The following is a 53,594-nucleotide window of genomic DNA, read 5'->3' as shown; positions in this document are numbered from 1 at the left end:
TGAACAAGCGAGATGTCAGCATGTGAGACGATCTGACCGGCTTTGCCGGAAATCTCGACCCGATCCGTCGCAAAACGGCGCGAGCGTGCGATCGCCCGCGGAGGGCGTCTCGACCGCGGCGGAATCGGGAGAAAGATCACTCTCGGCGTGAGCGGCGCCGTGCCACGACGGCGAGTGCGCCGAGGGCGAGCAGCCCGGCAGCCGCCGCGCCGACGATCCGGATAGCACCGGGCTCCTTCGATCGGACCCGGTCGCCCAGGTCCTTCGCCTGCCCGGCGGCGTTGGCGACCACGGTCGCCGCCTGCTCCTTGAACTCCGCGAGTTGGGTGCGGGGATCGAGGGATCGGGTGAGGTCGTCCACGGCGGCGGTCAGTTCCGCGCGCTGGGCCGCGAGGTCGGCCTCGATCTCCGCCACGGTGCGGGCGGGCTTCTTCGGGGCCTTGTCGGCCTCCTCGGTCTGTTCACTCACCGGCTCACGCCTTCCTTGACGGCTTCGAGGTCGAGCTTGACGTTCTCGCCGGCCTTGATTTGAGTCGCGTTCGCCTTGGTGATCTGGCCCTTGCCCAGGAGCGCGAGCAGCCCCACGATGAGCAGGAGCCCGCCGCCCACGATGAGCGCGGCGAGCCACGCCGGCAGCGCCACCGCGATGCCCGCGTACGCCGCGAAGAACAGCCAGCCGAGGCCGTAGAGCGCGAGCACCCCGGCCACGGCGAAGAGTGCGATCGCCATCGCGAACCGGGAGACCTTCTCCTTGAGCTGGGTCTTGATGAGTTCGATCTCGCCGCGCAGCAGGGACGTGAGTTTCGTCGTGATTCGTGTGAAGAGCTCACCCACGCTGGGGCTCATCGGTTGCGGTTCCGGGGGCATTCGGGTCACCTTCCTTGCGATGGCGCGAGAGAACAGGCTACTCCTGCCGCTGCCGAAGCGCGGCTGAGGCTTCCTCGACTTCGTTCCATGGAATCGTTTCGTTGTCCCTCTCCAGGGTCGGCTCCGGACCCTTCCCGGCCAAGACCACCGTATCGGTCGGGGCGGCGCTCGCGATCGCAAACCGGATCGCCTCGCCGCGGTCGCCGATGCTGCGGAAGTTGGTGCGCTCGCCCGCGCCGGCGGCCATCTCGGTGAGGATGTGCTGCAGCGGTGTGTCGCGGTGGTCCTCCTCCGTGAACACGGCGTGGTCGGCCAGCCGGGTCGCGACCTCCCCGAGCGGGGCCCGCTTATACGGGTCGCGCGGGCCGCCGGCCGAGCCGATCACCACCCACAGCGATCCCGCCGTGGTGGCCCGGACGGTCGCCAGCGCCTTCTCCAGCGACGGCGGCGTGTGTGCGAAGTCGACGATCACCCGCGGGTCCTCCGGCGTGCTCGGCACGATCTCCATCCGCCCCGGCACGCCCGGGAAGGACTCGACGCCCGCGACCAGCTCCGGCACCCGCAGCCCCGTGCGCGCGCCGGCCGCGAGGGCGGCGAGTGCGTTCGAGACGTTGAAGCGCCCGATCATCGGCAGCATGACGGAGAACGACCCGAGCGGGGAGTCGACCGTGAACCGGATGCCCCGCTCCTCGTCCTCGATGCCGCGTGCCACCCAGTCCGCATCCCCGCCCGTGGCCGAGTAGGTCCACTCGCCCGCGGAGGCCTCTCCCCGCAGCTTGTCGGTCCAGGGATCGTCCGCATTGAGGACGGCGAAGCGCGCCTCCCGCACGAGGGTCGCCTTCGCCTCGAAGTAGTCGTGGATCGTGCCGTGGAAGTCGAGATGCTCGGCGGTCAGGTTGGTCCAGACCGCCGTGTCCCACTGGACTCCGCGCAGGCGCTTCATCGCGAGCGCGTGGGAGGAGGCCTCGACGACCACGGTGTGCGCGCCGGCGTCCCGCTCCTCGGCGAGGATGGTCTGCAATTCGGGCGCCTCGGGGGTGGTGAAATGCGCGGGGAACTGCTCGAGCTCGCCGTCCGGGAGCTCGTAGCCGACCGTCGAGAGCAGCCCCGTGGGCAGCCCGGAGTGCCGGTGGAGGTGCCGGATCAGCCAGGTGGTCGTCGTCTTCCCGTCGGTGCCGGTCACGCCGACCGCGTTGAAGTCGTGGCTCGGGTAGCCGGCGAGCGCGGTGGCGGCGTCCGCGAGGGCGGTGCGTGCGTCGTCCACGCGCAGATACGGGACGTCGCACTCGGCGTCCTCGGGCAGGCCCTCGCCGATCACGGTCACGGCGCCGTTCCCGAGTGCTTCGCGGATGAACGAGTGACCGTCGCTCCGGGCGCCACGGATGGCCACGTAGGCGCCGTCGGCCTGGACCCACCGGGCGTTGTGGGAGACGTTCGCGACCTCCAGCTCGGAGTCGCCGGACTCCGGGTCGTCAGCACCGAGAAGGGCCGCGAGATCACTCAAGTTCATGGCTTCAGCCTACTGTGGGGCGCCGACAGGCGCAGGGGGAGGGCGGGATGTGGCATCCGCGCCGATGCGACCGCCCGGCTCCTCCGTATCGAATCGGGCTCGACGGGTGCCGACCGGTGCCGCCCCGCGCGTCAGCGGCGGGCGACGATCCCGAGCAGTCCGCCCGCCAGGCCGAGGTTCTTGAGGAACTGGACGCGCTGCAGGCCCCGGGCGCCGGCGTCGTCGTGCTCCCAGTAGGCGTGCCCGGCGAGCGTCGTGGGCACGAGGGAGGCGATGAGCCCGGCCGCGGCCCAACGGGGCAGCACGTTCAGGGCGAGCGCCGCGCCGCCCACGGCCATGGCCGCGCCGTTGACCCGGACCATGAGCTCCGGCTCGGGAATCCCGAGTTCGGCCGCGGCGGCGACGCGCCCGCCCGGCTCCTTCGCGGCCTGGTAGCCGAGGTAGACGAACGGGAGCCCGAGCGCCGCCTGCGCCACTCGTCGAACGAACATGGAAACCCTCCAGAGGTGATGATGGACGCGGCCCTGTTCAGCCTATGGCTCGCGAGCGCCGCCGTCTCGCCCTCGCCTTGGCCCGCCGATACCGTCGCCGTACCCTGGTGCGATGAGCAGCCCATTCGATGATCCCGAGGTTCAGGCGGCGATGGCGAAGGCGGGCGTCGTGCACAGGCCGGGCCTGGCCGCCGAGACCTTGGCGGAGCTCGCGCCGCTGCTCGCCGCCGAGGGGGTCGACCTCGAGGATCCGGACACGGATCTCGAGGCCCTCAACGCCGCGCTCGAGCGGGCGACCGAGCGGCACAACCTCGAGCTGTTCACCCCGGTCGGGACGCCGCAGGAACAGGTGGGAGCTCTGCTGGTGGAGTTCGCTCAGGTCGTCACGCACAAGCGCCCCCGGGCGGCGGAGGCGATCCTCGGCGCCATCGGGCCGGACCCCGCTCCGGGCCGGCCCGCCGCCGCGCACGTGATCGGAGCCAGTCTCGGGCTCCTCGACGCGTGGCACACGTCCCCCGAGTTCGAGGCGCTGCGCCAGGTGCCCGTGCCGAAGTGGCGCGGCCCCGCCCGCAGCACCGCCGCACATCTCATCGAGGCCGCCCGCCGGGGCGGGGCGTATGACTCACTGCGGGAGCTGATCGCCCGCCACGGCGGCGAGTTCGTCATGCATGCGAGCGTGCTCGCCGCGGCGGCGACGATCCTGGCGAGCGCCGAGAGCGCGGGGGAGGACGTGCCCACGGCGGGCGAGCGGCTCCTGCGCCTCGCCTGGGGCGCGTCCCGCACCTCACCGTCGGGGAGGGCAGTCGGAGACGACGCCGCCTGGCAGGCCGGGCGAAGCGATCTGAGCCGGCGCTTCGTCGCCTGGCTCGAGGCCGAGGAGCTCGACGACATCGACGACGCCGAGTGGGTCGAGGCCCTCGAGGAGTTCACGGCCGCGGCCGGCCTCGACCTGGAGAACCCGGGGCACATGCCGAGGCTGATCGAGGCGATGCGTGAGACGGAAGACGAGGAGCACGGCGACTTCCTCCTCGCCGTGCTCCACGACTATGTGCACTTCCAGGCGGCCACCGGCACCGCGGAGGCCGCCTGGGGCGAGGCCTGCGCCCTGATCGACGAGGAGACCGGCGAGGACGACCCCCGCTTGGAGATTCTCGTGGGCGTGATCGAGCGCGCGACGGCGGCGGATCCCGAGGCCCGCCGGGCCGCCGTCGGCCGGCTCCGGATCGTCGCCGGGGTGAGCGACCTGCTCGCCTGGCTCGCCCGGCCCCGCCCGATCACGGGCACCGGTGGGTTACGGCGGGTCGACATCGCCCCCGTGGCCGCGATGATCGGCATCGACGCCGTCGGGGTGACGAAGCGTCCGGCGCCCGAGGGACAGCTCGACCTGAACCTCGAGGAGCCGGAGCCCGCACCGGCGACGCTCCAGGTGCAGTCGATCAAGGATCTCCCGGTGCTCGACACCTGGTGGCGCACGCTCGAGTTCATGGAGTACATCGAGCTCACGGCGACGCGGGTGCGCCCCGGCGCCGGTCCCGGGATCGTCGAAGCGGACGGGTCCATGCCGAGCGACGCGGAGACGTTCGTCGCGGTCTTCTTCGCGAACCTCCTCATGCGCGCCGCGGAGGAGTCGAAGTTCGGCTTCGGGCTGCCCATCCTGCTCATGCTCATGGACCGGATCACCGCGGCCGTCGCGCCGGGGGAATACAGCGGGATCGCCCGGCAGGGAGAACTGGTCGACCTGCTCGGCCCGCTCGCCGGGAGCGTCCTCGGCCAGCTCGCCGAGGTCGGACTGATCGAGCTGGACGAGGAGGGTGTCGCGACCGTCCCCGAGCCGTTGCGGGGCGTCGTGGCGAGTGGGCTGCTCGCGGCCATGGCGGCCGTCCTGGGCGACGACGACCCCGACGCCTGAGGAGGTCGCGACCCCGCGGCGGTGGCGAGCGCGGCCGAAACGCGCGACGATGACCGGATGCGGCGTGTTCACGTGTGGGCCTCCGGACTCGTGCAAGGGGTGGGCTTCCGGTTCGGGGTGCGGTCGGTGGCGACCGATGCCCGGCTCTCGGGCTGGGTGCGCAACTGCCCCGACGGCCGGGTCGAGGCCGAACTCGAGGGCACCGAGCCGGACGTGGCCGCGGTGCTCGCCTGGATGCGGCGGGGGCCGGCCGGAGCCCGGGTCGACCGGCTCGAGGTGCACGAGCTCGACCCGGGCGCCGGCGCCGGCGCGTTCGTCGTGCTCCCCACGGCATAGGATCTCGGCCGGCCGGAGTCGCCGGGGCCCTTGCCTGCGGCGGCGGCCGGGAGCATCCTGAAATAGCCGGTCCTGCGGGGGCCGACTCGACATCCGAAGGCGACGAGCCACAGGCGACAGCGATGGGATGGCCGGGATCATGACGAGCTTCATCGGCGGCATTCGAGCCAGCGGGAATGGACTGCTGGTTCGGATCTCGATCATCGCGGCGATCGGCGGGCTGCTGTTCGGCTTCGACACCGGCGTGATCTCGGGGGCGCTGCTCTACCTCAAGAAGGACCTGTCGGCGGGCTCGCTCGCGCAGGAGTGGATCGTGTCGGTGCTGCTCCTCGGCGCGGTCCTCGGCGCGGCGCTGTCCGGCTGGCTCGCCGACAAGATCAGCCGCAAGTGGACCAAGGTCGTCTCCGGGGCCGTGTATATCGTGGGCGCGCTCGGCTGCGCGTTCGCGGTCTCCATCCCGATGCTTATCGGCTTCCGGTTCGTGCTCGGGCTGTCGGTGGGCACCGCCTCGTTCGTGGCGCCGCTGTACATCGCGGAGGTCTCTCCGCCGCGGGTGCGTGGCGGCCTCGTCTCGTTCAACCAGCTCCTCATCACCATCGGGATCCTGCTGGCCTACCTCGTCAACTTCGCGTTCTCGTCGGTCGAGGGAGGCTGGCGGTGGATGCTCGCCATGGGGGCGATCCCGGGGGCGGCGCTCGTGATCGGGATGCTCACGGTGCCACACACGCCGCGGTGGCTCATGCAGCAGGGACGCGAGGACGAGGCGCGAGACGTCCTGACGAGGCTGCGGGGCCGCGACCCCGAGGCGGACATCGACCGGGAGATCGAGGACATCAAGACCGCGAAGCGCAAGGAGGAGTCGACGAGCCTGCGGGACCTGCTCCACGCCAATATCCGCCCGCTGCTGTGGGTCGGGATCGGGCTCGCCGTGTTCCAGCAGTTCGTCGGCATCAACACGGTCATCTACTACGCGCCGACGATCCTGTCGAAGACGGGCCTGACCAACAGCGCCTCCATCGTGCAGACCGTGTTCGTGGGCGTGACCAACGTGGTGTTCACGATCGTCGCCGTGCTCCTGCTCGACCGGGTGGGGCGGCGCCGGCTGCTGCTCATCGGCACCGTCGGGCTGACCCTCTCGATCATCTTCCTCGGGATCTTCTTCGCCTCGCCCGGACTGCAGGCGGGCGCGAGCTACCTGGCGCTCGTCGCGCTGCTCGTCTACATCGCCTCCTTCGCGGTCGGGCTCGGCCCCGTGTTCTGGCTCATGATCTCCGAGATCTACCCGCTCGGGATCCGCAGCAAGGCGATGTCGGTGGCCACCATCTTCAACTGGGGCGCCAACTTCCTCGTCGCGGGCACGTTCCTCACGCTCGTCTCGGTCATCACCACCCAGGGGACGTTCTTCCTCTTCGGCGGCCTGGGGATCCTGGCGTTCCTGTTCTTCGTCTGGAAGGTTCCCGAGACCAAGGACAAGTCCCTCGAGCAGATCCAGAGCGAGCTGGTCGGCGAGATCGCGCCGCCGGACGACGGTTCGGCGCGCGAATGAGCCCGTGCCGTGAATCCGCGCGGGCCACCGGGCTTCGGCCGGGGCGGGAGGTCAGTCGTCCGCGCGCAGCCGTCGAAGCAGCGGGAGCACGAACCACATCGCCGCGATGAGCGCCGCGATCCCCGCGCCGATGAGTGCCGCCGTCATCGTGCCGAAGAGCATGTCGGTGACCAGGAACACCACGGCGCTCAGGGAGACGCCGAGCAGGATCAAGGCGGTGACCATCTGCCGGATGGCCGTCTGGAGCAGTCGTCCCTTGCTGTACGGCTTGCCTCGGAGCTGGTGGTAGGCGGCCTCGCCCATGAGGAACACGACGGCCAGGGCGGTCGAGAGGAACGCGATGAAGTAGACGTCCGCCTGCAGCGGGGTGAGCTTCGAGAACACCGAGGTGAACGGGATCGAGAGGAGGAAGGCGAGGAGCACGGTCACGCCCGGGATGATCATGCGCAGCTCGGAGGTGAGCTCGTCGAGCTCGCGATCGAGGGTGTCCCGCGCGCGCTTGAGGGGATCCGGCTCGTGGTCACTCATCGGGGTGTCCGGGGGGATCGCCGTCCGGGCCGTCCGGGCTCTGCCCGTCGGGAATTCGCCCGTCCGGATTCTGCCCGTCCGGATCCGGGGAGTCGGCGCCGGACCGCCCCGCCGGTGTGGCCTGCGGGTCGCCGCCGCCCTGGGTGCGCATCCTGCGGTACGTGAGGCGCTGGGCGATGCTCGCCCTCGATGCCGCCTGGCTCCCGGGCGAGAGCGGATCCTCGCCGAGGACCGGGTCGGGGCCGGCCTGGTAGGCGTCGGTCCACACCTGCACGACGGACCAGCCCACGGCCGTGAACGGGACGGCGAGGAGGGCGCCGAAGATCCCGCCGACGATGGCCCCGATGGCGAGGGCGAGCAGCACGACGATCGCGTGCAGGCGGAGGGTGCGGCCCATGACGACGGGTTGGAGCAGGTCCCCCTCGAGCTGCTGGACCACGATGATGATCGCCACCACGATGAGCGCGACGACGAGGCCGTTGGTCACGAGTGCGACGAGGGCCGCCAGGGTCCCGGCCACCGTGGCCCCGACGATGGGCAGGAAGCCGCCCATGAACACGATGACCGCGAGCGGCAGCGCCAGCGGCACTCCGAGCAGCGCGAGCGGAATGCCGATGCACACGGCATCGACCGCAGCGATGATCGCGGTCCCACGCACGTAGCCGCCGAGCACCTGCACGGTCCGGTCTCCGGACTCCGCCAGCTTGGCCCGGGTGTCTCCCCGGAACCAGCGCAGCCCGAAGTTCCACAGCTTCGGCCCGTCCTTGAGGAAGAAGAACAGCAGCACGACCATGAGTGCCGCCCCGGTCACGAACCCGGTCGCGGCGCCGATCCCGCTCAACGCGCTGCCGAGGAACGCCCCGCTGCCGGCGAGGCCGACGAGCTTGTTCAGGGCGGTGTCGATCGAGCCGGTGTCGATCGGGAGGGGTCCGTTCATGAGGAAGTCCTGCAACCGGTGCCAGCCGTCGACGGCGGAGGCGGACAGCTCGTCCCACTGGCTCCGGACCGCGAGCACGATCCCCGTGATCACGCCGCCGAGCACCACGAGGATGGCGACGAACGCGGTGATCGTGGCGAGCATCCGGGGCAGGCCCCTGCCCACGAGCCACCGCACCGCGGGATGAACGGCGCAGGCGAGGATCAACGCGACCATCACCGCGATCACGACGACCGCCACCTGCAGGAGAAGCCACACGACGCCCGTGATCACGGCGGCGATGAGCAGGACCTGGCCGCACCGGGCGCCCGCTCGGCCGAGCGAGTCACGCCACATGCCCGAATCGGTCGCGCGGGGGCGTGCCGGTGATCGATCCTCTCCCGCGCCGGTGCCCATCGTCAGCTCCCGTCGCGTTCGATTCGGATGGTCGCCGACGGGCACAATCGTGCTGCTCTCCGGGCGGCCGGCCACTCCGATTCGGGCGGCGACTCGTCGAGGAGGCGCACGAAGCCGTCGTCCTCCAGGCGATTCGCGAACACGGCCGGCGCGATCCGGCCGCAGTTGCCCGAGGCGACGCAGGTGTCGTGGTTGACGGAGATGAGCATGGGTCCCTCCTACGTGGTGTCGATCCGCTCGGCCGGGGAGACCCCGTCAGCCTCGATACTCGCGGACGAGCGGGCATGTGTACAGGTCCCGCCGCCTGGTCCCCACCTGGTTGAGATAGCGGATGATCGTCGCGTACGCCTCGGGCAGCGTCGCCTCGGTGTAGGGAATGCCGTCCCGGGCGCAGTGCTCGAGCACCGCAACCCGCAGCGCCGGCAGGTTCGGCCGTGGTGCCTTCGGGAACAGGTGGTGCTCGACCTGGTATTCGAGGCCGCCCATGAGGAAGTGGACGAGCGGGCCGCCCCGGATTCCCCGGGACATGTGTACCTGCCGGCGCAGGAAATCGAGCCGCACATCCTTCGGCACGGTGGGCATCCCGATGTGGTTCGGCGCGAACGCACCGCCCAGGAAGACCCCGAAGACCGACACCTGTACCCCGACGAAGGCGAACGCGATCCCGGGCGGCAGCGCCAGGAACACGAAGACGAGGTAGCCGCCGAGGCGGGCGGTCAGGAAGAGGATCTCGGTCCACCGGTGCCGCACCCCGCGGCCGGCCACGGCGGTCCTGATGGAGGCCACATGCAAGTGGAATCCCTCGAGGAACAGCAGCGGCACGAAGTAGTAGCCCTGGCGTTCGATGAGCGCCGCACCGATGCCCGTGCGCCGGTCCGTGCTCGCGGGAGTGAAGGCCAGCACCGACGAGTCCACGTCGGGATCCGATCCGTCCTTGTTGGGATTCGCGTGATGACGGCCGTGCTTGTCGACCCACCAGCCATAGCTCAGGCCGGTGAAGACACCGGAGAGCACCCGCGCTGTCCATTCGTTCCATCCGCGGGTGCGAAAGATCTCCTGGTGGGCCGCCTCGTGCCCGAGGAAGGCCACCTGCGCCATGGCGAGCCCGAGGAGCGCGGCCAGGAGCAACTGATACCACGTGTCCGCGAGCATCCCGACGGCGACGAGGATCGCCACCGTGGCGCCCGACCACAGCAGGATCATCGCCCAGTAGAAGCCGTAACGGCGGCGCATGAGCCCCGCGGCATGGACCCGTTCCGAGAGGTCCAGGTACGCCGCGACGTACTGGCTGCGCGGGCGCGCACGGTGGGCATCGCCTGGAATCATGATCACCCCGCAGGTCGAGGAACCTGGTCGCCGGGGTCTGGGGCGTAGCGCCAGCGTATCCCGCGGGCGGTGCGCTGCCAACGGACCGAACGGACGGCGGGCGGCCCGTTGGCGGTGTCGGCTTCAGCCGGCCGGGTGACCGGTGCCGGGGGTGGCCGGTGGCATCGGTGCCGAGGTGGATGCCGGCGTGCTGGGCTCGGTGGGCTTGGTGGGCTCGGTGAACTCAGCGAGCCCAGCGAGCGCGGCGAGCATGTCCCGGTCGTTCACGGCCCGATCGCAGACTTCGGTCAGGTGGAGCCGGTGGCTGCGGGCGTAGGAGCGCAGCAGCAGGAACGCCCGGTCCGTGGAGACCTGACCGGCCTGGGCGAGGGCGCCCTTCGCCTGTTCGATGATGATGCGGCTGGTCAGGGCCCCGTGGAGCTGTTCCGTCAGGACCTCCGAGCGGCGGATGGCGCGCTCCTGCAGAATCCCGATGGTGGCCACGTCGGCGAACGCCTGCGCGATGGCGATGCCGGACTCGTCGAGCCGCATGCCGGTGCCGCCGAAGAGGTTGAGCGCGCCGATGCGCTGGTCGCGCAGGCGCAGCGGCAGGGCGTGGACCGACTCGTAGCCGAGCTCGACCGCCTTGGGGGCGAAGTCCGGCCATTTCGCTGTATCCGAGAGATCCAGATTGACCACGGGAGCGCCGCTTCGGTAGGAATCCTGACACGGGCCCTGCTCGCTGTTGGCCTGGAAGATCTCCAGCAGCGTGGCCTGTTCGCTCGAGGCGGCCATGAACCGCAGGTGTCCGTCGTGACCGGCGAGCAGGATGCCGGCCGCGTCCGCGCCGGTGACCGTCACGGCGGACGTGGCCAGGCCGTACAAGAAGTCGACGAGATCGAAATCCGTGACCAGCGTGTCGGCCATCTCCACGAATATTCTCGATACCTGGTCGGTGGCAATCATCTCGTCACTCCATTCTCCATCTGCCAGCGTAGGCTTCACGGGTCGGTCGGGTCCAGAACGAGCCGCCCGCCGATGATCTGCTCCGCCACCTCGGTGACGCTCCGATCCGTCGCGAACGCGTGGGCGCGCATGCGCGCCAGCGCATCGACCAGGGTGGTGCCGAGCTGGACCATGACCATGCCCTGAGCCTGGTACACGTGCGAGCGGTACCCGAGCGGCGGCCCCGGCTCGGCCGCGCTCGGGTCGGTGAGGATGCCCTCGGGGTTCGCGAGCAGGAGTTCGGTCGCGAGGTCGGCACATCCGAGCGCCAGGGAGAGGCGCTCATCGCTCAGCGGGCCGGCCGGTCGGGCGAAGACGGTCAGCACTCCGAGCCCCGCGGCGCCCAGACCCAGCGGAAACGCGAAGACCGAGCCCACACCGGCGTCGGCGGCGGCGGTGGCGTAGCCGGGCCACCGAAACAGCTCCGCGGCCAGATCCGGCGCCAGCGCGGGGCGGTGGGTCTCGAACGCGTCGTAGGAGGGCCCCTGGCCCGCGGTGAACTGCAGCTCGCCGAGGGCCGCACCGACCGGTCCGGAGGTCGCGAGCACGGCCTCGTCGCCACGGCCCGACATCGTGCTCGCCACGACGCCCATCGCGTCCAGTTCCCGCGCGAGCACGCGGCACACCGCTTCCAGGGTGGGCAGTTCGGGGGCGCCGAGGGCGCACTCGGCGGTGACCAGCTCGAGGGCGCGAGCATGCCAGTCTCTGCGGGCGCCCGCGTCGTCAGGACTCACCTCGATCACCTCCGCCCGACCGTCGACGTCGGCGCACGAGCGTCGACGAACTCCTCCAGCACCCCACAGTAGGGACATTCGCCGAGGTTCGCAGTAGTGCGCGCAGAGGGCGCCGCAGGTGGGCGCGCAGGGAGGAGACGGATGCCGGGCGACCCGTTGGCGTGACCGGCCGCGCCCGGTATCCTGAAGGTGTTGGTCCGAGACCCCGACAACGCGAGAGTGCCGCTGCCGAAGTGGTGGGGGTGTCGATGATTCCCGAGTCCTCCCTCCCGGGTCCGCAGTCGCGCGATGGCGTTCGAAGCGAGGCCGAAGGGCCGCGATCGGCAGGGAGGCAATGATGGATGTCGCACCGACGAGTGAGGGGCCGCTGGTCCGCAAGGACGGCGACGACGAGGCGGCCGGCACCGAGTTGCACATCGCCGCCATGGCGCTCGATCTGCGCGAGTGCACGAGCGTCGAGCAGACGATGGCCCGGATCGTCGAATACGCCATGGCGGAGACGGAATGCGACGCGGCCGCGACGGTCATGGCGGGCACCGGCTTCACTGTGACCGCGACCACCGTCGCCGGGGACGTGTGCGATCAGGACCTGCGGCTCCGACTCCAGGGCGGACCGTGTGCGGAGCTCCTCGAGCGGGGCGACATCGTCATGGTCAGCGACACCCACAGCGAGCCGCATTGGGCGCCGTGGTCGGCGGGTGTCGCCGCCCTGGGATTCGGCAGCGTGCTCTGTGTTCCGTTGCGGACGCGACTGCGTCGATACGCGTCGCTCAACCTGTTCGCGCGCCGGCCTCGGGCCTTCGGCACGCACGATGTCCGGGTCGTGAAGATCTTCGCCAGCCATGCCGCGGTCGCCCTCGCCTCGGCTCATGCCGAATCCGGGCTCAAGGTCGCGCTGGCCTCGCGTGAACTGATCAGCCAGGCGCAGGGGATCCTCCGGGCCCGCTTCGACCTCGCGGCGGACACCGCGCTCGGTGAGCTGCGCGCGTACGCGCGGGCGATGAGTGCCGAACTCGCCCAGGCGGCCCAGGTGATCCTGGACGCCGAGGAGCAGGACCGGCTCACCCCGCGCACGGGGGAGACGCCGCGGGCGGCGCTGCGGAGAGTGGTGCCCACGAGTTCGGGCACGCGGGAGGGCGCCGTCGAGCCGCGCGGCTAGCGTGTCGCCCGCGTGAGCCGGCACGGGCACGGCGAGCGACGTCGTCCTCGATCAGTGGGCGATACCTCCGGGCATGGGGCGGCACAGGGCGGCCCGACGGGCGCTACCCGGCGAGGAGCTGCTCGAGCGCCGCCTCGCTGCCCCGATAGGGATCGGCGGCGCGGGGCCAGTGCACGATCACGTCGGTGAAGCCGAGCTCACCCGCCCGGGCGACCTGCTCCCGGGCGAAGCCGGCGTCCGAGAGCGCCGCCGGGCCCGCCGCATCGAGGGAGAGGACCCGCCCCAGGGGAGCGTGCCCCGGCGGGCGGACCGCCGCCTCGACCTCGGTGAGCCGCGCGGTCAGGCCCGCCACGCCCTCCCACCACTGCTCGAGCTGCGTGTGGACGTCGTCCGCTCGCCCGGGTGCGGGGCCTCGCTGAGGGCCCGTGGTCACCCAGGACTCGCCGCGGGTGGCCGCGACGCGCATACCCCGCGGCCCGTTCGCGGCCACGAGGAACGGCACCCGGGGCTGCTGCACGCAGCCCGGCAGCAGCCGGGCGCCTGTGACCGTGTAGAACTCGCCGTCGTGGCGGGTGTGGTCCTCGGTCAGGAGCCGGTCGAGCAGGCCCGTGAACTCGGCGAAGCGGCGGGTCCGCTCGGCCCGCGGGGGTGAGGTGCCGAGCAGGCCGCTGTCGAGATCCCCGCCGGCGCCGAGACCGAGCAGGAACCGGCCGCCCGTGAGGTCGTCGAGGGTCACGGCGTCCTTGGCCAGCAGGGCCGGGTGGCGGAAGTTCGGGGAGGCCACGAAGGTGCCCAGCCCCATGCGCTCGGTCACGGTGGCCGCCGCGGCCAGCGTCGGCATGGTCGAGTGCCACGGCGAGTCGGGCAGGCCGCCCCAGACCAGATGGTCGTAGGTCCAGGCGTGGTCGGCGCCGAGTCCCTCGATCCGGCGCCACAGGTCCGCAGACTGCGCCCACGGGCGCTCGGGCAGGACGCAGACGCCGATGCGTACGCGAGGCGGGGCGTCGTCGTCCATGATCATCCGAACACGCTAGCAACCCGAGCGTGCGCGGTTCGCGTGTGCTTAGCCGAACGGGTCGACGGGGCAGTCCAGCGGCCGCCTGAACGGCGTGCGCGGTCGGGTGGGCCCTGGCACGGTGGAGGGCATGCCTCCCTCCGACCGTGCGCCCATCGGGGTCGTCGCGCCCCGCGACCTGCCCGCCGACCGCCTCCGTGACTTCGTGACCACCGCCGACTCCGCCGGCTTCGGGGAGCTGTGGGTGGTGGAGGACCTGAGCTACTCCGGCGGGATCGCGCAGGCGGCCGCCGCGCTCGCCTGGAGCGACGGCCTCCACGTCGGCATCGGCATCCTGCCCGCCGGGGTGCGCAACCCCGCGTTCCTCGCGATGGAGATCGCGACTCTCGCGGGAATGTTCCCGGGCCGGGTCACGATCGGTCTCGGGCACGGCGTCACCTCGTGGATGCGGCAGGTCGGGGCGTGGCCGGCAAGTCCGCTCACCCTCATGCGGGAGACCGCCGAAGCGCTCCGGGCGCTGCTGCGGGGCGAGCGCGTGACCGTGACCGGGCGCTACGTGCACCTCGACGACGTCACCCTCGATCAGCCGCCGAGCGTGGTGCCGCCGATCATCGCGGGCGTGCGCGGTCCACGCTCACTCGCGCTCGCGGGCGAGAGCATGGACGGCGTCATGCTCGCCGAGCCGTCGACGCCGGAGTTCCTCACGCGGGTGCGCGAGCAGATCGGTGCGGCGGCCGGCGACCGGTTCCTGCTTCCCGTCTACAATCTCGGCTTCGTCGACGACGACTCGGCGCGCGCCGTCGACGCCGCCCGGGCCGCGGTGGCTGGCCTCCGCGGTCCCGACTGGACGAGACACATCGACCCGCTGCCGTTCGCGCGGGAATGGCGAGAGCTCGACCGCGCCCACCCCGGCGATGCGGAGTTCGCGGCCGCGATGCCCGCGAGCTGGGTCGAGACCCTCGCGCTCGCCGGCACCCCGGAACGGGTACGCGGCCGGATCGAGGAGCTCCTCGCCGCCGGTGCCACCTCGGTCTCGATCTTCCCCCACGGTGAGGACCGGGTGGCGGCCCTCGACTCGCTCGCGCGCGTGCTGCCGGGCTGAGCCCCGGCCGGAAGAAATCCGGGCTCACCCCTTCCCAACGCGACACCGCGGTCGGACGATGGAACACACGGCCCGGATCCGACGGCTGTGCGGCCTCGGATCAGACCGGAACCGGATGCGACCGCGACGACACGGTGCGGTGCTGGCAAGGTGACCGAGGAGCAGTGAGCATGGCGACACAGGAGGCCGTGGAGCAGACCCCGGGGCTCGCCCCCGAGCGGCAGACGTTGGGCCGCACGATCGTCAAATGGGTCACGAGCACCGATCACAAGGTGATCGGCTACATGTACATCACCACCACCTTCGTGTTCTTCTGCCTCGGCGGACTCATGGCGATGGTCATCCGCGGCGAGCTGTTCGAGCCCGGCATCCAGATCGTCAGCTCGCCGGGACAGTACAACGAGCTGTTCACGATGCACGGCACGATCATGCTGCTGCTGTTCGCCACCCCGCTGTTCATCGGCTTCGGCAACATCATGGTGCCGCTGCAGATCGGCGCGCCCGACGTCGCCTTCCCGCGACTGAACATGTTCGCCTACTGGCTGTACGTGCTCGGCGGGATCATGGTGGTCGCCGGGTTCCTCACCCCCGGCGGGGCCGCGAGCTTCGGCTGGTTCGGCTACGCGCCGCTGTCGGATGCGACGTTCTCCCCCGGAGCCGGCGGGGATCTGTGGGTCATGGGGCTCGCGATGACCGGCTTCGGCACGATCCTCGGATCGGTCAACTTCATCACGACCATCCTGTGCATGCGAGGCCCGGGCATGACCATGTTCCGGATGCCGATCTTCACCTGGAACATCCTGCTCACCGCCGTTCTCGCGCTCATGGCCTTCCCCGTGCTCGCCTCCGCCCTGTTCGGCCTCGGGGCGGACCGGATCCTCGGGGCCCAGGTGTTCGCCCCCGAGAACGGGGGAGCGATGCTGTGGCAGCACCTCTTCTGGTTCTTCGGGCACCCCGAGGTCTACATCATCGCGGTGCCGTTCTTCGGGATCGTCTCCGAGACCTTCCCGGTGTTCTCCCGCAAGCCGGTCTTCGGCTACAAGGGCCTGGTGTTCGCGACGATCGCCATCTCGGCGCTGTCGATGACCGTGTGGGCGCACCACATGTTCGCGACCGGGGCGGTGCTGCTGCCGTTCTTCGCGATCATGAGCATGCTCATCGCCGTGCCCACCGGGGTGAAGTTCTTCAACTGGCTCGGCACGATGTGGCGCGGCAAGATCACGTTCGAGACCCCGATGATCTGGTCGATGGGGTTCCTGGCCACGTTCCTGTTCGGCGGCATGACCGGGGTGATCATCGCGAACCCCTCGCTCGACTTCCACGTGACGGACTCGTATTTCATCGTCGCGCACTTCCACTACACGGTCTTCGGCACCGTGGTGTTCGCGATGTTCGCCGGCTTCTACTTCTGGTGGCCGAAGTGGACGGGCAAGATGCTCGACGAGCGGCTCGGAAAGATCCACTTCTGGCTGCTGTTCCTGGGATTCTGGGGCACGTTCCTCATCCAGCACTGGCTCGGAGTCATGGGCATGCAGCGCCGGGTGGTCGACTATCTGCCCGAACCCGACTTCGTGATCATGAATCAGATCTCGTCGATCTCCTCGTTCGTGCTGGGCCTGTCGACGCTCGTGTTCATCTACAACGTGTACAAGACGCATAGGCATGCGCCGCGGGTCGAGATGGACGATCCGTGGGGTTACGGCATGTCGCTCGAGTGGGCGACCTCGTGCCCGCCCCCGCGGCACAACTTCCTGAGGCTGCCCCGGATCCGCTCGGAGCGCCCCGCCTTCGACCTGCACCACCCGGAGGTCGCGGCGATGGACTTCACCGATCCGGCGGTTCTCACCGGCGCCCACGCCGGGGCGGGCACGCGCGAGCAGGAGTGAACGCGCCGGCGGGACACGGCGGCGGTGCCCGGCCCGAGACCGCCGGTCGAACGCGTCAGCCCGCGGCCGCGCGCACGAGTTCTCGCAGCTCCTCCTCCACGGCCGCCGTCACCTCGAGCGTGGCGTAGGCCACCGGCCAGAACACGCCCTCATCGAGGTGGGCGTCCTCGTTGAAGCCGATCGTGCCGTAGCGCGTGTCGAATTTCGCGGCCGGCTGGAAGAACACGACGACCTTCCCGTCCCGGGCGTAGGACGGGAAGCCGTACCACGTCTTCGGGTCGAGTTGCGGGGCCTCCTCGGTCACGACGGCGTGGAGACGCTCGGCGATCTGCCGGTCCGAGCCCTCGAGCGCGGCGATCGCGTCGAGGCAGGCCTGTGCCTCGCGTGCCTTCTTCGCCGACCCCTTCCCGCCCTGCTCCCGGAGCTCGGCGGCGCGCTGCTTGATCGCCGCCCGTTCGGCGGCGGTGAATCCGTGTTCTGCGGTGTCGCGGTCGTCGGCCATCGACGTCGTCCCTTCGTGTGTTCTCGGATGGGGGAGGCGCCGGCCGGCCGGCGATGACGCCGGCCCGGTTCGCCGTCCGTGAGCACGACGATACGAGGGGCGGGGGGCCGGACGCTTCTCGATTCCTGACCTCCTGGGCTCGCGGGCGCCGTCACAGCGCGTGCAGGCGTCGCCGCACGAGGAGCGTGCCACCCGCGAGCAGGGCGAGGAGCGCGGGCGCTGCGGCCATCGTGGGCACAGGAGAGCCCGTGCGGGGCATCTCACTGGGCTCCGGCGAGCTCGGTTCGCCGCGCTCGATGCGGACATCCGCGTGCTCGGCTTAGCGAACTGCACCGTGCGCGACGCATAGCGGCCCGAATGGATCGAAGCACCCGCGGCGACCTGCGTGTCAGGACGCTGAACAGGAGCCGGCCCACGGGATCGGTCGGATCGTGGACGGATCCCGCGATCTGAAGGCGGGTGCCCTTCGCAATCAACTCAGCAACGATATCGCGGGCGTCCGGCACCGAGCGGGCGAGTCGGTCCAGTTTGGTCACCACGAGCGTGTCGCCGGCTCGACAAGCGGCCAGGGCCTCCCGCAAACCCGGCCGCTCGCGCGTTGTGCCCGTGAGCCCGTGGTCAACATAGCCGCGGTCCTGAGCGACGACGAGTGCCGCAAGTCCTTGCAACTGAACTGTGAGGTCCTGCTGGGTGGTTGACACTCGGGTGTAGCCGATCTTCAGCGAGGGTATCTCCCAAGTGTCGCCGGAAGTCCTACCTTGACCGGACACTTTCGCGGGCGGGTCTTGTGGGGCATGTTCGCCGCTTTGTCGTGGCACTCGCCTCCAGCGTAGGTGTCCCGTTCAGCGTTCCCCTAACGACATGTTGGACTAGAGTTTGAGCGTACGCGGCGCTGACATGCAGCTGGAGCTGATAAGGACGTAGGTGTGAATAAGTTCGTTCGACTCCGTGAGTTGTCAGTGTGTGCATGGCGCGTACCAGTGACCTATCGCGGCGAACCCAGCTCGCTCGCGCGGTCCTTGGAGCGTCTAGCTCACAGATTGCAAGGGGGCGAGTGGAGGCCGTGGTGAGTTCAGAGGAGCGGGAGGAAGAGCCGAGGGCGTCAGCGTTAGGCTCGGATGCTGACGTGAACGTGCCCGCAGGGGCAAATGGCGACACGCGCACATCGATGGCCGTGTTCGAGGATGCTGTCCGTGAGGCGGTTACTGAGCGGGCGGGGGCTTTTGCGGATCAGATTGCGAGCTTGGGGCGCATGAAGTATTCTCCGTTTGCCGGTGACACTGCGTTGTTTGATGATGCTGTCCGTGAGGCTCTTACTGGTCCGGCGCGGGCTTTTGCGGATCAGATTGCGAGCTTGGGACGCATGAAGTATTCCCCGTTTGCCGGTGACACTGCGTTGTTTGATGATGCTGTCCGTGAGGCTCTTACTGGTCCGGCGCGGGCTTTTGCGGATCAGATTGCGAGCTTGGGACGCATGAAGTATTCCCCGTTTGCCGGTGACACTGCGTTGTTTGATGATGCTATCCGCGAGGCCCTTACTGGTCCGGCGCAGGAGTTTGCAGATCAGATTAGCAGGACCTCACTGGCGTGGCTCCGCAGTTCGTCCGGCCAGGCGCTTGAACCCGTAGTCTATTCAGATTTGGTGCACTCGCTCATGAGTGGAAGTGAGGGGTCGTCAAGATCTGATTATGAACCGATCCGCATTGACGGCGATGCCCCGGATGTGGAGCCGCTTCCGGCGGCAATGTTTGAGCGATTCGAGATCACAATAAAGTCTCTGCAGGGGCTTCTGTCAGAGTTGGATAGGCTTACGCGGCGCCTATATCCCCTCGCTGTGTCGTGGAGAGGGCAGGGGAATGCAGACTGGGGGTTGCATTCGACGCTTTATAGAGCAGTGCGCTCGACTCGGAGTCGCAGGAGGGGGTCGATGGTCGCGCCTGGCGCATGGGACGTTAGTGCGGTTCCCAATGAAGGAGCTATGGTCGCCGCAGAGAAGTACCTGCTTTCTGAGGTTGGAAGTAGATGGAGACTAGCCAATTTGCCCGCGGTTGAACTCTTGGCAAAGATGCAGCATCGCGGAGTGCCCACACGGCTCGTTGACGCCACGAGGAATCCGCTGCTTGCCCTCTGGTTTGCAGTAAGTGAGCAGGGAGACGCGGATGCGCGCTTGTTCGCAATCGCGCATCGGCCAATCCCTCAAGCCAAAGCGCCCCGGACAAGAATGCTGGATCAGGCGATCTGGGCAGATCTCCAGCCGTTCTGGTTCGGCTTCGAATCTCCGTCGGAGCGGGTTGTCGGCGCCTGGGGTACAGGGACGCGACTGCGTGAAATTGTCCCGCCCGATTACGATAAGCGTATTTTGATTCAAAATGCGGTATTTCTGCTTGACGGTCTCCCTGCGCTTACGGAATCCTTCCTCGAGCTCTTCAATCGCGTAGCAGGGGGCAACTGGACCCCTGCTGACGTTGCATCTTCCATGTCCATTGTGCTGGCTCCAAGCGACCCGAGCCGATCGGTGGTCGATGACTCTGATCCATTGTCCCTTGTTTATAGCTTCCGCATACCTGCAAGGCTGAAGAATGTGATCCGTGCGACACTCGAGCGGACCTATGGGCTCAATTGGGAGACGGTGTACCCAGATCTTGAGGGCGTAACAAAGTATCTTGAGCAAAATCCAGATTGGCTCGCACTCGGCGAAGGCGGTGAGTGTAGCGCGTCTGGAGGGAGTTGAGCTGAGGAATTAACCGAGATGGCACGTCTTGCCGAGCGCGCGCATCGTCGAGCCTCACCTGGCGGGTCTGGTAAACGTTGACGGTCTCGGGTTGGCTCCGGCTTGGATGCTCACGGATCGTCGTTGGTCGCCCACTGTTTCCATGTCGGGTATGAGATACGGCAAACGGAACGGCGCCCTGGCTTCATCAGACAGGCTCTCTGGGAGATGGTTTCGAGGCGAGATAATCATGAGCTTGCTGTGCGGTATGGCACAGTTCAGGATGGTCGCGGATGATCTCTCGTTGCCTCTCGCTTGGCACGCCGAGTGCTTCGAGCAGGTTCATCACCACTACCGCGCTCGTGACCTTTACGGCAACGATCACCTCATCGATGCTCTGGCGGCGTGTGTGCCCCTCGTGGGTTAGATCGTTACGCGCCTGGGTTGTGACGGTCGCCCAGCATTCCACGTCGGGTACGAGATGACCCATCGCCTCGGAGTCCGGCAACTTTGCCAGGTCACGCAGGCGGTCTTTCAACGTCACCTCATTGCGAAGCTTTTGACGTACCCATGTCCGATACTTGTCAGGAGTGTGCTCCAGCAGGGTTCTGCGCATTGCTGAGAATTCGTCCGCGGGGATGGGCGGTGAGACTTTCCCCAAGGCGCGATGCAGGACCTCTGCGGCTCCGGTCGCTGTCAACAGCCGGCCCTCGATGAATCGCGCGGGGGCATATCGCAGGCCGAGGATCATGTCGGCGGCCCGGAGGCACTGTTCGCGGACCTCGCACCACCGAGGCCAAACCTCCTCGAAGGGAAGGTGCTCGCACGTGAAGAGGGCGTGCCGGTTCCTCACGGCCTTCGCAGACGGTTCGGCGGGAACGATTTGCTGCGCATAGAGGTCGATTTCCCGATCTCGGATCGGGTAGCCCTCGGGATAGTCGCGCTCCTCAGGGGGCATCCTGAGACGAGTCCAGAGCAACCCGCACGGCCTGTTAAGTGCAAGAGACAGTAAATCCTGCACCATCTTCGCGTGCTCTTGGGCGATCTGTAGTGACCACGGCTCAGACGGCTGGAACCGAACGAATCGAGTCTCTCGCATTCTGCCTACCGAGCCACCTCGAGTGTTCTCGACGTGCGGCAGGGTGTGCTCGTGTACGAGTGAGGTGACGACCCCGTTCACGATGGTCGAAGGGTCCTCGACCGGCTCAGTGACGATATAACCGGTCCCGTTTCGGCGCCCCTCTTTGGTCCTAAGCGACCCGCTGATCACCGATGACTGGGACCACATGGTGAGGTCTTCCACGGCGACATGGCACTCGGTGAAGAGTGCTTGATCCGCGGTGTCCACGTGGATGCCGGAGAGGACTGTCAGCACATGGATTGTCTGCTCGTCCGGGGGCCCGAAGTTGCGAGACGCGGTGTGGGTGGGCAGACAGTCTAGAAGGGTAATCTCACGATTCTCCGCCAGTCCGTGGAGGACGGGCCATCGACGGCTGTCCTCTGAATCTGAGGTCTCGAAGACCCCTGGTCTCACTTCTTCCCAGACTTTCGTGTCCCATCCGCCGATGAGTTCGAGCGTAAGTCCCTTGTCGGGACGGTATGTCAGTGTTCCGGGCATTGCGACGTCCTGCTCGCCAGGGGGCCACCAGTGGCCCCGCCAAACACGGGACTCGTTAAGGAGAGGCTTGGACATTGGTGGTCCCTCTACGCTGCGGGTGTGGGCGCTGCCGGGTCGCATCCAAGTCCCGGCGCGGCGCTGTTCGGTATGCATTGCCTCGGGCTGGCTGCTTGTTGTTATCGGGCCCAAGGGCCACTGGGGCTGACCTTAGCCGAAGAAGATCGGATCCCCGCTGTGGTCGATGTGATCGAGAAGCGCCTGCACGTTGGGAGTTGGCTCGGTGGCTTCGTAGCGATGGAACTTCAGGTTCCGATCGCGCCAGTAGAGTGTCCACAACCCGCTCGGGCCGTGATAGTGCAGTCGGGCGATCGGGAGGCTAGTCCAGTCACCTTCGCCGTCCCAGGGTGCGCGTGTCTCGATGATCGTGACGTGCCGGTTGGTTGCTTCGGCGACGAGTTGGACCTGGTGGCGGGCACGTTCCGGGACTCGTGCCTGGCTCCAGCGGTTGATGCGTGCGAGGTCGGTTTCAGGGATTGCCACGGCTGCTTCCTGCCGAGAGGGAGGGTGAGGACGATGAGGTGATGCCCGCTCGATGGTACTGCGCGAGCGGCTGCGGGGCGCCGTTGGTCCTCGGCTGCTGTCGTGATGGGTATGAAGTATCCGGATCGGGCGCCGGGAGGGCCGCGGGGAGCCTGGGTTGATGCTCCGTTCGTGATCGCTGGCCTGGTGGCGGCGGGGCTCGTCGGCTTTGCGGTGATCTGGCTGCTCGGTGCGCTCATGGGTACGCCGGTGAGAGGCCTGGGCGATGCGATCGACGTCATCCGCTCATGGTGGTGGCTCGCGGTGTGCATCGTGGCCGCCCTGATGGGCGCGGGCATAGCCGTCGGAGCCATTGTGCGTCGGCGTCGTTCAGGTGTGCGGTTGCGGCGCCAGTTCAGGGAACTGGTTGGAATGGCGAATGCTGCCGAGGTGCGGCGCGTGGGTGGCGGTCGGGCGGTGAGGTCTAGAGCGCGAGTGCTGCGACCGACGCTGAGAGCACCGGTGCTCGCGGATGTGGCCTACGAGGAGGGGAAGCATCGCGGCCGGCCGGTGTTTTCCACGGTGGAGGACTCGACCCTGGTGCTGGGTCCCCCGCGGTCGGGTAAGGGCTTCCACGTGGTGATCAACCGGGTTCTGGATGCGGTGGGTGCGGTGGTGACGACCTCGACCCGCCCGGACAACCTCGTGGTCGCGCTCGAGGCCCGCGCAGCGGCGGGACGGCCGGTGGCTGTGTTCGATCCGGAGCAACTGGCCACTGGTGTGGAGGGTGGGGCGAGGTGGTCGCCGGTGCGGGGGTGTGAGGACGCGCGGACGGCGGCGGTGCGGGCGCGGGGTCTGGCGGCGGCGGGGTTCCCGGCGGCGGGGGAGAACCAGATCTGGCAAACGATGGCGGCCTCGGGACTGCGCTGTCTGCTGCACGCGGCCGCGTTGGAGGGTCTCGGTGCCCGGGAGGTGTACCGGTGGTCGCAATCCCCGGGCCGTGCCCGTCCCGCGGTCGACATCCTCACCTCTCATTCGGGCGCGGTACCGGGCTGGGGTGAGGAACTCGCTGCGATGTTGGACCAGGACCCGCGCACACGCGATTCGGCGTGGCTGGGCGTGCGCCAGTCGCTGTCGGGCCTGGGAGACCCGCGTGTCCTTGAGGCTGTGAGCCCGGGCCCGGGGGAGGGGCTGGATCCGGGGGAGCTGATTGGTGCGCGGGGGGTGTTGTTCATGATCGGGACGGCGCAGGGGGCGGTGACGTCGGCGCCGTTGATCACGGCTCTGATCGAGGACGTCGTCCAGACCGCGAAGCAGATCGCCGCGGCCACGCCGGGCTCCCGGGTCGACCCGCCGTTGACGTTGGTGCTGGATGAGGCAGCGAACTACGCGCTGCCCTCGCTCGGTCAGTTGATGAGCGAGGGGGGCGGGTCGGGGATCTCGACGATGGCGGTGTTGCAGTCCCTGGCCCAGGCCCGTCACGCCTGGGGGGCGGATGAGGCGCAGGCGATTTGGGACGCGGCCACGGTCAAGCTCGTTCTGGGGGGTTCGGCGAATGCTGAGACGTTGCGGGATATCTCGGCGCTCGTGGGTGAACGTGATGAGATGACGACGACGGCGACGCGGGATTCGTCCTGGTCGCTGCGGCCGGTCTCGACGTCGGAGTCGGTGCGGCGGGTGGCGATCCTGTCCCCGGAGCAGGTCCGCCGGCTTCCGTTCGGGATGGCATTGCTGATGCTGCGCTCCGCGCCGCCGGCGATTATCGACCTGCGCCCCTGGACGGCCCGCCGCGACGCCAAAGAACTCCAGGCCGCTGCGGGCCGGACCGCCCAGCTCATCGAGACGGCACACCAGCGCCGCCACCCACCGGCCTGACCCGCCTCGGCGGGGAGCCGGCCGGCGAGGCCGCCGCAGGCGACGTCGCCGAATGCGAGTGCCGCGCGGCCGCTTCGCGGCGTGGTCGGTCGCGGCATTCGTTCCCACTGAGCGTCGGAGTACGAGCAGAGGAAGAAGGGCACGGGCAATGGGCACCAAAGCAGACAGTCGGCCCGGCATGGCGCCGCCGGCGGTGGTGCCGGGTGTGGCGGCGGTCGTGTACAGGCGGGCGGGGTGTGTGCCGTGTGCCGCGACGGTGCGGGCGATGGCGCGCCACGGTCTGCCGGTACGTCAGGTCCCACTCGAGCAGGCCGGCGCCGAGGAGATCGAGGCGTTCAAGGCAGCTGGCCTGGTCTCGGCGCCGGTGGTCGTGACCGAGAACGGGACGTGGTCGGGCTTCCGGCCCGACCTGATCCGGACCCTCGCCCACAACCAGCACAGTGAACCACGGGCGAGGGCCACGACCCAGTTCGCCTCGCCCGGGCCGGGTGTTCCGGCGCCTGCACGCGCGGCGGGATGGGGCATCTGATGCGCCCCAAGCCGCGTATCGACCGGGCCAGCGGCGAACGCAGCGCACCCAGGACCGATGAGGACGGGTTGGTGTGGGACTGGTCGGTCGTGATCGACGCCGGCGACGTCTGGCAGCCGCGGATCGTTCGGGCCGGTGATGCCGTGACCGGCGCGGGTCTGACCGCCCGTGAACCCGGGCCGTTGCTCCGCCTACTCGAGGACATCGCGGCGGTGGCCATGAACGCCGGCGGATTCGTCCACGCGCGCGTACACACTCCCGCCGGCATGGACGCGTTCACGATCACGCCCTGGGGGCAGGTCCTGCCCGCCAGTGCCGACCTCGCGGCCGCGAACCTCGGCGGTGTGCCGCTGCTCGCCCCGCCACCAGGCCACCTCGAACTCGGCGAGCGGGCCGGGCGGGAGCTCGTGGCATACGAGCCACCCGCCGCGCTCTCGCTGCGGCGGGTGCTGCGCGCCGCCCTATTGGGCGCATTCGCCTGCGCGGCCACGGCCCTGGGGGCAGTGGGCGCAGCGTTTATGGCCCTCGCCGACGCCGGGCCTCGCCCCGGTCGGGCCGGGCGGCATGCCCACCCGCGGGCTGCCCAACCCAGGCGCGGCGCAGTGAGCCCGGAGGCTGCGCGCGTGGCCGCGGCAGCGAACCAGGGCGGTACCCGCCCGGCCGCGCCGGATGCACCCGCCTCGGCCGTGACCATGGACTGAGCCGAACACATATCGAGGATCGACTGGAAAGGGAGACGGGATCATGAGTGAGGACATCCAGATGAGTGAGGCCCTGCACGGGCATGTGGGCACCGACCCGAAGGCGACGCGAACCGCGAGTGGGAGCACGCGGGTCACGTTCCGTCTCGGGGTGGCCCAGCGGGTCCAGAACATCGAGGGGGAGTGGGCCGATGGCACGCCCACCTACGTCACGGTGGCGATGTACGGAGCGAGCGCCGAACGGACCGCGGCGCGGGTCCGCAAGGGCGACAACCTCATCGTCGCCGGGCGCCTGCACTCCTTCGAGGTCACCGACGAGACCAACGGGCCCCGCGCCCTGAAGGAATTCCGGGCCTCCCGCGTCGGCTTCGACCTCAACATCACCAACCTCACCCCCGACCGCCCCACCGGTGCACCCTCGGCCCACGCGAACACGGGGACGGTGCCGCAGGTCGCCAACGGGCCCGCCAGCCCGCCGGCCGACCCGTCTGCTGCCGCGGCGCCGGGCATGTCGATGTGAGCGGCCTCGCGGCGGAGGCGGGCATGACACGGCAGCGAGGCCGCCGCCGGGGAGCGTCCCGCTCGAAGCGGGGCGCCACTCGCCGGGCGTTCTACGACGCATACATGGCCTCACCGGCCTGGTGGGGCTTTCGTCGCCGCTGGGCCACCTGGGCCCGCCGAGGTGGCCCGATCACCTGCCGCGGCTGCGGACAGCTGTGGCGTCTCAAGACTGGGGATCTGCATCATGCGACCTACGCCCGCCTCGGGGCCGAGTCCTTCACTGACCTGTGGCCGCTGTGCCGGGGCTGTCACGACCTGCTCCATGAGCTTCTCGAACGGCCCGGCTGGCGACGCGCGGGCCGGGTGCAGGCCCACCGCGCCGCCCTGGCCCTCCTGCACCAGCACGCTGCGCTGCGAGACGTCGAGCCGGCGTCATCGCCGTCGTCTCGGCTCCCGTCATCCGCCCAGGGGGAGAGCTGGGGGAGTCGTGAGTGAGGCGTTTCGTGAGGTCACGGTGGCCACGGGCTGGATCGCCGGGGTCCTGCAGCGGGAGATCTCCCGGCGCGGCCGGGACGTGGCCCTGGCCGCGGCGAGCGTGCACCACGTGGGCCAAGGCGAGATCCGCATCCGCCTACCCGGCGGCACTGTGATCGTGATCGACGTCCACATCGACGACGGGCCCCGGCCATGAGCGAACCCGGCACCTATGGCGGGGCGTTACCGGCGGTACCGGTCGACTGGCGGGGGCTCTCGGGTGATGAGGCGTGGCGGACCTGGCACGAGTTGGCCGAGTGGACGAGTTGGCTCGTGGTCCGGTTCAACATTGCGGCCACGACGATCCCGCCCTGCTGGCCCCGGCATACCCGCCTCGTCGAAGAACTCACCGCCCTGTGGAGTGCCCACCAGCTCTGGTACGACGACGCCAGCCCCGCGACCGGCCCGTTGACCTGGCTCCGCGAACTCGAATGGGCACTGGCCCGCCTACGCGCCGCCGTCTCCGACGCCGGCTGCACCGCCCGTGAACACCTGAGCCCGCGCACCGAGACCTGGCCCACCGAGCCAGCCGCAGCGGAGGTGTTGGCCGAGGTCGCCGGTGCCGATGCTCGCGCCCGCGAACAAGCACAGATCACAGCCGCCCTCGCAGCGGCACCACCACCGGCCGGTGACGAAACACCACCGGCGTGAGGCCACCACCGGCGGCCCGCGTGTGGGGCTCGCGCACGTGGCGCGGCGGCTGTTCTAGGTGAAGCGGGAGCGGATGTGGCTGACTTGCTCGGGCGTGAGCTTCCAGCGCGTCACCCCCGGAGGGAGTTTCCCGTAGGCCGTGCGGAGCACAGCCCGGATGCGTTTGGCCGGCACGCCGAGTTCGCGCGCCAAGCCGGCGGGCGTGGTCTCCTCGTCCATGACCCGACGATAGCTGTCGTCTCCGGCGGGAGGTCCTCGTTCGGCCGTTGGGCGTCCCGAGGCTACGGGGTGATCCCGCTATCGGGATCGACACCCGGGTGCGGTATGTCGCGATCGCGTGGCCCTGGCAGCGTCGGCTGGGTGTGCCAGGCGCGGTCTGCCGCGGCCTCGAGGCGCGACAGGTCGAGGCGGGCGATGTGCCGGCGGGTGGCGGGCGCGGCTTGCCCGGTCTCTAGGGCCAGGCCGACCAGATGCGCGAGAGCATTCGGCCGGTCGGCGCCGGCGAGGAGCGCGTCGGTATGGATGGTCGGGGAGCTGGTCAGCCACGCCGCGGCGGAAGTTGTCAAGGTGTACGAGGCCAGTGCCCTGTTATGCGGCCTGTTCGTAGGCCGGGTTCGAGTCCTCCTTGGTCGATTGGTCGTGTTCATCGTCGGGCTGGTTGATCCAGGCCGCTGTGGGTAGGTCGAGGATCTTCGGGGCGTGGTTGGTCGAGAAGCGTTGGGGGTGGGCAGCGCGCGCGGCGGCGAGGGTGGCCTGACGGTCGGTCGCGATCTGATCGGCGTGGCCGTAGTGGACGTCTGCGGGGGTGTGGAGCCCGATCCCGGAATGGTGGTGTTCGTGGTTGTACCACTCGGTGAACTCGGCCATCCAGGCGCGGGCATCGTCCAGGGATCCGAACCGGTCGGGGAACGTGGGGCTGTACTTGGCGGTCTTGAACAGTGATTCCGAGTACGGGTTGTCGTTCGAGACCCGCGGGCGTGAGTGTGAACGGACTACCTGCAGGTCCTCCAGCAGTACAGCGACCGATTTCGAGGTCATCGAGGTGCCGCGGTCGGCGTGGACGACGTGGGGGATGCCGTGGATGCCGAAGACCTCGCGCATCATCTCCTCGGCCAGCGGGCCACTTTCACGGGCGTGGACGATGGCCCCGACGATATAGCGCGAGTAGATGTCGAGCATGACGTAGGCGTCGTAGTAGACGCCCTTGGCCGGTCCGGGCAGTTTCGTGATGTCCCACGTATAGACCTGGCCGGGGCCGGTGGCCACGAGCTCGGGGACCGTCCGGGCGGGGTGACGGGCCTGCCGGCGACGATCGACTACCTGGTCGTCCTCACGCAGGATCCGGTACATCGTGGACACCGAGCACAGGTAGACCCCTCGTTCGAGCAATGTGGCGTAGACCTGCATCGGCGTGGAGTCAACGAATTCCGGGCTATCCAGGACCTCCAACACGACCTCGCGCTCGGCACACGAGAGCCTATTGACCGGATCGGCCCGATCAAGTGGGGTCGGCGCCGGGCGGGCCTTGCCGTGGCGAGCGGCCGTGGCCCGGGAGATGCCCGTCAGGCGTGCCGCCTCACGGGTGGTGATGCCGGCACCGGTGAGCTCCTCGTGGGTGGCCATCAGCGCTTCGTGGGCCCGTGCCCGTCCTGCGCGCTCTTGGAGATCTGCTCCAAGAGCGCGTGTGTTTTTCCCATGATCTCCAGGGCAGTACGGGTCTGGTCCAACTCGTTCTGGGTCACCTCCAACTGCCTGCGCAGCCGTCCGATCTCGGCCTGCTCCCGGTTCGGGCGACCGACCGCCTGACCGGGCTCCTTGCCCTCGAGGACGCCCGCATCACGCAGCCGCCGCCACTCGCTGATGGAGGCCGAGTGCAGCCCCTCGCGGCGCAGGTACGCTCCCGCGTCCCCGTCGGCCAGGGCCTGCTCGTAGGCCTGGACATGGGCGAGCTTCTGCGCCGGGGTGAACCGTCGCCGCTTCGGGCCACCGGCCCGGGGACCAGCCCCGGCGGGGTCCTCCTGACTGTTCTCGTTCATCATCTTCAACGCGTTCGGCATCATCATCGGATCGTTCCTAGTCTCACCCTACGAGTCATACTTGCTATGAGGACCTGGTCTCAACTCAGCCTGACACGTAGGGCGGCGGCCGCGACCGCGTACAAGCCCGCCCGGGCCGCGGGGTCGGGGCAGCCGCGGGCGAGTTCGGTGAGCATGTGCACCCGGACCGTATCGGTGACCATGGGGCTGGGCCGGCATAGCCGGACCAGGGCAAGGTCGCGGGTGCCGGAGTCTCGGGTGAGGAGGTGAGCGACCTCCCCGGGCGCGGTACCAGCGGTCCCGAGGACACCGGTGGAGGCGTACTCATCGAGCCCGTCAACGGCGCCGGCGGCCGCCTCGGCCGGGGTGAGGGCATCGAGCACGGCCCGCATCCGGGGCCCGGGCATCACAAACGCCGGTACGGGCGCCGGGCGCAGCCGGGCCAGCGCGGTAGCCCGGTCGGGCGCGGGCGAGGCGAAGCAGTCCCGCAGGCGTGCCGGCGCGACCCCGAGGGCCAGCCACCGGCCATCCTCCGGCCCGGCCGGCTCGTCGAGGTGCCGGTAGCACTGCCCGGCCACCTGAACGGCCAGGGTGTTGGCCCGGCCGGCGGCGCGGGCGAGGGCGGCGCGGATGGCGGCCGCGGCAGCGCACAGGTCTGCCGCGGTGCCCCAGGCGGTGACGAGGTAGCGTTCGGCGCCACGCCCGCGCAGGGCATCGCGTGCCCGGGCCGCGGCATCCTCGCGGCTGCCCGGGCCCTGGTGGTGGGCGGGGTGGAACGTGACGGTGCCGGCGAGCTGCAGGCCGCCGGGGGCGCGGGCTCTCAGGCCGGTGATGGTGACGGCGCCCTCGGGGCGGTATCCGATCAGGTAGGGCGTGAGCGCGAGCAGCTCCTGGATCGTCGGGATGACCGTGGCCATGAGATCGATCCTTCCTGCCAAGTTGGGCTCGCCGCCTGCGGCCGGCCCGTCTACGCGCCGGTGGGTACCCGCGCGGGCCCGGGGCGTGCCGTGTTCACAGCCCGAGTCCGCCGGTGATGCGCGGTGGTGGCCCGGCCGGCGGTTCGATCGCGGGGGTGGGGATCCAGCGCAGGTGGGAGTTCGCGGACTGGGCCTGGTGGAGGGCCTCGCTCGCCTGGCCCAGGGCGGCGGCCGCCCGGGCCAGTGCAGTGCTCACTTGGCTGGTGCGGGTGGCGGGGTCGGTGCCGTCATCGGTCCCGGCATGGGCCCGCTGGGAATGCTCGTGCCAGTGGGCCAACTGCTGGCAGGCCTGCTCGAGAGCTGCGGTCGCCGAGGCCAGGTCGGCGAGCATCCCGTAGGAGTCTGGTGGATCGGCCACGGCGGGAGTAGAACGGGCGAGCGTGCGGGCGAGCTGGTCCAGTTCACCGGCCAGGCGCGCCTGCCGGCGGGCGTCGTTGATGACCATGCTCAGGCCTCCTACGCAGTGGTCTCGGGTGGTCAGATCCCGGTGATCCCGGGCGGCTGTGCCTGGGGCGCGGGCTCGGTACCCGGCTCGTGGGTGGGTCGGGGGTCGGGGAGTGCTGGTTGGGGCGGGAAATGCGCCCGATAGGTCGCCAGGTATTGCTGGTCATGCTCGGCCAGGGCGACGGGGGTGAACGCGGAACCTGCGGCGTGGCGCAGGATGTCGCCGGGGGCGCCGTGATCGCGGAACGTGCGGGTCAGGCCCGCGAGCGTGTCCTGGCGACCGGCCTGGTCCAGGAGGGCGTCCAGGTGCGCGCTGGGTACCTCGCTGATGCAGGCGAGGAAGCCGGAGACCGCATAGAGCCGGGACCGGGTGGCCGGGTCGGGGCAGCCGCGGGCGGTCTCGATGATCAGTTCGGTGTGGGCATTGCGGCGGCGGGGTTCGGTTTCGGCCGCGACGGCGGCAAGGAACGCGTCCCGGGTGCCCTTGTCCCGGGTGAGCAGGTGCGCGCAGACCGCCCGCCAGTCCTGGCTGCGGCCGGTCGCGGCAGGATCGGCGGCGTGGTCGAGTTCGGCGATGACACGCCGGGCGGCCCGGCTGGGAGGCAGCCCGATCAAGGCCCGCATCCCACCGGCGCCAAGGAGGGTGTAGGCCGGTTCGGGGTAGGGGGCGACCTGGGCCATGAACGCCTCTCTGGAGGGGGCCGGGCTGGCGAAATGGTCGGTGATCGCCGCCACCGGCGCAGGCAGCTCGCGCCAGTCGTGCCCGTCGAGAGGCCGCCACGCTCCGCCGGCGACTTGAACACTGACCAGGACCGGTGCCGGGCGATCGTGTCCGTCGCGCAGGCGGCCCGCTTGGGCGAGGTCTTCGAGGCCGGTGGTGATGGTGCGGGCATGGTCGAGCAGGTCGGGGGAGGTGGTCCAGGCCGCGACGAGGAAGAACTGTGCGCCGCGGGCGGCGAAGGCCTCATAGACCTGCCGGGTCGCGGTCCCCACCTCGACCGGGCCGTACAGGTCGTTCACCGCGGCCGTCCCGGTCAACACGGCAGCGGGATTCCCGCCGCTGTGATCGGCGGGTCTCATGCCGGTGATGGTGATCGCATCGCGGGGCTGGTAGCCGCTGGTATGGGGGACCGAGGCGATGAAGTCGCCCAGGCTGACCGGTGCGTTCATGACCAGTCCTCTCCATCCAGGTCGATGACGATCCGCGGGACCGTATCGAGGCGGATCCCGCGCGGGCCGGGCTCGATCAATGCTGCCTCCGCCACGGTCTCCAGCACAGAGATCTGCGCCCCTGTGGATAACCGGCGAGCCAGAATCGCCTCGATCACTGACAATCCCATGACTTCGTTCCTCTCCCACACGCCAGATAGCTCCTGACCGACACGAACGCGCCCCCCGCCCAGCGCCCCGCCCCTCGGCCGGGTCACAGGGACGGGCCACCCGGACCGACGGGCCCGGGCTGGGGCGCTGGGGCTTCGGAGGAGGCCGCGGCCGGTGCCGGGGTGGTCGTGGATGCGGCGCAGCGCGCGGGCGGCGCGGGCGTGATCGGCGCGTTGGGTGTAGTCGGCCCCGGGCGGGCCGCCCAGTGGGCGCGGGTCGCCTGGGTCGATCGCCCACCGGTCCCGGTAGGCCGCCACCGTGACCATTGCGGTGACCGCTGCCGCGTCGTCGTGCTGGGCCCAGGCGTGCCCGGCCGCCCGCGCTCTCGCTGCGATGTGCCGTGCCCGGGCCTCGATCAAGCGTTCCCGCTCGGCCAGGGCCTCATCCAACTCCCCTTCGCCGGTGAGCGCGGCCGCGGGGAACAACCCGGCCACGAGGTGAGCGGGGTCGCGGCGGGCAGGGGCGCTGGCCTGGAAGGCTTCGAGGCGGTGATGCAGGACAGCGGCGACATCGTCCGCGGAGTCGAGCTCCCGGCCGGTGATCAGCGCCGGCAGCACCCGCTCGAGGTCGGTGCCGGCACGCGCTGCGCGTCGCAGCGAGGCGGACAGCGCCTCCCATGCCGGGGAGGCGAGGACGGCCTCGCGCTGGGCCGGGCTCAGGGGCGCGGCCTCGATCAGCTCCTGCCACCTGGCGCCGGTGGCCGCGGCGGCGATGAGGTCGTATTCATCGGCCAGGTGCCCGATCGAGGAGGCGGCCTCCTGGGAGGTGGTGATCGCCTCATGCGCCGAGGCCGCCGCGCCGCTGGAACGTAGGACCGTCTCGAGGACCTCCCGCGCCGTCAGTTGGTCATCGGGGCGGGCGTGATGTTCCTCGTCGCTGATCGTCAACGTCGCCACATACACGTGATTGCTGCACCGGCCCCTGGACATGCCCACGTAGAGGGCCTCGCGGGCCATCCCCGCCGAGACCACGAGCGCGTGCGCGGTGTCCACGGTCACTCCCTGGGCCCGGTGCGCGGTCGAGGCATAGCCCAGCTCCACATGCTCCGCGACGTAATGCCCCGGCAAGGTGACATGGGGGCCACCGCCCTCCCGCTGGACCAGGAGCGAGCCGTCCACGCGCGCCGCCAGGACGTGCCACCGGTCCCCGTTCTTGACCCAGGACCCGGCCCCTGCCCGCAACGCCCGCTCGTTCCGGCGGGTCACGATCACGTCCCCGGCCCCCACGCTCGACCCGCCCGCCAGGGGGAGCATCGGACCGGTGACGGTGCCGGCGGCGATCCGTTCGCGTTGAGCACGCTGGTTGAGCATGGTCACCGTCTCGTTATCGCCGGCGATCAACAACGAGGACAGGCCCGCCGCCAGGTCCGCCTGCCAGGCCTGGTAGGCCTCATCGATCACGCCCGCCTCGGTCCCGGAATGGACCCGCCCGTGGGCGGTGTAGGTGTCCACGACATCGGGCCGGCCCAGCCGCAGCAACAGCGAGGCCTCCGCCTCCCAGGACGCTTCGAACCGGTGGACCGTCCGCAGCCGCGGCGCACCCGCCCCGAGCGCGTGCGCGGCCATCGAGAACGCGCCACCGGCCTCCACCGCCGCCAACTGCAACGGATCCCCCACCAACAGCACCTTCGCCCCCGCCACCTCGCCCGCCCGGGCGAGCCGGGCGAGCGCGAACGTTCCCGCCAACGAGGCCTCATCGACGATGACCAACTGGCCCTCCCGTAGCTCCCACCGGGCCAGATCAGCCGACACCGCGGCGATCGCGCCGGCGGCCGCGGCCGCTGCTGCGGCGTGCTCGGCGGCGCGAGTCCTCAGGCTCGCCAGCCGGGCACGCTTGGCGGGGGCGGCCTCGAGCTCGGCCAACCACTTGGCCAGATTGTCCGTGCCGATCCCCAGCTCGGCGCCCAGCACCGCCGCGGTCGCAGCCGAGGGCGCCAACCCGACCACACTGCCCGGCCCATGCTCGCCCTCCCAAAGCCGGCGCAGACCCGCGAGCGTGGTCGTCTTCCCCGCACCCGCGGGCCCGATGAGCACATCTACCGGGCGGCCACTACCGGCGACCTGCTCCACCGCCATCACCTGATCCGCCCCCAGACCCGCGCCATCGACCAGCAGCTCGCCGGCCCCGCTGCCGGCATCCATGCGGCCGGCGGCCCGGGGCCCGGTCTGGTCGTGCAGGCGGGCCAGGAGGTAGTCCTCCGCGGCCAGGACCGCGGCCGAGGTGTACAGGGCGGCATGCCGGGCCTCGAAGACGCTCGACCCATCCGAACGCGTGAACCCCGCCGGTACCGGCGCAAGGCGCGGGGCCGTGATGTCCACCGAGGCGCGCTCCGCTGCCGCGACCACCTCGCCCAGGACCTCTTCCCGATCCGCGGCGGTCGCGAACCGGAACTCGGCCAGCTCCACACACGCCTGCGAATGCAGATTCCACCGCGACCACGTCGCCCGCCGACCCGAGACCGCCTCCACCACCCGTCCCGCCATCACCGCCAGCTGCGCGCGCGGGATATCGCCCGCGCGCAGCACCGCACCCCGCTCCGGCCCGCCGGCTAGCAGTGCGCGGACCCACTCGGCCGCGTCCACCCCCGTGCCGGTGCGCGGCCGCCAACCCGCCGCGATCAGCACCGTCATCGCCCGCTCGCGCCACGCCCGGGTCAACTCCGCCAGCGACGAGCCGTGCTTGGCCGGACGCGTGGCCGCCCACGTCAAATAGTCCAGCCGGCGCGACTCGGCTCTTCGTGGTTCGTGGTGAAAGTGGCCCGCGCGTCGTAGGCGTGTGAGGGCTCGTGGTCCTGCTGTGATGGGTGTTGCGAGACATCCACAAGAGCAGAGGACCACGAGCTATGGACGAGTTTACTGGCTCGCAGCGTGATGCTGCGAGCACGATCTTCAATCTGTCTGACTACCGTGTCATCGACGCGATCGATCTTCCCGGCGGAGGCCGTCGGGTCGTGATCGAGTCACTCGCCCCGCCTGGCTGCCCGGCGTGTGGTGTGATCGCGGTGAAGATCCATTCCCGGCGCCGGCAGCGTCTGCGTGATCTGCCGATCGCGGGTGCGGTCGAGGTGTGGTGGGCCAAGCGGCGCTGGTTCTGCCGGGAAGAGCTGTGCGGGCGTGGCACGTTCGCCGAGTCCACCATCCAGGTCCCCAGGTTCGCCCGGTCCACTACGCGGCTGAAGAATCAGGTCGTGGCCGCGGTGGTCGACTCCGGTCGAGCCGCCAGCGAGGTTGCCCGCGCTCACGGGGTCTCATGGTGGCTGGTCCAATCGGCGCTGGCTGCCGCGGCGCTCGTCCTACCCGCCGCCGACGACTGGGTCGTGACGCGCTTGGGCATCGATGAGCACCGGTACCGGTCCGTGCGGTTCTTCCGTGATGAGCACGGGGCCTGGCGCCGGTTCGAGCCGTGGATGACGACCCTGGTCGACCTGGCCACAGGACAGGTCCTGGGCATCGTCGATGGCCGCGACAGCACGGGCGTGGGCGCGTGGCTCAGCGCCCGCCCACAGTCATGGCGGGACCGTATCGAGGTCGTCGCGATCGACCCCTCGGCCGCGTTCCGTAAGGCCCTGCGCGAGCACCTGCCCCACGCCGCGGTCTCGGTCGACAAGTTCCACCTCGTCAAACTCGCAGGCGACATGCTCACCAAGGTCCGCCAGCGCCTCGCCCGAGACCAGCACGGCCGCCGCGGGCGCAAGAGCGACGCGTCCTGGGCACACCGGATGCTGCTGCTGCGGGGCGCCGATACGCTGTCCCCGCGTGGCTGGGCCAGACTGGAGAAGGTCTTCACCGACGATGACCCCACGGATGAGCTCTCCGCCGCGTGGGGCGTCAAGGAGCAGCTCCGCCGCCTCCTCGGCGCTGATACCCTCGCCCAGGCGTGGCAAGAGCGGATGAGACTGGGTCACTACGTCCAGACCGCGAACATGGCCGAGACCGACCGCCTCTACGAGACCATCGTGACCTGGTGGGAGGCCATCGAAGTCCTCATCGTCACCGGCGCCACGACCGCGAAGGTCGAAGCCGCGAACACCACGATCAAGAACATCAAACGCACCGGCCGCGGATTCAGGAACTCCGCCAACTACAAGGCCCGTATACTCCTGGCCAGCGCCGCTCGAGCAGCAGCGCGAACACCAATCACAGCAGGCCTTTCACCACGAACCGCGTAGAGCCCGCGACTCCCGCTGCGAGGGCGCCCGCCCGTGAGCGCGCACGAACTCCTCATGCGCGTCCTGCCGAGCCGCCACGATCGCCAACCGCCGCTGGGAGAACACCTCGCGCAACTGCGCCGGGACACCGGCGATCTCCACCTCCCCCAGCTCACGCTTCCGCGCCGTCGGTATCGTCCATTCCACCGGCAGTATCTGCGCGAGCCGGTCCGCGAACAGCGCCGAATGCGTCCGCGAGAGCGCCTCCACCGCCCGATACAACGCCCGTGAATCGAGCGTCCGCCACTTCCCATCGACCCCCTGGACCCGGTTCGCGACCACGACATGGGTATGCAGATGCGGATCCCCCGCGCGGGAATCGAAATGATCGAACGCGGCCGCGACCAGCCCGCGGGTCTCCAACTGGGCCACCCCTGCCCGGCCCGCCCGGGTCATCAACACCTCACGCTCCAAGAATGCGAGCGTCTCGGTGATCGCCTCGTGATGAGCCCGCACGATCAACGCCTGCACGCCGGCATCGGCGATCGCCCACAACGCCGAGGCTGACTTCGGAATCTGGAACGTCAGATCGAAACCGGCCCGCGACCGAGACAACCCCGACTCATCCGGCGCCGAGAATGTCCGCGACAACACCTCCCCGGTGACCGGGTCATGCCCCATTCCGAAAAGCCGGCCCATCTGCTCCTCACTCACCCGATCACCCACACGCAAACCCGGGCCGGCACCATTTGCCGATCCCAGGCCGGCCAGACCCGAACCGAGCCAACGACCCGGCGGCGTACCCGCCTGGTCGTAATAGCGCGTCAACACATCCGCCGCGAGCCGGTCCCCATCCCCCGCAGCAACCGAACGTGTCAAATACTCATACCCCGTGCCCGCGCGGATCGGCGTCCGCGGCGTCGTAATACTCACGCCCGCCCGCCCGAACCCGAGCGACCATCCCGGGCCGCGTTTCGGCATCGATCAGAACAAAACCGTGCCGTCGACCGGCGCCCCATGAACTCGGCTCCGCATGCCGGGCATTTCAGTTCGGGGAACGCGGGTCGCAGCCGGCGGCGCCGTGCCCGACTCCGGCACCGATCCGAGCAGTACATCGCCGTCGACCGCCGGCCCTGAAACACCCGGCCGCAGACCGGACAATCGCGAACCAGGCCGTCCTGGCGTTGGACCAGTTGCTGCGCATCCCGCGTGATACTCCACCGTCGGTACAGCGCCGCCGGCCCGCGAACGAACCGGCCATCACCCAGCGCCGCGGCCGCGGCCCGCAGCCCCCGGCGCGCCTCGCTCTCGAAACCCTCATCCACCATGCCCGCAACGACCGCCCCAGCCGGCCACTCCCGCCAACCCGACCGCCAACCGGCCTTCAGTGCCAGATGTGCATGCCCTATTCGTATGCTGAGCACGGTTCGGTGCGGCGTGTTCGAGGCGATGCAACTCGTGTTGGTTGTTGGGCGTGCTGCCATGGACGCGTCAGTTGCATTGCTGGCTCTTCCTCGGCAGGTGTGAGCGCCGTTGAGTGATTTTCGTATAGCGCGTCTGCGCCGTGTTACTTCTCGCTGATGACCGACTGCGCAAAGATTTGCACCGCGATCGCAGCCTTCACCGAATATTCCAGGATCTGACTCGACATCGGCGTGCCGCCACGATTTCGCTGCGTTGTAGCGGTGAGCATCCACGTAATGCTCGGCTCCATCGAAGCACTTCTACTGTCAACGTGGTGTGCTGCAACTGTGTTTCGAATCAGCCCTAGACCCTTCATGAAATCGCTGTCTTGCCGAATGGGTCGGAGATCGTCGCGGAATTGCCGGGCGGCCAACTTGTAAAGTTCAGGGTCCGCCTTGGATGCGCTACCGGGCTGCGTCATCTCCCGAATTGCTGTACTAATCGCTTTCGGTGCCAATTCTAGCACTTCGTGCAAATGGAGCGCCAAATATTTCTCCCAGACGTATCTGTCATCCTGGGATTCCAGGAGGCGATGCACGAGCACCTTCGTCTCGTAATCAATGAGTGCAAAGTAAAAGATCAGTTCCACTCCGGGCCGATGGGACTTCCAGTCCGGTAGCTTCTTGGCGCTGACAATGAAGTGCGCCGTGTCTTCGACTGTCGTACGGGCTTGCGCCATTCCATGGGCGAAGCTGCGTGCGTTCCAGTCCTCTGAGTGGTGCGCCGTAGGGGCCATGCCATTAGCGTACGCGAGATCTGCGATACTCCCTGCATGAGGGTCCGCCGAGCAACACGAGCTCTGCTGGCCCTCTACTACGAGAGCGTGTAGTTGCCTCTTGGTCGGCCGACAATCCCGTCCTGTGGTTGGGGCGCAGAAGTAGTCGGTGGCTCGCAATTGCAGGCGGGCTCCCGAGCAGACGCGGATTGACGTTCACGATAAGGGTGGAAGTCGCCTGAGTGTCGCGGCGCTCGTGTCGTCTGCAACGGCGGAGTAGCCCTCGGTTGTCTGGATCGACGAGTGGCGCATGATCTTCTGGACAACACGTGTGGGCACGTCCTTACGGATCAGTTCCGTAGCAGTCCAGTGGCGTAGCTGATGTGCTGTGACTGGTGCTCCGACGCGGCGAAAGGCTTCAGAAAGGACCTTACTGACGGAGGCAGGGAGGACGTGCTTGGACGGGTCAATGGGGGAGGGGAACCACCAGCCCCGGCGGGGGAAGTAGCTCGCGTTGCGACGGGTATGTTCCGCGACGGTCGGGTGTAGGTCGTTCGTGATGTCGGTGTCGCCCTTGCCGATGATTCGGATCCTCATGGCGGCGAGATCGACATCCTCGCCGCGAAGACGGGCGATCTCGATGCAGCGCATACCTTGGAGAGCTGCGAGGAGCACCTTCATCTTCGTTTGAACCTCGAGATTCCCGGCTCGAAGGACTGCGTCGAGGTGGTCCGTGAGTGCCGGCCGAGGTTGCATGCGGGGGAGTCGAGGTGTTCCGAGGTTAATCGTCGGGTCGTCCGTCCGGAAGTGCCGCTGCTGGAGCCACTGGAACCACATCCGTATGACGACGTGGTAGTGAACTGAGTCGTCGCCGCCTTGGTGCGAGAGCACTCCGCCAGGAACGCTCGTAGTTCGTCCTCGGTGAGGTGGACTGCGGGCCCGAGGGTCGCGTCGAGGTAGCGTACGAATCGCACGCGCTCCTTGATGGTGCGCGGCGACAGGCGACGGGCAGTCATCTCTAGCTCCCAGTGGCCAAGCAGCTCAATCGTCTCGAGTACCAACTCGACGTGAGTCATGATCCCGCCTTCGTTGCTTGTCAGTGCTCCTTGAGCATCCGAGCGTCACATCTGCGGCGCTGGCGTGCTACTGAGGGGCTGTTCCCTGTGGATACAGGCGCGTGTCCACAGGGCGAATGGCCTCTACCGTAACGTACATATCTGGACAGCAGTGCACAATGCTTGCCTACCAGGATCTGACGGACTATGGTGTTGGGTCATGGACGCAAACCAAGTCGGAGACGACGGCAACCAGGCGCGGTTCCACCACATAGTTGCGGCGAACGTGCGTGCCGAGATGGCGCGGGCGGGCATGACTGGCAACGACCTGGCCGAGGCGCTGGGGATCTCGCGGTCGAACGTGTCGATGAAGCGGGCCGGTCAGACGCCGTTCACGCTGAACGACCTGGCGATCATCGCGGGCCGGCTCGGTCTCACGCCGGGCGCCCTGGTCGACGGCGCCGTCGTTCGGGTCGACTTCAACCACCCGGTCACCCCCGGACACATCGAAGCCCCCGCGGCTCGGGGCCAAGGCGGGGGCATCGGAGTGGCTCCGACCGGCGTCGATCCGGTGACCTTTCGATTTTCAGTCGAACGCTCTACCAACTGAGCTACAGAGCCGTGAAACGAAAGCCCGGCCACGAGTGACCGGGCGATGGTTCCGCGACCCCGACCGGACTTGAACCGGCGGCCTCCGCCGTGACAGGGCGGCGCTCTAACCAACTGAGCTACGGGGCCTTGCTGGCCTTGCGGCCGAACTTGCTAGGAAGATCCTATAGGCAAATCTTCGTGTCTCGGACCAACGTGCACCCCCAACGGGATTCGAACCCGTGCTACCGCCGTGAAAGGGCGGCGTCCTAGGCCGCTAGACGATGGGGGCCTGTTGGCAAGACGACGAGCAGCATACGGGCTCGGCCGACCGGACGCAAAACCGGCGGCCGCTCGACCGGCCCGGCCGGGCGTCGTCCAGGCGCGATCTGGCGCGGATTTTGGCGCACACGCCCCCGCGGGGGAGGATCGGTGCATGCCCGCGAACCTCACGCCGTCCGACTCGCCCGATCCCGCCGCCGGCTGGGGGGTGCCCGACGGCGTCGCTCCGCACCCGGGCGGTTCGCCCGCCGAACGGCCGGGTGAGGGTGGGGAGGATCACACGGACCGTCGCCTCGCCACGGACCTGACGGCGGATGAGTTCGACGAGCTCGTGTCCGAGGGGCTCGACCTCATTCCGACGCGGCTGACCGACCAGATCGACAACGCCGTGATCCTCGTGGAGGACGAGCCGACCGAGGAGCAGGGGGACGAGAATCTCCTCGGCCTGTACGAGGGCACGCCGCTGACCGAGCGGGACTCCTGGTGGGCCGCCGGATCCCTGCCGGACCGCATCACGATCTTCCGCGGTCCGATCATCCGCTACTGCGACTACGCCGACGAGGTCGCGGAGGAGGTCGCGATCACCGTCGCCCACGAGATCGCCCATCACTTCGGCATCGACGACGACCGGCTCGAGGAACTCGGCTGGGGCTGAGCGCCCCGGATCAGGGCTGGGCCGGGTCCTGGCCGTAGTCGTTCGGTTCGATGTCCGCGGGCAGCGGCCGATCGGCGGCGATCGCGTCCCACACCTCGGCGGCCGCGGCGGTGAGTTGGACCCGGTTCGGGTCGGGGGCGTAGTCGACCACCGGGGCGGTGATCGACGTGATGTCGGCGGAGCTCACGTGCTCCATGCTCCGCGCCAGTCCCACGAGCGCCGGAATCGACCCGAGGTTCGGGCTCAGGGTGAGGGCCTCGAGCGTCTCGGCGGCGACCTGGTAGAGCCGGCGCCCGTCGGTGAGCAGGTTCCGCGAACGTAGATCCTCGAACACGGTCGTGAGCAGGTACTGCTGCCGTTCGATGCGCCCGAGGTCGGAGCCGTCGCCGAGGCCGATGCCCTTGCGCGCCCGGGCGAACGCGAGCGCCTGGGTGCCGTCGAGATGCTGGGGCCCCGCCTCGAGATCGAGGTTCGCCTCGCGCGAGGACATGTCGTTCGGGATCGTGATGTCCACCCCGCCGAGGGCGTCGACCACGTCGACGAAGCCGGCCATCTCCACGAGCACGAACCCGTCGAGCTCGAGCCCGGTGATCGATTGCACGGTCGTGATGTCGCAGGCCACGGCGCTCGTCATGTCGCCGCCGGCCTGGTAGGCGAAGGCGAATGCGCTGTTGAACTGGCCGAAGCGCCCGGGCACGACCTGCCCGCTCGAGGTCGTGCAGTCCGGGATCTGCAGCATCGTGTCGCGCGGGATGGAGACCATGTCCACCCGGTCGCGGTCCTGCGACAGGTGCACGACGATGTTCGTGTCGGCGAGGACCGAGTCCACGCTGTGGTCGCCGATCGCCTCCCCGTTCGCACCGCCGCGCCCGTCGGAGCCGATGAGCAGGAGCGTGAGGGACCCGGTCGGCACCGGGCTCGCCGTCGGGCTCGGGGCCGCCGGATCGGGGGTGCGGGTGGGCACGAGGGCACTCGTGTCGAGGGTGTTGATGCGCCCGGAGATGTCGTTGTAGACCGTGGCCGAGGCCGTCGTGACCGCGAGTGCCACCGCGAGGGCGCACAGCAGCGCGGTGCGTCGCGTCCGCCTGCCGGTGCGCAGTCCGTGCCGAGCGGTCATGCCGCCTCACCCCCGAGTCGTCGGTACCTGGAACTCACGATACTCAGCCGGAGTGGAGGAGGCCCACAGCATTGATGGAGAGATCGTGACGGTCCGGATCCGTATCGAATTGCGTAGGGACGGCGCCCGGCCGCCCCGGGTGGATCGCGCCACCTCCGTAGCGGTCGGGGCGCGCTACGGGGCGGCGGTGCGGCGTCCGTGCTCAGCCGGCCTGGCGCGCCTCCCAGGCGGAGGCGACCATCTCGGTGATCGTGTGCCGCATCCGCCAGTCGAGATCGCGGGCGGCGGCCGCGCCGGAGGCCACGATGCGGGCCGGGTCGCCCGGGCGGCGGGCCTCGATCCGGGGCGTGAAGTCGATCCCGGTCGCGGCGGCCATCGCGGTCATGATCTCCCGCACGGAGACCCCGTCCCCCGAGCCGAGGTTGTAGACCGGCGCGAGCTCGCGGCCGGCGGCGAGCGCCTGGGCGGCCACCACGTGGGAGTGGGCGAGGTCGGCCACGTGCACGTAGTCGCGCACGCAGGTGCCGTCGGGCGTGGGGTAGTCGTCGCCGTTGATGTGGGGGACCTTGCCGGCCACGAGGGCGTCGAGCACGAGCGGGAAGAGGTTGTGCGGGGAGGTGTCGCGCAGGTCCGGGGTGCCGGAGCCGACCACGTTGAAATAGCGCAGGCTCGTGTGCCGCAGCGGGCGGTCCGGGTCCGCGGCGGCCCGGTCGGCGATGAGCCACTCCCCGATGAGCTTGGACTCCCCGTAGGGCGACTCCGGGCGGGTCGGGGTCTGCTCGGTCACGAGGTCGACGTCGGGCGTGCCGTAGGTGGCCGCGGAGGAGGAGAACACGAGGTTCGCCACCCCGGCGCGATCCATCGCCTCGAGCAGGCTCACCGTTCCGGTGACGTTCTGGGTGTAGGTGTGCAGCGGGCGCCGCACGCTCTCGCCGGCGTACTTGAAGCCGGCCAGGTGCACGACGCCGGCGACGTCGGCCGAGCGCATCGCCTCGGTGAGCGCATCGGTGTCGAGCAGGGAGGCCTCCACGAACTCGACGTCCGCGGGCACGAACTCGCGATGGCCGGAGGAGAGGTCGTCCACCACGACGGGCGTGATGCCCGCCGCCGCCAGGGCGCGCACGATGTGCGACCCGATGTAGCCGGCGCCGCCGGTGACCAGCCAACTCTGCGATTCGCTCATGGCCTCACCCTAGCGCGCCTGAGTAAAGATGTAGAAGTTCGATCAATGCTGTTCAGTTGTGGGCGTCGAATTCCGGCAGGTCGTAGCCGTCGAGATCATGTACTGGCCCGCGCACGAGGGAGATTGTCGCCCAGTTCTCGCTCAGGAGGAACCCGTCGGAATCGTCCGCGAACTGGCTCGAGAGCGCCACGATCGCGTCCCCGCCGAGCAGCATTCGCACCTGGTCGGCCGCGTGGTGCGGCTCGGCCGCGTACCGCCCGAGGACGGCGCGGCGCAGCCCCCGGACCTCGCTCACCGGAACGTCCGGGATGTTCACGTTGAGCACCCGGCCGTCCCGCGGGAGCTCAGGCATGGTGGGCAGCACCCGGGCGAGCACCGACTCGGCGGTCTCCCAGTGCGTGGGGTCGAGGGTCGACATCGAGGCCGCCAGCGCCGGGATGCTCATTGCCGCGGCCGTGAGGGCCGCCCCGACCGTGCCGGAGTGCACGACGGCCGGCCCCACGTTCGGGCCGAGGTTGATCCCCGACAGGAGCAGTTCGGGCACGAAGCCGAAGGCGCCCATCGCCGCGCCGTAGGCGATCATCGCCGGGCTCGCGTGCACGGCGACGGAACGGACCGCATCGTCGAGCCCGTCCGGACGCCCCTCGCGGATCCGGAAGCCGCCGTCCTCGGGCTCCCCCTGGAGCGAGGCCGCCGCCCCCGAGTACTCCTTGTTCGGGGCGGCCACGAGCACCTCGTGGCCGGCGGCGAGTGCCGCGTGTGCCAGCGGCACGAGCCCGGGTGAGTCGATTCCGTCGTCGTTGGTGATGAGAACGCGCATGCGCACCATTCTCACTCACGGGTGGCAAGGGTTTGCCCATCCGGGAGGTGGCCGCGGGTCCCCGCTGCGGAATGCTGGAGAACGAGGCGCCCGGGGGAGAGAATGGGAGGCATGTACGACGTCACGAAGACCGATGAGCAGTGGCGGGCCGAGCTCTCGCCCGCCGAGTACGAGGTGCTGCGGCAGGCCGGCACGGAACGCCCCGGCACGGGTGAGCTGCTGCACGAGGACCGCGAGGGGATCTACTCCTGTCGGGCGTGCGGCGCCGAGCTCTTCCGCAGCCACGCCAAGTTCGAGGCGCACTGCGGCTGGCCGAGCTTCTACGAGCCGGGCGCGCGCGACGCCGTCGAACTGCGTGAGGACCGCTCCCTCGGGATGGTCCGCACCGAGGTGCTGTGCGCCGCGTGCGGTTCCCACCTCGGGCACGTCTTCGAGGACGCCCCCCAGACCCCCACGGGCGACCGCTTCTGCATGAACTCGGTCTCCCTGAGCTTCGCTCCCGCGCCCTGAGCCCGCCGCTCGCCCGCGTGCCGGCGCCGGCGCTGTTCATCACGGCCGGCCTCTCCCAGTACGCGGGCGCCGCCGTCGCGGTCGGCCTCTTCGCCGCGATGCCCCCGCACACGGTGGCCTGGCTGCGCGCGCTCGCCGGCGCGGTCGTGCTGCTCGCGCTCGTGCGCCCCTGGCGCGCGCCGTGGAACCGGGCGACGCTGACGGAGACGGGCCTGTTCGGCCTCGCGCTCGTGGGCATGAACATGCTCTTCTACGTCGCGATCGGGCACCTGCCGCTCGGGGTCGTCGTGGCCCTCGAGTTCGCCGGCCCGGTCGTCGTGGCCGCCCGCGGTCATCGCAGCGCCCGGGGCCGCGCCGCCGTGGCCCTCGCGGCGGCCGGGGTCGTGGCGATCAGCGTCATCGGACTCGACTGGGGTGGCGCGAGCGGGCCCGCCGGGGGAGGGCCGCCGGCGCGGGACCTGGTGCTCGGGCTCGTCGCCACCGCGGGCGCGAGCGCCTGCTGGGCCGCCTATATGGTGCTCGCCGGGCGGATCGCCGCCGCCCGCGACGGGCAGTCCTCCCTCGCCGTGGGGACGACGATCGCCGCCCTCGCGTACGCGCCGCTCGCCCTCCCGTGGGCCGGGCCCGCCGCGGACCCCGCGCTGCTGCCGGCGATCCTGGGCATGGCGCTGCTCTCGACCGTCGTGCCCTACATGCTCGATCAGGTGAGCATCCGCCGCCTCGGAACCGCGGCCTTCGCCCTGCTCAACGCGCTGCTGCCGGCCACCGCGACCGTGGTCGGCCTCGTCGCGCTCCGGCAGCGCCCGGGGCTGTGGGACCTGCTCGGGCTCGCCGCGATCACCGTCGCCGTGGCCCTGACCGGCCGGGGTGCCCAGCCGGCGGCGGCGCCGCCCGAGCCCGCCTGAGCGTGGGGACGATCGTCGGTGCCCCGCACCGGGTAGTTTCCCCGCCGGGGCTCTTCGCCACGCTCGCCGGATGCGCGGGGAACATCGTTGGTGCCCGGCCCCGGGGAGTTTCCCGCCTGGTCGGTGTCGCCTCTTCACCGGGTGTGCGGGGTAGATCGTTGGTGCCTCGCACCGGGGAGTTTCCCCGCCGGGCTCGCAGGTACCGTCGTCACGGATCGGTGGGGTAGAAAAGTGGTGCCCGGCACCGGGGAGTTTCCCCGCCGGGCCGCAGAACCGGCGCCACGCCCCGACCGCAGCCCGCCCCGCCCGCAACCGATAGGGAGAGCCGATGAACGCCGTCCACACGCTCGACATTCCGGAGCCGACCGCAGCGGACGGTGGCCTGCGATACGGCAGCCTCACCTGGCATCCGGCGCGCGAGCACACCGACCTGCTCGCCCCGCCGGTCGCGGCGGCGCTTGCGGGATTCGCCGGCGCCGACCGAATCCACGTCGCGCCGATCGACCCCGAGCTGGCCGACACCGCGGAGATGACGAAGGCGTACGAGCTGCCGGAGGCGGCGTCGGTCAACTGCGTCATCGTCGCGGGCAGACGAGCCGGTGAGGAGCGCGTGGCGGCCTGCCTCGTGCGCGCGACGACCCGCGCAGACGTCAACGGGGCGGTGCGCCGGCTGCTCGACGTGCGCAAGGCCTCGTTCTGGCCGACCGGGCGGGCGACCGAGAGCACGGGCATGGAATACGGCGGGATCACGCCGATCGGGCTTCCCGGCCAGTGGCGTCTGCTCGTCGACGAGGCCGTGCTCGCCGGGCCGGCGATCATCGGCAGCGGACTCCGCCGCTCCAAGGTGCTCCTGCCCGGTGCCGACCTCGCGAAGCTGCCGGGTGCCGAGGTGATCAGCGGGCTCGCCCTGCCGCCCGGCTGACGCAACCGTGGCGCGGGAGCGGGGCGCATGCTGGAAGACTGGGGGCATGGAGGTCATCATCCCGAGCGACGCGGATCGGATCGCTACGATCGCCGCGGACGCCATCTGCACCCTGCTCGACCGCAAGCCGGACGCCGTTCTCGGCCTGGCCACCGGATCCTCGCCGCTCGCGATCTACACCGAACTCGCGCGCCGTCACGCGGCCGGGGAGGTGAGTTTCGCCCGCGCCCGTGCCTTCACCCTCGACGAGTACGTGGGCCTGCCGCCGGAGCACCCGCAGCGCTACGCCAACGTGATCCGCGACGAATTCGTGGACAAGGTCGACTTCGACCCGGCGAACGTGCACGGCCCGGACGGGCTGGCAGACGACCTCGCCGCGGCGGCCATCGCCTACGACCGGGCGATCGCCGCGGCCGGCGGGGTCGACCTGCAGATCCTCGGGGTCGGCACCGACGGGCATATCGCGTTCAACGAACCCAGCTCCTCGCTCGGCTCACGCACCCGGGTCAAGACCCTGACCCGGCAGACCCGGATCGACAACGCCCGCTTCTTCGACGACGACATCGACCAGGTGCCGCAGCTGTGCCTGACCCAGGGCCTCGGCACGATCATGGAGGCGCGGCACGCGATCCTCGTGGCCACCGGGGCGGGCAAGGCCGAGGCGGTGCGTCAGCTCGTGGAGGGCCCGGTCTCGGCGCTGTGGCCGGCGACCATCCTCCAGCACCACCCGCACGTGACCGTGTTCCTCGACGACGCGTCGGCGGGCACCCTCACGCTGGCCGAGTACTTCCGCCAGACCTACGACGCCAAGCCGGCGTGGCAGGGCATCTGAGGCGCCGACTCCCACGCGACCCCGCGACCGGTATGACCGGGCCGGACGCGGGGGCGCATGCGCCCCGGTGGCACCCACGACGTCACCGCATACTTTTGGTATGACCATGACGACGATCAAGGTCTCGGTGCAGACCAGGGACCGGCTCAAGGCGCAGGCGGCGGCTTCGAAACGTTCGCTCGGCTCGTATCTGGAGGAGTTGGCCGAGGTCGCAGAACGGCGCGCCCGGTTCGAGCGCCTGCGAGCGGCCATGGCCGCGACGCCCCAGGAGCTGCGGGACAGTTACGACGACGAACGTCGTGTCTGGGATCGGCTCGAATGGGAGGGCATGGAGTGACCCGGTCGTGGATCGGGGCTGGCCGAATCACGTCCTGCTCGACGGGCCGACCGGACTCGGCCGCCGGAGCTGGGCGATGACCGAGCAGATGCGCACGCTCAGCCGGGACCGGATCGTGGGCATGAGCGGGGTCGCCTCGACCACCTGCCTGACACGAGTACGGGGTTGGCTGGCCGACTTCCTCGAGCTGCCCGCCCCGTGACCGCTCGACCGATCCTCAGGCGAGTGCGTCGGCGATCGGGGTCGGCCCGTTGTTGAACGCGATCGTGGTGCGGATCGTGCCGGGGTGCTCGAGCGCGGCGGCGGCGACGGCGGCGACGTCGTCGCGGCTCACGGCCCCGGCCTCGATCCCGTCGCCGGTCTCGATCGCGCCGGTGCCCGGCTGGTCGGTGAGCCGGGAGGGGCCGAGGATGGTCCAGTCCAGCGAGCTGGCGCGCAGGTGCGCGTCCGCGGCGGCCTTCGACTCGGCATAGTGGAAGAACGGCTGGTCGGCGGGCACGCCGTGATCGGTGCGGGAGCCGAAGTAGGACACCATGAGGTAGCGGCCCACGCCGGCCGCCTGGGCCGCGTCGATCGAGCGGATCGCCGCATCCCGGTCCACCGCGTAGGTGCGCTGCGGGTTGCCGCCGCCGGCTCCGGCGCACCAGATGACCACGTCCTGGCCCTGCAGGAGGGTGGTGAAGCTGTTCGTGCCCACGGGCTCGACGTTGAGGATCAGGGGCGTCGCGCCGGCGGCACGCACCTCGTTCTCCTGCGCGGCGCTGCGGATCCAGGAGCGGATCTCGTGCCCGCGCGCCGACAGCAGCCGGGAGAGTCGGAGTGCGATCTTGCCGTGTCCACCGATGATCGTGATCGTCGCCATGGCCCGATGGTACGCCGGGCCCGGCGCCGGTCCGACCTCAGCCGCCATCAACCGATATCAGCGGGCATCAGTCGATGTCAGCATGTGTCGGCCGGAACGCGGGGGCGGGGCCGTCGCCGCGTTCCGGCTATCGACGACGACGCGCGTCGAACCCCGGGGTGGGCTCCGACGCGCGCCGGCGATGCGGGTGGTGTGCTCAGCCGCCGAAGCGCTGGGCGTTGCGCTGTTCGGCGTTCTGGTAGTCGGCGTTGCCCTGGGAGACGGCGCGGCCGATGTCGCTCAGGAGGAGCTTCATGTCGGTGATCGCGGAGGACCACTGGGCCTTGGCCTGCTGGTAGGACTCGGCGGCCGCACCGGTCCAGTCCGCGCGTAGGGGCTGGAGGGCGGAGTCCATCTCGGACAGGCGGGTCTCGATCCCGCCGGCGCCGGTCTGGATGTCGGCGGCGGCGGCTTCGATGGCCCCGAAGTTGGCTTTGAACATGTGTCTGGGTTCCTTTCCGGCCTCAGCCGAGCCGGCTGGAGAGGCTGTTCATCGCCGAGGACTGCGTGTCGTCGGTGGAGGTGTAGGTCGTCTGCGAGCTGGTCAGGTTCTGTTCGAAGGTGTCCAGCGCGGAGGTGATCTTGCGGGCGTCGGTGCGCCAGCGTTCCATGAGCATGGTGAAGGCGGAGGCGCCCTGGCCCTGCCACTGCGCGCCGATGCTGGCGAGCTTGCCCTCGAGCTGGTTGAGCTCTGTGTTCAGTGATGCCTTCGCGTCGGCGACCACCTGCGCGCCCCGCTGTAGGGCGCCGTCTGCTGCGGAAACCTCGGTTGCCACAGTCACCTCCCGTGTTCGGGCCCCTCATTCGGGCCGGTGTCCTCCCAGCCGTCGGCCGCGAGCGCCGCTGTGTGGCGACGCGGACCAACCTAGGAAGCCGGACCGGCCGTGTCCATGGGCAGGTCTCCCCCGCCCCGGGGCGGGGGAGACCTGCCCATTTCCGGCCCGATGCCCGGCGCGCCACCGTCACGAGCCGCGACCACCCGTTCGAGCCGCTGGGAGTCGGGCAAGGAGCCGTTTGCGCGCCGCCTGCTCAAGACCACGGCCGCCGACTGGGGCCCGAACGCCGAGGCCGCGATCCGCGGCCAGGTCACACCGGTCTCCCGCATCTGCATCGAGGAGTTCCTCGACTCCTCCATCGACTGGGAGCAGTTCTCCTTCGCCACCCCGGAGGTGCTCGAGAAGAGTGCGCACCGACAAGCCCTCGGGCGTCGTGAACGACCCGAACGACTGGGCCCGCGAGGTCGGCAACCCGCGCTACATCCTCGACCTGATTCAGTGCGTGACCACCATGTCGGTGGAGACCGTGCGCCTCGTCCACGCCCTCCCGCCGCTGCGGATCGTCGGCCGATGACGTTCCTGCCGCGCGACCGGATCTTCGTCGACGAGTCGAAGGCCCGCGGGTACTACCTGGTGGCAGCGCCATCGGCGGTCGGCTCCCTCCACGACTCCGAGAGGTTCTGCGCGGTCTCCTCGAGCCGGGGCCCGGGCGACTGGGAGGTCGCCATGCTCACCCACGGCGGCGGATTCGTCCGCATCCCGTCCTCGCTGGGGTAGGCACGAGCGCAATCCACGGATACTCTGGTGACGGAACCAGTACTTTGTAGGGACGAATCACGGACATGGAAGGTGGTCGGCGCGATGGCAACCCGGATGGCCGCCAGTGACCAGGGACCGAGGAGTGCGGCCGCACAGGAGTCGGCGGTCGAGCTCCATTCGGTGATTGAATTCCTGAACGAGCACCTCGGGTCGAGGCTCCTTGCGCTCGCCCTCGATGTGGATCACCGAACGATCGGGCGGTGGTTGACGGACCGTGACAGGACCCCACAATTCGATACCGAGCTGAAGGTGCGGGCTACGTACCAGGTCTTCCAGGCCCTGCAGCCCGTCGACGCGCCGGCGACCATCAGAGCATGGTTCATGGGGATGAATCCGCAGTTGGAGGACCGATCCCCGGCGGAAGCCATCCGCGACGGTGACGCCCGCGCCGTCATGGCGGCCGCAAGAGCGTTCATCAACGCCGGGTGACCGGGAATGCCGGGGCAACCTCGTCAGGTGAAGCCGCCTCCTCACCTGTACCGGGTGGCGCGTTCGGACTCCCCGTTGCGGTTCTCGCGTATCCACCCGGCCGACGTCACCCTTCCCGGCGCGGGAAACCGGTTCGACGTACCGGGCGGGGGCGTGCTCTATGGAGCCACGAGCTTCTTCGGGTGTTTCGCGGAGACGCTTGCGCGATTTCGCCCCAGCGCCGCCGCTCGGGCCGCAGTACAGGCAGAAGACCCTCACTTCATGATCTGCGGTGGTGTGCCGGCGGAATGGCGTGCGCGCAGGCTCAGGATCACGCTGCAGACCGTCGACGCACTTCCATTCCTCGATGTGGAGGATGGCACCGCTCACGAGTTTCTGACGACGGCGCTCGCCCGCGAGATGGACGCGTTGTCGGTACCAGTCATCGACGTCGCCACTATTCGCGGCCCCAACCGGCTCATCACTGTGCAGCGGCGGCGTGGGCATACATGGCCACCGACGGCGACGGCAACCTCGCATACGGCGGGCTTCGCTATATGAGCCGCCTGGGTGACTACGAGTGCTGGGCGATCTTCGAGGGGACGGGCGTGCGTGAAGTAGCCAGGGACACGATCGCCCGCGATGACGCCGCTCTGGACGCTGTCGCGACACTCTGGGGGCTCAACATCTTCTGAGAGGCAAATCGACGAGTGGCCGAGTTGGGGCGGCATGGTGCCCGGCCCGAGCGCTCGGTCAGTCCGAGGTGCGCCGGGCATACGCCCGCAGGGCGAACGGTGCGAACACGGCGGTGAGCACGCCCGCCCAGATGATCGTCGTGAGCACGGGGTGCTGCAGCGGCAGCGCGGCACCGGGGCCGGCCGCGGGACCGTTCCCCCACAGCACACGCATCGACTGTACGAGGGAGGAGACGGGGTTCCACTCGGCCATGGCGCGCAGCCAACCGGGCATCGGCGCGGTGGGCACGAAGGCGTTGGAGAGGAACGTGATCGGGAAGAGCGTCGAGAACATGAAGCCGTTCACGGCCTCGACCGAGCGCAGCCACGATCCGATGAGGATGCCGAACCAGATCATCCCGAACCCGAATAGGAGCACGAGCGCGAACGCGAGCACGGCCTCGCCGAGCGAGTTCCGGATCCGCCACCCGATCGCCAGGCCGGTCAGCGCCATCACGACGATGCCGATGGAGGAGTGCAGCAGGCTCGCGATGCTCCGGCCGATGAGCACGGAGGAGCGCCTGATCGGCAGGGAGCGGAACCGGTCGACGATCCCCTTCTCCACATCGGCGGTGATCCCGGTCGCGACGATGAACGCGGTGAACACGATCGTCTGGCCCATGATCCCCGGGAGCAGGAACTCCTTGTAGGAGGGCCCGCCGGTGTTCGTGATCGACGCTCCGAAGACGTAGGCGAAGAGCACCACGAACATGATCGGTTGGATCGTCACGTCCGAGAGCATCTCCGGCATGCGGCGGGTGTGGATGAGGTTGCGGCGGACCATGATCCAGGACTGCTGCCACAGGTTCGTGCGCCGCTGCCGAGCCGGTGCGACGTGTGATCGGGTGGCGGTGGAGGCGGTCATCGGGATTCCTCGGGGGAGTCGTCGGCGAAATGTCCGGTGAGGGAGAGGAACACGTCGTCGAGGCTCGGACGCGACAGGCCGATGTCGTCCACGGCGATCCGGCTGTTGCGCAGCCAATCCACGACGCGGGTGAGATCCTCGAGGCCGCCGGCGGGCATCGTCAGCCTGCGGGCGGCCCGATCCACGAACACCTCCGAGCCGGTCTTGCCGAGCAGGGCCTCGGCGGATCCGAGGTCGTCGGGGTCGGTCACCGTGATCACGAGGCTCGCCGCGCCGGCCTGGTTCTTGAGCTGCAGCGGGGTTCCCTGGGCGATGACCCGTCCCTTGTCGATGACGACGATGTCGTCGGCGAGGTGGTCGGCCTCCTCCAGGTACTGGGTCGTAAGCAGGAGGGTGGTGCCCTGGGCCACGAGGTCGCGGATCACCGCCCACATCTCGGCCCGGCTGCGCGGGTCGAGCCCGGTGGTGGGCTCGTCGAGGAACAGCACCGGCGGGGTGGCCAGCAGCGAGACGGCCAGGTCGAGCCGGCGGCGCATCCCGCCGGAATACGTCTTGACCTGCCGGTCGGCGGCATCGGCGAGCGAGAAGTGCTCGAGCAGCTCGTCGCCGCGCCGGGCGAGCTCCCTGCGGCCGATTCCGTGGAGTCCGCCGATCATGCGGATGTTCTCGCGGCCGGTGAGGATCTCGTCGACGCTGGCCGCCTGCCCGGTCAGGCCCATGCTGCGGCGCACCATGTCCGGCTCGGAGGCCACGTCGTAGCCGGCGACCCGGGCGCGACCGCTGGTCGGGGCCGACAGCGTCGTCATCATCCGCACGATCGTGGTCTTGCCGGCGCCGTTCGGGCCGAGCAGCCCGAGCACGGTTCCCCGGGGAACCTCGAAGCCGACGTCGTCGACGGCGGTGAAGTCGCCGAACCTCTTGACCAGCCCCTCCGCCTCGATCGCGGGGAGGCGGGTGCGATCGCGTACCTCCTGCCTACCCAGTTGCCTGATGGCCATGGCTCTCCACGGTGGTCGGTGGTGTCCGGCATCCGAGCGGCCGGGGCTCGGGTGCCGGTGCCGTGTACGACGACGGCGACGAATCAGTCAAGCACCGCCTCCCGGCGCCGGAAACCTCGAGAATCAGCACACGTCATCGATGCGACTGATGAGCGATCCCGGGGCCGCCCGCGTCGTCCCCGAGCCAGTCGAGCTTCGCGGACAAGGCAGCGGCGGCGCGGCGTATCGCCCGGACCGCCGGCGTGGCGTCGTCCGCGCGCCAGAGCAGCGACCACGGAAACAGCGACGGCGGCTCGAGGGGGCGCCACCGCAGGCCCGGCATCAACAGGTCGCACGAGGCGGGCACGATCGCGCCGCACTCGCGCTCCCCCACGAGGTAGGCCGCCGCGCGGATGCTCTGGGCGGTGCCGGGAAAGCGGACGGGCCGAAGCCCGGCGGCGGCGCACATCGAGGTGACGAACTCGTTGAACTCGGGCGCCTCGGCGTCCTCGGCGAGCACGAGCTCGAGGCCGTCCAGGTCGGCGACGCTCACGGCCGCGGCCCGGGCGAGTGGATGGGTCTGCGCCACCAGCACGCCCATCGGGTCGAGCCGGAACACCTCGGAGGCGATTCCGCGGGGCGCGTCGGCGGCGTTGCCGACCCCCACGTCGATGGATCCCTCCGCGAGCATCCGGTACTGCGCCGGCACCGTCGCCTCGGTCCGGTGGACCACGAGACCGGGCCGGTTGTACTGCGCGTGACGCAGGATCTGCGGCATCGAATCGAGGCTCGCATCCCCGATCGCCACCCGCACGACCTCGGCGTCCGCGCTCGCGGACCTCGTCGCGGCGACGGCGCGGTCGACCGCGCGAAGAACGC

At 69.8% G+C, this 53,594-nt stretch carries 62 protein-coding genes, 3 tRNA genes and 2 pseudogenes (1 of these 67 cut by a window edge); 29 read left to right on the top strand and 38 right to left on the bottom strand.

Annotated features, from left to right (window positions below):
• Nucleotides 1-136 precede the first annotated feature (136 nt).
• From GCE65_RS14745 to GCE65_RS14730, 4 genes are all read right to left on the bottom strand, one after another.
• The gene (locus GCE65_RS14745) at nt 137-469 is read right to left on the bottom strand and encodes a DUF3618 domain-containing protein (protein ID WP_152910492.1); all 333 of its coding nucleotides are present in this window, start codon (nt 467-469) and stop codon (nt 137-139) included.
• Nucleotides 466-834, bottom strand: coding sequence for a phage holin family protein (locus GCE65_RS14740; RefSeq protein WP_194928729.1), 369 nt, complete (start codon nt 832-834; stop codon nt 466-468). Before GCE65_RS14740 ends, GCE65_RS14745 begins: the two co-directional genes overlap by 4 nt.
• A gap of 70 nt (nt 835-904) precedes the next feature.
• A complete protein-coding gene (locus tag GCE65_RS14735; protein ID WP_153878897.1) occupies nt 905-2,377 on the bottom strand; it encodes a UDP-N-acetylmuramoyl-L-alanyl-D-glutamate--2,6-diaminopimelate ligase in 1,473 nt (490 codons plus the stop codon).
• A 131-nt stretch (nt 2,378-2,508) separates the two neighbouring features.
• Nucleotides 2,509-2,868 carry a DoxX family membrane protein gene (locus GCE65_RS14730; protein ID WP_152910583.1) on the bottom strand — a complete coding sequence of 120 codons (360 nt, stop codon included), beginning with the start codon at nt 2,866-2,868 and terminating at the stop codon, nt 2,509-2,511.
• Nucleotides 2,869-2,980: 112 nt separating this feature from the next.
• Between GCE65_RS14730 and GCE65_RS14725 the strand changes: the two genes are divergently transcribed.
• The 3 genes from GCE65_RS14725 to GCE65_RS14715 all read left to right on the top strand — a co-directional run bounded on the left by GCE65_RS14725 (nt 2,981) and on the right by GCE65_RS14715 (nt 6,659).
• Nucleotides 2,981-4,777 carry a hypothetical protein gene (locus tag GCE65_RS14725; RefSeq protein WP_153878896.1) on the top strand — a complete coding sequence of 599 codons (1,797 nt, stop codon included), beginning with the start codon at nt 2,981-2,983 and terminating at the stop codon, nt 4,775-4,777.
• A 57-nt stretch (nt 4,778-4,834) separates the two neighbouring features.
• Nucleotides 4,835-5,113 carry an acylphosphatase gene (locus GCE65_RS14720; RefSeq protein WP_153878895.1) on the top strand — a complete coding sequence of 93 codons (279 nt, stop codon included), beginning with the start codon at nt 4,835-4,837 and terminating at the stop codon, nt 5,111-5,113.
• Nucleotides 5,114-5,252: 139 nt separating this feature from the next.
• Nucleotides 5,253-6,659: a sugar porter family MFS transporter gene (locus GCE65_RS14715; protein ID WP_153878894.1), complete on the top strand. Its 1,407-nt coding sequence runs from the start codon at nt 5,253-5,255 to the stop codon at nt 6,657-6,659.
• Between the two features lie 51 nt (nt 6,660-6,710).
• Here GCE65_RS14715 and GCE65_RS14710 read toward each other — a convergent pair whose 3' ends face one another.
• From GCE65_RS14710 to GCE65_RS14685, 6 genes are all read right to left on the bottom strand, one after another.
• A complete protein-coding gene (locus GCE65_RS14710; protein WP_152910587.1) occupies nt 6,711-7,187 on the bottom strand; it encodes a DUF6328 family protein in 477 nt (158 codons plus the stop codon).
• On the bottom strand, nt 7,180-8,460 hold the full coding sequence (locus GCE65_RS14705; protein ID WP_228759987.1) for an AI-2E family transporter: 1,281 nt from the start codon (nt 8,458-8,460) through the stop codon (nt 7,180-7,182). The genes GCE65_RS14710 and GCE65_RS14705 overlap by 8 nt, the downstream gene beginning before the upstream one ends.
• A 62-nt stretch (nt 8,461-8,522) precedes the next feature.
• The gene (locus tag GCE65_RS14700; RefSeq protein WP_153878892.1) at nt 8,523-8,729 is read right to left on the bottom strand and encodes a ferredoxin; all 207 of its coding nucleotides are present in this window, start codon (nt 8,727-8,729) and stop codon (nt 8,523-8,525) included.
• 46 nt (nt 8,730-8,775) lie between these two features.
• On the bottom strand, nt 8,776-9,846 hold the full coding sequence (locus GCE65_RS14695) for an acyl-CoA desaturase (protein WP_153879303.1): 1,071 nt from the start codon (nt 9,844-9,846) through the stop codon (nt 8,776-8,778).
• Between the two features lie 123 nt (nt 9,847-9,969).
• Entirely contained in the window at nt 9,970-10,791 is an 822-nt protein-coding gene (locus tag GCE65_RS14690) for a GAF and ANTAR domain-containing protein (protein ID WP_153878891.1), read from the bottom strand.
• Between the two features lie 35 nt (nt 10,792-10,826).
• Nucleotides 10,827-11,564: a GAF and ANTAR domain-containing protein gene (locus GCE65_RS14685; RefSeq protein WP_152910591.1), complete on the bottom strand. Its 738-nt coding sequence runs from the start codon at nt 11,562-11,564 to the stop codon at nt 10,827-10,829.
• A gap of 337 nt (nt 11,565-11,901) precedes the next feature.
• Between GCE65_RS14685 and GCE65_RS14680 the strand changes: the two genes are divergently transcribed.
• Nucleotides 11,902-12,723 carry a GAF and ANTAR domain-containing protein gene (locus tag GCE65_RS14680; protein WP_194928728.1) on the top strand — a complete coding sequence of 274 codons (822 nt, stop codon included), beginning with the start codon at nt 11,902-11,904 and terminating at the stop codon, nt 12,721-12,723.
• A gap of 103 nt (nt 12,724-12,826) precedes the next feature.
• Here the strand turns inward: GCE65_RS14680 and GCE65_RS14675 are convergent, their stop codons facing one another.
• A complete protein-coding gene (locus tag GCE65_RS14675) occupies nt 12,827-13,744 on the bottom strand; it encodes an LLM class flavin-dependent oxidoreductase (RefSeq protein WP_228759986.1) in 918 nt (305 codons plus the stop codon).
• Nucleotides 13,745-13,868: 124 nt separating this feature from the next.
• Here GCE65_RS14675 and GCE65_RS14670 point away from each other — a divergent pair, with 124 nt between their 5' ends.
• Both GCE65_RS14670 and ctaD read left to right on the top strand, forming a co-directional pair.
• A complete protein-coding gene (locus GCE65_RS14670; RefSeq protein ID WP_153878889.1) occupies nt 13,869-14,840 on the top strand; it encodes an LLM class flavin-dependent oxidoreductase in 972 nt (323 codons plus the stop codon).
• A gap of 170 nt (nt 14,841-15,010) precedes the next feature.
• Nucleotides 15,011-16,726, top strand: coding sequence for a cytochrome c oxidase subunit I (gene ctaD, locus GCE65_RS14665; protein WP_152910594.1), 1,716 nt, complete (start codon nt 15,011-15,013; stop codon nt 16,724-16,726).
• Nucleotides 16,727-16,781: 55 nt separating this feature from the next.
• Here the strand turns inward: ctaD and GCE65_RS14660 are convergent, their stop codons facing one another.
• The 3 genes from GCE65_RS14660 to GCE65_RS14650 form a co-directional block, all read right to left on the bottom strand.
• Nucleotides 16,782-17,228: a hypothetical protein gene (locus GCE65_RS14660; protein ID WP_153878888.1), complete on the bottom strand. Its 447-nt coding sequence runs from the start codon at nt 17,226-17,228 to the stop codon at nt 16,782-16,784.
• Between the two features lie 151 nt (nt 17,229-17,379).
• Nucleotides 17,380-17,487: an LPXTG cell wall anchor domain-containing protein gene (locus tag GCE65_RS14655; RefSeq protein WP_153878887.1), complete on the bottom strand. Its 108-nt coding sequence runs from the start codon at nt 17,485-17,487 to the stop codon at nt 17,380-17,382.
• Nucleotide 17,488: 1 nt separating this feature from the next.
• Nucleotides 17,489-17,929: a recombinase family protein gene (locus GCE65_RS14650; protein ID WP_370460144.1), complete on the bottom strand. Its 441-nt coding sequence runs from the start codon at nt 17,927-17,929 to the stop codon at nt 17,489-17,491.
• A 425-nt stretch (nt 17,930-18,354) separates the two neighbouring features.
• Between GCE65_RS14650 and GCE65_RS14645 the strand changes: the two genes are divergently transcribed.
• On the top strand, nt 18,355-19,959 hold the full coding sequence (locus tag GCE65_RS14645) for an FRG domain-containing protein (RefSeq protein WP_194928727.1): 1,605 nt from the start codon (nt 18,355-18,357) through the stop codon (nt 19,957-19,959).
• A gap of 187 nt (nt 19,960-20,146) precedes the next feature.
• On the opposite strand, the gene GCE65_RS14640 is transcribed toward GCE65_RS14645, so the two are convergent.
• Both GCE65_RS14640 and GCE65_RS14635 read right to left on the bottom strand, forming a co-directional pair.
• A complete protein-coding gene (locus GCE65_RS14640) occupies nt 20,147-21,631 on the bottom strand; it encodes a HEPN domain-containing protein (RefSeq protein WP_194928726.1) in 1,485 nt (494 codons plus the stop codon).
• Nucleotides 21,632-21,763: 132 nt separating this feature from the next.
• Nucleotides 21,764-22,096 carry a DUF3024 domain-containing protein gene (locus GCE65_RS14635; RefSeq protein WP_153878884.1) on the bottom strand — a complete coding sequence of 111 codons (333 nt, stop codon included), beginning with the start codon at nt 22,094-22,096 and terminating at the stop codon, nt 21,764-21,766.
• A gap of 171 nt (nt 22,097-22,267) precedes the next feature.
• Here GCE65_RS14635 and GCE65_RS14630 point away from each other — a divergent pair, with 171 nt between their 5' ends.
• From GCE65_RS14630 to GCE65_RS14600, 7 genes are all read left to right on the top strand, one after another.
• The gene (locus tag GCE65_RS14630; RefSeq protein ID WP_228759985.1) at nt 22,268-23,950 is read left to right on the top strand and encodes a type IV secretory system conjugative DNA transfer family protein; all 1,683 of its coding nucleotides are present in this window, start codon (nt 22,268-22,270) and stop codon (nt 23,948-23,950) included.
• 265 nt (nt 23,951-24,215) lie between these two features.
• Nucleotides 24,216-24,479 carry an NrdH-redoxin gene (locus GCE65_RS16335; protein ID WP_194928725.1) on the top strand — a complete coding sequence of 88 codons (264 nt, stop codon included), beginning with the start codon at nt 24,216-24,218 and terminating at the stop codon, nt 24,477-24,479.
• Entirely contained in the window at nt 24,479-25,180 is a 702-nt protein-coding gene (locus GCE65_RS14620; RefSeq protein ID WP_153878882.1) for a hypothetical protein, read from the top strand. Before GCE65_RS16335 ends, GCE65_RS14620 begins: the two co-directional genes overlap by 1 nt.
• Nucleotides 25,181-25,223: 43 nt before the next feature.
• Nucleotides 25,224-25,700 (top strand): single-stranded DNA-binding protein, encoded by a 477-nt coding sequence (locus GCE65_RS14615; RefSeq protein ID WP_153878881.1) that lies wholly within the window; start codon nt 25,224-25,226, stop codon nt 25,698-25,700.
• A gap of 23 nt (nt 25,701-25,723) precedes the next feature.
• Entirely contained in the window at nt 25,724-26,176 is a 453-nt protein-coding gene (locus GCE65_RS14610) for a hypothetical protein (RefSeq protein ID WP_153878880.1), read from the top strand.
• On the top strand, nt 26,169-26,372 hold the full coding sequence (locus tag GCE65_RS14605; RefSeq protein ID WP_153878879.1) for a hypothetical protein: 204 nt from the start codon (nt 26,169-26,171) through the stop codon (nt 26,370-26,372). The genes GCE65_RS14610 and GCE65_RS14605 overlap by 8 nt, the downstream gene beginning before the upstream one ends.
• Nucleotides 26,369-26,866 carry a hypothetical protein gene (locus GCE65_RS14600; RefSeq protein WP_153878878.1) on the top strand — a complete coding sequence of 166 codons (498 nt, stop codon included), beginning with the start codon at nt 26,369-26,371 and terminating at the stop codon, nt 26,864-26,866. Before GCE65_RS14605 ends, GCE65_RS14600 begins: the two co-directional genes overlap by 4 nt.
• A 54-nt stretch (nt 26,867-26,920) precedes the next feature.
• Here GCE65_RS14600 and GCE65_RS14595 read toward each other — a convergent pair whose 3' ends face one another.
• From GCE65_RS14595 to GCE65_RS16905, 7 genes are all read right to left on the bottom strand, one after another.
• Complete coding sequence (locus tag GCE65_RS14595; RefSeq protein ID WP_153878877.1) at nt 26,921-27,085, bottom strand: hypothetical protein; 165 nt, start codon at nt 27,083-27,085, stop codon at nt 26,921-26,923.
• Nucleotides 27,086-27,147: 62 nt separating this feature from the next.
• Nucleotides 27,148-27,432, bottom strand: a complete 285-nt coding sequence (locus GCE65_RS14590) for a hypothetical protein (RefSeq protein WP_153878876.1) — start codon at nt 27,430-27,432, stop codon at nt 27,148-27,150.
• A gap of 22 nt (nt 27,433-27,454) precedes the next feature.
• Nucleotides 27,455-28,902 (bottom strand): IS3 family transposase gene (locus GCE65_RS14585; RefSeq protein WP_153879300.1). Its coding sequence is split into 2 segments (ribosomal slippage): nt 27,455-28,533 and nt 28,533-28,902, totalling 1,449 coding nucleotides; the frame shifts between segments, so codons are not numbered across the junction.
• 80 nt (nt 28,903-28,982) lie between these two features.
• Nucleotides 28,983-29,819, bottom strand: coding sequence for a hypothetical protein (locus GCE65_RS14580; RefSeq protein ID WP_153878875.1), 837 nt, complete (start codon nt 29,817-29,819; stop codon nt 28,983-28,985).
• A 94-nt stretch (nt 29,820-29,913) separates the two neighbouring features.
• Nucleotides 29,914-30,324, bottom strand: a complete 411-nt coding sequence (locus GCE65_RS14575; RefSeq protein WP_153878874.1) for a hypothetical protein — start codon at nt 30,322-30,324, stop codon at nt 29,914-29,916.
• A gap of 32 nt (nt 30,325-30,356) precedes the next feature.
• A complete protein-coding gene (locus tag GCE65_RS14570; RefSeq protein WP_153878873.1) occupies nt 30,357-31,493 on the bottom strand; it encodes a hypothetical protein in 1,137 nt (378 codons plus the stop codon).
• Nucleotides 31,490-34,333 (bottom strand): ATP-dependent RecD-like DNA helicase, encoded by a 2,844-nt coding sequence (locus tag GCE65_RS16905; protein ID WP_153878872.1) that lies wholly within the window; start codon nt 34,331-34,333, stop codon nt 31,490-31,492. Before GCE65_RS16905 ends, GCE65_RS14570 begins: the two co-directional genes overlap by 4 nt.
• Before the next feature lie 212 nt (nt 34,334-34,545).
• Here GCE65_RS16905 and GCE65_RS14560 point away from each other — a divergent pair, with 212 nt between their 5' ends.
• Nucleotides 34,546-35,871 (top strand): ISL3 family transposase, encoded by a 1,326-nt coding sequence (locus GCE65_RS14560; protein WP_153876953.1) that lies wholly within the window; start codon nt 34,546-34,548, stop codon nt 35,869-35,871.
• On the opposite strand, the gene mobF is transcribed toward GCE65_RS14560, so the two are convergent.
• From mobF to GCE65_RS14545, 3 genes are all read right to left on the bottom strand, one after another.
• Nucleotides 35,854-36,831, bottom strand: coding sequence for a MobF family relaxase (gene mobF, locus GCE65_RS14555; protein ID WP_153878871.1), 978 nt, complete (start codon nt 36,829-36,831; stop codon nt 35,854-35,856). The genes GCE65_RS14560 and mobF overlap by 18 nt on opposite strands.
• Nucleotides 36,832-37,417: 586 nt before the next feature.
• Complete coding sequence (locus GCE65_RS14550; protein WP_153878870.1) at nt 37,418-38,050, bottom strand: hypothetical protein; 633 nt, start codon at nt 38,048-38,050, stop codon at nt 37,418-37,420.
• 195 nt (nt 38,051-38,245) lie between these two features.
• A complete protein-coding gene (locus GCE65_RS14545; protein WP_228760209.1) occupies nt 38,246-38,785 on the bottom strand; it encodes a site-specific integrase in 540 nt (179 codons plus the stop codon).
• 519 nt (nt 38,786-39,304) lie between these two features.
• Here GCE65_RS14545 and GCE65_RS17155 point away from each other — a divergent pair.
• Nucleotides 39,305-39,529, top strand: a pseudogene (locus GCE65_RS17155) (helix-turn-helix domain-containing protein); the annotation flags it as partial.
• 103 nt (nt 39,530-39,632) lie between these two features.
• Here GCE65_RS17155 and GCE65_RS14535 read toward each other — a convergent pair.
• The 3 genes from GCE65_RS14535 to GCE65_RS14525 all read right to left on the bottom strand — a co-directional run bounded on the left by GCE65_RS14535 (nt 39,633) and on the right by GCE65_RS14525 (nt 39,964).
• A tRNA-Phe gene (locus GCE65_RS14535) sits at nt 39,633-39,705 on the bottom strand.
• Between the two features lie 43 nt (nt 39,706-39,748).
• Nucleotides 39,749-39,822, bottom strand: a tRNA-Asp gene (locus tag GCE65_RS14530).
• A gap of 69 nt (nt 39,823-39,891) precedes the next feature.
• Nucleotides 39,892-39,964 (bottom strand) — tRNA-Glu (locus tag GCE65_RS14525).
• 144 nt (nt 39,965-40,108) lie between these two features.
• Between GCE65_RS14525 and GCE65_RS14520 the strand changes: the two genes are divergently transcribed.
• Complete coding sequence (locus tag GCE65_RS14520; RefSeq protein ID WP_153878868.1) at nt 40,109-40,609, top strand: metallopeptidase family protein; 501 nt, start codon at nt 40,109-40,111, stop codon at nt 40,607-40,609.
• 10 nt (nt 40,610-40,619) lie between these two features.
• Here GCE65_RS14520 and GCE65_RS14515 read toward each other — a convergent pair whose 3' ends face one another.
• The 3 genes from GCE65_RS14515 to surE form a co-directional block, all read right to left on the bottom strand.
• On the bottom strand, nt 40,620-41,726 hold the full coding sequence (locus tag GCE65_RS14515; protein WP_153878867.1) for an LCP family protein: 1,107 nt from the start codon (nt 41,724-41,726) through the stop codon (nt 40,620-40,622).
• 202 nt (nt 41,727-41,928) lie between these two features.
• Entirely contained in the window at nt 41,929-42,909 is a 981-nt protein-coding gene (galE, locus tag GCE65_RS14510; RefSeq protein ID WP_153878866.1) for a UDP-glucose 4-epimerase GalE, read from the bottom strand.
• Between the two features lie 52 nt (nt 42,910-42,961).
• Nucleotides 42,962-43,729, bottom strand: a complete 768-nt coding sequence (gene surE, locus GCE65_RS14505) for a 5'/3'-nucleotidase SurE (RefSeq protein ID WP_194928723.1) — start codon at nt 43,727-43,729, stop codon at nt 42,962-42,964.
• Between the two features lie 102 nt (nt 43,730-43,831).
• On the opposite strand from surE, the gene msrB reads away from it, so the two are divergent.
• The 6 genes from msrB (at nt 43,832) to GCE65_RS14475 (ending at nt 47,437) form a co-directional block, all read left to right on the top strand.
• The gene (gene msrB / locus GCE65_RS14500; protein WP_370460141.1) at nt 43,832-44,239 is read left to right on the top strand and encodes a peptide-methionine (R)-S-oxide reductase MsrB; all 408 of its coding nucleotides are present in this window, start codon (nt 43,832-43,834) and stop codon (nt 44,237-44,239) included.
• A gap of 17 nt (nt 44,240-44,256) precedes the next feature.
• A complete protein-coding gene (locus tag GCE65_RS14495; RefSeq protein WP_228759983.1) occupies nt 44,257-45,144 on the top strand; it encodes a DMT family transporter in 888 nt (295 codons plus the stop codon).
• 328 nt (nt 45,145-45,472) lie between these two features.
• Nucleotides 45,473-46,066: a YbaK/EbsC family protein gene (locus GCE65_RS14490; RefSeq protein ID WP_153878863.1), complete on the top strand. Its 594-nt coding sequence runs from the start codon at nt 45,473-45,475 to the stop codon at nt 46,064-46,066.
• Between the two features lie 46 nt (nt 46,067-46,112).
• Nucleotides 46,113-46,898 (top strand): glucosamine-6-phosphate deaminase, encoded by a 786-nt coding sequence (gene nagB / locus GCE65_RS14485; RefSeq protein WP_153878862.1) that lies wholly within the window; start codon nt 46,113-46,115, stop codon nt 46,896-46,898.
• 100 nt (nt 46,899-46,998) lie between these two features.
• On the top strand, nt 46,999-47,235 hold the full coding sequence (locus GCE65_RS14480; protein WP_153878861.1) for an antitoxin: 237 nt from the start codon (nt 46,999-47,001) through the stop codon (nt 47,233-47,235).
• A 7-nt stretch (nt 47,236-47,242) separates the two neighbouring features.
• Entirely contained in the window at nt 47,243-47,437 is a 195-nt protein-coding gene (locus GCE65_RS14475; RefSeq protein WP_153878860.1) for a type II toxin-antitoxin system PemK/MazF family toxin, read from the top strand.
• A gap of 15 nt (nt 47,438-47,452) precedes the next feature.
• Here GCE65_RS14475 and GCE65_RS14470 read toward each other — a convergent pair whose 3' ends face one another.
• From GCE65_RS14470 to GCE65_RS14460, 3 genes are all read right to left on the bottom strand, one after another.
• Complete coding sequence (locus GCE65_RS14470; protein ID WP_153878859.1) at nt 47,453-48,097, bottom strand: SDR family oxidoreductase; 645 nt, start codon at nt 48,095-48,097, stop codon at nt 47,453-47,455.
• 196 nt (nt 48,098-48,293) lie between these two features.
• Entirely contained in the window at nt 48,294-48,578 is a 285-nt protein-coding gene (locus GCE65_RS14465; protein ID WP_153878793.1) for a WXG100 family type VII secretion target, read from the bottom strand.
• A gap of 22 nt (nt 48,579-48,600) precedes the next feature.
• A complete protein-coding gene (locus GCE65_RS14460; RefSeq protein WP_153878792.1) occupies nt 48,601-48,912 on the bottom strand; it encodes a WXG100 family type VII secretion target in 312 nt (103 codons plus the stop codon).
• 114 nt (nt 48,913-49,026) lie between these two features.
• Here GCE65_RS14460 and GCE65_RS17150 point away from each other — a divergent pair.
• The 6 genes and pseudogenes from GCE65_RS17150 to GCE65_RS16720 all read left to right on the top strand — a co-directional run.
• A pseudogene (locus GCE65_RS17150) lies at nt 49,027-49,290 on the top strand (hypothetical protein); the annotation flags it as partial.
• Between the two features lie 28 nt (nt 49,291-49,318).
• Entirely contained in the window at nt 49,319-49,486 is a 168-nt protein-coding gene (locus GCE65_RS16730) for a hypothetical protein (RefSeq protein ID WP_228759982.1), read from the top strand.
• Complete coding sequence (locus GCE65_RS16725) at nt 49,483-49,689, top strand: hypothetical protein (protein ID WP_228759981.1); 207 nt, start codon at nt 49,483-49,485, stop codon at nt 49,687-49,689. Before GCE65_RS16730 ends, GCE65_RS16725 begins: the two co-directional genes overlap by 4 nt.
• An 84-nt stretch (nt 49,690-49,773) precedes the next feature.
• Entirely contained in the window at nt 49,774-50,160 is a 387-nt protein-coding gene (locus GCE65_RS14450) for a hypothetical protein (RefSeq protein WP_153878857.1), read from the top strand.
• A 27-nt stretch (nt 50,161-50,187) separates the two neighbouring features.
• Entirely contained in the window at nt 50,188-50,700 is a 513-nt protein-coding gene (locus GCE65_RS14445; protein ID WP_228759980.1) for an RES domain-containing protein, read from the top strand.
• Nucleotides 50,697-50,834: a hypothetical protein gene (locus GCE65_RS16720; protein ID WP_228759979.1), complete on the top strand. Its 138-nt coding sequence runs from the start codon at nt 50,697-50,699 to the stop codon at nt 50,832-50,834. The genes GCE65_RS14445 and GCE65_RS16720 overlap by 4 nt, the downstream gene beginning before the upstream one ends.
• A gap of 58 nt (nt 50,835-50,892) precedes the next feature.
• Here GCE65_RS16720 and GCE65_RS14440 read toward each other — a convergent pair whose 3' ends face one another.
• The 3 genes from GCE65_RS14440 to GCE65_RS14430 all read right to left on the bottom strand — a co-directional run.
• Nucleotides 50,893-51,738 carry an ABC transporter permease gene (locus tag GCE65_RS14440; protein WP_153878856.1) on the bottom strand — a complete coding sequence of 282 codons (846 nt, stop codon included), beginning with the start codon at nt 51,736-51,738 and terminating at the stop codon, nt 50,893-50,895.
• Nucleotides 51,735-52,736, bottom strand: a complete 1,002-nt coding sequence (locus GCE65_RS14435) for an ATP-binding cassette domain-containing protein (protein WP_153878855.1) — start codon at nt 52,734-52,736, stop codon at nt 51,735-51,737. The genes GCE65_RS14440 and GCE65_RS14435 overlap by 4 nt, the downstream gene beginning before the upstream one ends.
• Nucleotides 52,737-52,869: 133 nt before the next feature.
• A protein-coding gene (locus tag GCE65_RS14430; protein ID WP_153878854.1) for a LysR substrate-binding domain-containing protein crosses the window boundary here: on the bottom strand, nt 52,870-53,594 show its 3' portion. Its footprint extends 235 nt past the window's final position; 725 of the gene's 960 nt are visible here — the last part of the coding sequence; the start codon falls outside the window, past its right edge; it ends in the stop codon at nt 52,870-52,872.

Source organism: Pseudactinotalea sp. HY158, from assembly GCF_009660225.1.
GTDB lineage: Bacteria > Actinomycetota > Actinomycetes > Actinomycetales > Beutenbergiaceae > HY158.
This window is presented reverse-complemented; position numbering and strand designations above follow the sequence as displayed.

Bases quoted from the DNA above. Each gene is read 5' to 3' on its own strand.
- GCE65_RS14725 (WP_153878896.1), top strand. From the start codon at position 2,981: ATGAGCAGCCCATTCGATGATCCCGAGGTTCAGGCGGCGATGGCGAAG.
- GCE65_RS14705 (WP_228759987.1), bottom strand. From the start codon at position 8,460: ATGTGGCGTGACTCGCTCGGCCGAGCGGGCGCCCGGTGCGGCCAGGTC.
- GCE65_RS16905 (WP_153878872.1), bottom strand. From the start codon at position 34,333: ATGACGGTGCTGATCGCGGCGGGTTGGCGGCCGCGCACCGGCACGGGG.
- GCE65_RS14580 (WP_153878875.1), bottom strand. From the start codon at position 29,819: ATGGCCACGGTCATCCCGACGATCCAGGAGCTGCTCGCGCTCACGCCC.
- GCE65_RS14700 (WP_153878892.1), bottom strand. From the start codon at position 8,729: ATGCTCATCTCCGTCAACCACGACACCTGCGTCGCCTCGGGCAACTGC.
- ctaD (WP_152910594.1), top strand. From the start codon at position 15,011: ATGGCGACACAGGAGGCCGTGGAGCAGACCCCGGGGCTCGCCCCCGAG.
- GCE65_RS14515 (WP_153878867.1), bottom strand. From the start codon at position 41,726: ATGACCGCTCGGCACGGACTGCGCACCGGCAGGCGGACGCGACGCACC.
- GCE65_RS14595 (WP_153878877.1), bottom strand. From the start codon at position 27,085: ATGGACGAGGAGACCACGCCCGCCGGCTTGGCGCGCGAACTCGGCGTG.
- GCE65_RS14715 (WP_153878894.1), top strand. From the start codon at position 5,253: ATGACGAGCTTCATCGGCGGCATTCGAGCCAGCGGGAATGGACTGCTG.
- GCE65_RS14575 (WP_153878874.1), bottom strand. From the start codon at position 30,324: ATGGTCATCAACGACGCCCGCCGGCAGGCGCGCCTGGCCGGTGAACTG.
- GCE65_RS14520 (WP_153878868.1), top strand. From the start codon at position 40,109: ATGCCCGCGAACCTCACGCCGTCCGACTCGCCCGATCCCGCCGCCGGC.
- GCE65_RS14550 (WP_153878870.1), bottom strand. From the start codon at position 38,050: ATGGCCCCTACGGCGCACCACTCAGAGGACTGGAACGCACGCAGCTTC.
- GCE65_RS14720 (WP_153878895.1), top strand. From the start codon at position 4,835: ATGCGGCGTGTTCACGTGTGGGCCTCCGGACTCGTGCAAGGGGTGGGC.
- GCE65_RS14450 (WP_153878857.1), top strand. From the start codon at position 49,774: ATGGCAACCCGGATGGCCGCCAGTGACCAGGGACCGAGGAGTGCGGCC.
- GCE65_RS14730 (WP_152910583.1), bottom strand. From the start codon at position 2,868: ATGTTCGTTCGACGAGTGGCGCAGGCGGCGCTCGGGCTCCCGTTCGTC.
- GCE65_RS14610 (WP_153878880.1), top strand. From the start codon at position 25,724: ATGACACGGCAGCGAGGCCGCCGCCGGGGAGCGTCCCGCTCGAAGCGG.
- msrB (WP_370460141.1), top strand. From the start codon at position 43,832: ATGGGAGGCATGTACGACGTCACGAAGACCGATGAGCAGTGGCGGGCC.
- GCE65_RS14670 (WP_153878889.1), top strand. From the start codon at position 13,869: ATGCCTCCCTCCGACCGTGCGCCCATCGGGGTCGTCGCGCCCCGCGAC.
- GCE65_RS14695 (WP_153879303.1), bottom strand. From the start codon at position 9,846: ATGATTCCAGGCGATGCCCACCGTGCGCGCCCGCGCAGCCAGTACGTC.
- GCE65_RS16335 (WP_194928725.1), top strand. From the start codon at position 24,216: ATGGCGCGCCACGGTCTGCCGGTACGTCAGGTCCCACTCGAGCAGGCC.
- GCE65_RS14435 (WP_153878855.1), bottom strand. From the start codon at position 52,736: ATGGCCATCAGGCAACTGGGTAGGCAGGAGGTACGCGATCGCACCCGC.
- GCE65_RS14680 (WP_194928728.1), top strand. From the start codon at position 11,902: ATGGATGTCGCACCGACGAGTGAGGGGCCGCTGGTCCGCAAGGACGGC.
- GCE65_RS14655 (WP_153878887.1), bottom strand. From the start codon at position 17,487: ATGCCCCGCACGGGCTCTCCTGTGCCCACGATGGCCGCAGCGCCCGCG.
- GCE65_RS14490 (WP_153878863.1), top strand. From the start codon at position 45,473: ATGAACGCCGTCCACACGCTCGACATTCCGGAGCCGACCGCAGCGGAC.
- GCE65_RS14600 (WP_153878878.1), top strand. From the start codon at position 26,369: ATGAGCGAACCCGGCACCTATGGCGGGGCGTTACCGGCGGTACCGGTC.
- GCE65_RS14545 (WP_228760209.1), bottom strand. From the start codon at position 38,785: ATGCAACCTCGGCCGGCACTCACGGACCACCTCGACGCAGTCCTTCGA.
- GCE65_RS14620 (WP_153878882.1), top strand. From the start codon at position 24,479: ATGCGCCCCAAGCCGCGTATCGACCGGGCCAGCGGCGAACGCAGCGCA.
- GCE65_RS14440 (WP_153878856.1), bottom strand. From the start codon at position 51,738: ATGACCGCCTCCACCGCCACCCGATCACACGTCGCACCGGCTCGGCAG.
- GCE65_RS14735 (WP_153878897.1), bottom strand. From the start codon at position 2,377: ATGAACTTGAGTGATCTCGCGGCCCTTCTCGGTGCTGACGACCCGGAG.
- GCE65_RS16725 (WP_228759981.1), top strand. From the start codon at position 49,483: ATGACGTTCCTGCCGCGCGACCGGATCTTCGTCGACGAGTCGAAGGCC.
- GCE65_RS14640 (WP_194928726.1), bottom strand. From the start codon at position 21,631: ATGTCCAAGCCTCTCCTTAACGAGTCCCGTGTTTGGCGGGGCCACTGG.
- nagB (WP_153878862.1), top strand. From the start codon at position 46,113: ATGGAGGTCATCATCCCGAGCGACGCGGATCGGATCGCTACGATCGCC.
- GCE65_RS14465 (WP_153878793.1), bottom strand. From the start codon at position 48,578: ATGTTCAAAGCCAACTTCGGGGCCATCGAAGCCGCCGCCGCCGACATC.
- GCE65_RS14690 (WP_153878891.1), bottom strand. From the start codon at position 10,791: ATGATTGCCACCGACCAGGTATCGAGAATATTCGTGGAGATGGCCGAC.
- GCE65_RS14675 (WP_228759986.1), bottom strand. From the start codon at position 13,744: ATGATCATGGACGACGACGCCCCGCCTCGCGTACGCATCGGCGTCTGC.
- GCE65_RS14615 (WP_153878881.1), top strand. From the start codon at position 25,224: ATGAGTGAGGACATCCAGATGAGTGAGGCCCTGCACGGGCATGTGGGC.
- surE (WP_194928723.1), bottom strand. From the start codon at position 43,729: ATGCGCGTTCTCATCACCAACGACGACGGAATCGACTCACCCGGGCTC.
- GCE65_RS14560 (WP_153876953.1), top strand. From the start codon at position 34,546: ATGGACGAGTTTACTGGCTCGCAGCGTGATGCTGCGAGCACGATCTTC.
- GCE65_RS14480 (WP_153878861.1), top strand. From the start codon at position 46,999: ATGACCATGACGACGATCAAGGTCTCGGTGCAGACCAGGGACCGGCTC.
- GCE65_RS14570 (WP_153878873.1), bottom strand. From the start codon at position 31,493: ATGAACGCACCGGTCAGCCTGGGCGACTTCATCGCCTCGGTCCCCCAT.
- GCE65_RS14710 (WP_152910587.1), bottom strand. From the start codon at position 7,187: ATGAGTGACCACGAGCCGGATCCCCTCAAGCGCGCGCGGGACACCCTC.
- mobF (WP_153878871.1), bottom strand. From the start codon at position 36,831: ATGCCGAAACGCGGCCCGGGATGGTCGCTCGGGTTCGGGCGGGCGGGC.
- galE (WP_153878866.1), bottom strand. From the start codon at position 42,909: ATGAGCGAATCGCAGAGTTGGCTGGTCACCGGCGGCGCCGGCTACATC.
- GCE65_RS14470 (WP_153878859.1), bottom strand. From the start codon at position 48,097: ATGGCGACGATCACGATCATCGGTGGACACGGCAAGATCGCACTCCGA.
- GCE65_RS16720 (WP_228759979.1), top strand. From the start codon at position 50,697: ATGAGCCGCCTGGGTGACTACGAGTGCTGGGCGATCTTCGAGGGGACG.
- GCE65_RS14660 (WP_153878888.1), bottom strand. From the start codon at position 17,228: ATGGCCGACGACCGCGACACCGCAGAACACGGATTCACCGCCGCCGAA.